General features: G+C 51.9%; 37 protein-coding genes. 31 read left to right on the top strand and 6 right to left on the bottom strand.

The annotated features are described in order from the left end of the window. Positions 1–131: 131 nt before the first annotated feature. The 6 genes from BS640_RS19045 to araC all read left to right on the top strand — a co-directional run bounded on the left by BS640_RS19045 (position 132) and on the right by araC (position 8,379). Positions 132–857 carry a gluconate 2-dehydrogenase subunit 3 family protein gene (locus BS640_RS19045; protein WP_026110531.1) on the top strand — a complete coding sequence of 242 codons (726 nt, stop codon included), beginning with the start codon at positions 132–134 and terminating at the stop codon, positions 855–857. Between the two features lie 49 nt (positions 858–906). Further along, the gene (locus tag BS640_RS19040; protein WP_084913148.1) at positions 907–2,676 is read left to right on the top strand and encodes a GMC family oxidoreductase; all 1,770 of its coding nucleotides are present in this window, start codon (positions 907–909) and stop codon (positions 2,674–2,676) included. Between the two features lie 14 nt (positions 2,677–2,690). Beyond that, complete coding sequence (locus tag BS640_RS19035) at positions 2,691–3,944, top strand: c-type cytochrome (RefSeq protein ID WP_419722299.1); 1,254 nt, start codon at positions 2,691–2,693, stop codon at positions 3,942–3,944. Positions 3,945–4,175: 231 nt separating this feature from the next. After that, positions 4,176–5,408: an oligosaccharide MFS transporter gene (locus BS640_RS19030; RefSeq protein ID WP_084913147.1), complete on the top strand. Its 1,233-nt coding sequence runs from the start codon at positions 4,176–4,178 to the stop codon at positions 5,406–5,408. 14 nt (positions 5,409–5,422) lie between these two features. Further along, a complete protein-coding gene (locus BS640_RS19025; RefSeq protein ID WP_084913146.1) occupies positions 5,423–7,456 on the top strand; it encodes a beta-galactosidase in 2,034 nt (677 codons plus the stop codon). Positions 7,457–7,503: 47 nt separating this feature from the next. Then, positions 7,504–8,379 carry an arabinose operon transcriptional regulator AraC gene (araC, locus tag BS640_RS19020; RefSeq protein ID WP_084913145.1) on the top strand — a complete coding sequence of 292 codons (876 nt, stop codon included), beginning with the start codon at positions 7,504–7,506 and terminating at the stop codon, positions 8,377–8,379. A gap of 124 nt (positions 8,380–8,503) precedes the next feature. Here the strand turns inward: araC and BS640_RS19015 are convergent, their stop codons facing one another. Both BS640_RS19015 and BS640_RS19010 read right to left on the bottom strand, forming a co-directional pair. Further along, entirely contained in the window at positions 8,504–10,939 is a 2,436-nt protein-coding gene (locus BS640_RS19015; protein ID WP_084913144.1) for a glucose/quinate/shikimate family membrane-bound PQQ-dependent dehydrogenase, read from the bottom strand. A gap of 489 nt (positions 10,940–11,428) precedes the next feature. Beyond that, positions 11,429–12,247 carry an IclR family transcriptional regulator gene (locus BS640_RS19010; protein ID WP_017491872.1) on the bottom strand — a complete coding sequence of 273 codons (819 nt, stop codon included), beginning with the start codon at positions 12,245–12,247 and terminating at the stop codon, positions 11,429–11,431. Positions 12,248–12,522: 275 nt separating this feature from the next. Here BS640_RS19010 and BS640_RS19005 point away from each other — a divergent pair, with 275 nt between their 5' ends. From BS640_RS19005 to BS640_RS18960, 10 genes are all read left to right on the top strand, one after another. Beyond that, a complete protein-coding gene (locus BS640_RS19005) occupies positions 12,523–14,061 on the top strand; it encodes a sugar ABC transporter ATP-binding protein (protein ID WP_026110823.1) in 1,539 nt (512 codons plus the stop codon). A 65-nt stretch (positions 14,062–14,126) separates the two neighbouring features. Continuing rightward, on the top strand, positions 14,127–15,218 hold the full coding sequence (locus BS640_RS19000) for an ABC transporter permease (RefSeq protein WP_017494109.1): 1,092 nt from the start codon (positions 14,127–14,129) through the stop codon (positions 15,216–15,218). Positions 15,219–15,237: 19 nt separating this feature from the next. Then, on the top strand, positions 15,238–16,344 hold the full coding sequence (locus BS640_RS18995; protein ID WP_084913143.1) for an ABC transporter substrate-binding protein: 1,107 nt from the start codon (positions 15,238–15,240) through the stop codon (positions 16,342–16,344). 14 nt (positions 16,345–16,358) lie between these two features. Further along, entirely contained in the window at positions 16,359–17,219 is an 861-nt protein-coding gene (locus BS640_RS18990) for an SMP-30/gluconolactonase/LRE family protein (protein ID WP_017494111.1), read from the top strand. A gap of 347 nt (positions 17,220–17,566) precedes the next feature. After that, the gene (locus tag BS640_RS18985) at positions 17,567–18,544 is read left to right on the top strand and encodes a TIM barrel protein (RefSeq protein ID WP_017494112.1); all 978 of its coding nucleotides are present in this window, start codon (positions 17,567–17,569) and stop codon (positions 18,542–18,544) included. An 83-nt stretch (positions 18,545–18,627) separates the two neighbouring features. Then, positions 18,628–19,671 carry a sugar ABC transporter substrate-binding protein gene (locus BS640_RS18980; protein WP_017494113.1) on the top strand — a complete coding sequence of 348 codons (1,044 nt, stop codon included), beginning with the start codon at positions 18,628–18,630 and terminating at the stop codon, positions 19,669–19,671. 22 nt (positions 19,672–19,693) lie between these two features. Next, on the top strand, positions 19,694–21,196 hold the full coding sequence (locus tag BS640_RS18975; RefSeq protein WP_084913142.1) for a sugar ABC transporter ATP-binding protein: 1,503 nt from the start codon (positions 19,694–19,696) through the stop codon (positions 21,194–21,196). A 55-nt stretch (positions 21,197–21,251) separates the two neighbouring features. Next, positions 21,252–22,223 (top strand): ABC transporter permease, encoded by a 972-nt coding sequence (locus BS640_RS18970; RefSeq protein ID WP_084913141.1) that lies wholly within the window; start codon positions 21,252–21,254, stop codon positions 22,221–22,223. Next, the gene (locus BS640_RS18965) at positions 22,223–23,080 is read left to right on the top strand and encodes a MurR/RpiR family transcriptional regulator (protein WP_026110485.1); all 858 of its coding nucleotides are present in this window, start codon (positions 22,223–22,225) and stop codon (positions 23,078–23,080) included. The genes BS640_RS18970 and BS640_RS18965 overlap by 1 nt, the downstream gene beginning before the upstream one ends. A gap of 1 nt (position 23,081) precedes the next feature. Next, on the top strand, positions 23,082–23,942 hold the full coding sequence (locus tag BS640_RS18960; RefSeq protein WP_084913140.1) for a ribokinase: 861 nt from the start codon (positions 23,082–23,084) through the stop codon (positions 23,940–23,942). Positions 23,943–24,042: 100 nt separating this feature from the next. On the opposite strand, the gene BS640_RS18955 is transcribed toward BS640_RS18960, so the two are convergent. Beyond that, positions 24,043–24,891, bottom strand: coding sequence for a fumarylacetoacetate hydrolase family protein (locus tag BS640_RS18955; protein WP_017491537.1), 849 nt, complete (start codon positions 24,889–24,891; stop codon positions 24,043–24,045). Between the two features lie 305 nt (positions 24,892–25,196). After that, a complete protein-coding gene (locus tag BS640_RS18950) occupies positions 25,197–26,675 on the bottom strand; it encodes a DUF4091 domain-containing protein (RefSeq protein WP_225741530.1) in 1,479 nt (492 codons plus the stop codon). 698 nt (positions 26,676–27,373) lie between these two features. Between BS640_RS18950 and BS640_RS18945 the strand changes: the two genes are divergently transcribed. From BS640_RS18945 to BS640_RS18900, 10 genes are all read left to right on the top strand, one after another. Continuing rightward, the gene (locus BS640_RS18945) at positions 27,374–28,654 is read left to right on the top strand and encodes an ABC transporter substrate-binding protein (RefSeq protein ID WP_084913139.1); all 1,281 of its coding nucleotides are present in this window, start codon (positions 27,374–27,376) and stop codon (positions 28,652–28,654) included. 90 nt (positions 28,655–28,744) lie between these two features. Continuing rightward, complete coding sequence (locus tag BS640_RS18940; RefSeq protein WP_017491534.1) at positions 28,745–29,719, top strand: carbohydrate ABC transporter permease; 975 nt, start codon at positions 28,745–28,747, stop codon at positions 29,717–29,719. A 55-nt stretch (positions 29,720–29,774) separates the two neighbouring features. After that, positions 29,775–30,605, top strand: coding sequence for a carbohydrate ABC transporter permease (locus BS640_RS18935; RefSeq protein WP_026110483.1), 831 nt, complete (start codon positions 29,775–29,777; stop codon positions 30,603–30,605). A 55-nt stretch (positions 30,606–30,660) separates the two neighbouring features. Continuing rightward, on the top strand, positions 30,661–31,782 hold the full coding sequence (locus tag BS640_RS18930) for an ABC transporter ATP-binding protein (protein ID WP_084913138.1): 1,122 nt from the start codon (positions 30,661–30,663) through the stop codon (positions 31,780–31,782). Between the two features lie 43 nt (positions 31,783–31,825). After that, positions 31,826–33,115, top strand: coding sequence for a Gfo/Idh/MocA family protein (locus BS640_RS18925; protein ID WP_084913137.1), 1,290 nt, complete (start codon positions 31,826–31,828; stop codon positions 33,113–33,115). 18 nt (positions 33,116–33,133) lie between these two features. After that, the gene (locus BS640_RS18920; RefSeq protein ID WP_017491530.1) at positions 33,134–34,033 is read left to right on the top strand and encodes an ROK family protein; all 900 of its coding nucleotides are present in this window, start codon (positions 33,134–33,136) and stop codon (positions 34,031–34,033) included. 329 nt (positions 34,034–34,362) lie between these two features. Continuing rightward, complete coding sequence (agaR, locus tag BS640_RS18915) at positions 34,363–35,133, top strand: transcriptional repressor AgaR (RefSeq protein ID WP_017491529.1); 771 nt, start codon at positions 34,363–34,365, stop codon at positions 35,131–35,133. Positions 35,134–35,187: 54 nt separating this feature from the next. Further along, positions 35,188–36,489: a D-tagatose-bisphosphate aldolase, class II, non-catalytic subunit gene (locus BS640_RS18910; protein ID WP_017491528.1), complete on the top strand. Its 1,302-nt coding sequence runs from the start codon at positions 35,188–35,190 to the stop codon at positions 36,487–36,489. Beyond that, positions 36,486–37,676 (top strand): SIS domain-containing protein, encoded by a 1,191-nt coding sequence (locus BS640_RS18905; protein ID WP_017491527.1) that lies wholly within the window; start codon positions 36,486–36,488, stop codon positions 37,674–37,676. Before BS640_RS18910 ends, BS640_RS18905 begins: the two co-directional genes overlap by 4 nt. A 44-nt stretch (positions 37,677–37,720) precedes the next feature. Beyond that, positions 37,721–38,575 (top strand): tagatose bisphosphate family class II aldolase, encoded by an 855-nt coding sequence (locus BS640_RS18900; protein ID WP_017491526.1) that lies wholly within the window; start codon positions 37,721–37,723, stop codon positions 38,573–38,575. Here the strand turns inward: BS640_RS18900 and cho are convergent. Then, positions 38,572–39,414, bottom strand: a complete 843-nt coding sequence (cho, locus tag BS640_RS18895; RefSeq protein WP_017491525.1) for an excinuclease Cho — start codon at positions 39,412–39,414, stop codon at positions 38,572–38,574. The genes BS640_RS18900 and cho overlap by 4 nt on opposite strands. 245 nt (positions 39,415–39,659) lie before the next feature. On the opposite strand from cho, the gene BS640_RS18890 reads away from it, so the two are divergent. From BS640_RS18890 to BS640_RS18880, 3 genes are all read left to right on the top strand, one after another. After that, a complete protein-coding gene (locus tag BS640_RS18890) occupies positions 39,660–40,568 on the top strand; it encodes an SDR family oxidoreductase (protein ID WP_084913136.1) in 909 nt (302 codons plus the stop codon). Positions 40,569–40,658: 90 nt separating this feature from the next. Then, positions 40,659–41,576, top strand: a complete 918-nt coding sequence (locus tag BS640_RS18885) for an MBL fold metallo-hydrolase (protein ID WP_139802843.1) — start codon at positions 40,659–40,661, stop codon at positions 41,574–41,576. Positions 41,577–41,915: 339 nt separating this feature from the next. Continuing rightward, positions 41,916–42,308, top strand: a complete 393-nt coding sequence (locus BS640_RS18880; protein WP_017491522.1) for a helix-turn-helix domain-containing protein — start codon at positions 41,916–41,918, stop codon at positions 42,306–42,308. Positions 42,309–42,811: 503 nt separating this feature from the next. Here BS640_RS18880 and BS640_RS18875 read toward each other — a convergent pair. Further along, the gene (locus BS640_RS18875; protein WP_017491521.1) at positions 42,812–44,401 is read right to left on the bottom strand and encodes a glycoside hydrolase family 19 protein; all 1,590 of its coding nucleotides are present in this window, start codon (positions 44,399–44,401) and stop codon (positions 42,812–42,814) included. Between the two features lie 397 nt (positions 44,402–44,798). Here BS640_RS18875 and BS640_RS18870 point away from each other — a divergent pair, with 397 nt between their 5' ends. Together BS640_RS18870 and BS640_RS18865 are read left to right on the top strand one after the other, a co-directional pair. Continuing rightward, positions 44,799–45,125, top strand: a complete 327-nt coding sequence (locus BS640_RS18870) for a gamma-glutamylcyclotransferase family protein (protein WP_017491520.1) — start codon at positions 44,799–44,801, stop codon at positions 45,123–45,125. Between the two features lie 888 nt (positions 45,126–46,013). Beyond that, positions 46,014–46,217 carry a helix-turn-helix transcriptional regulator gene (locus BS640_RS18865; RefSeq protein WP_084913135.1) on the top strand — a complete coding sequence of 68 codons (204 nt, stop codon included), beginning with the start codon at positions 46,014–46,016 and terminating at the stop codon, positions 46,215–46,217. Positions 46,218–46,426 lie beyond the last annotated feature (209 nt).

The raw sequence follows: 46,426 nt of genomic DNA, 5'->3' as shown, positions 1-46,426 counted from the left end.
CCAATGAAAGCTTAATTAACCTGGGATTTATTCATTTATTTATAATGTTGCAGTGATATTATAATTCAGTACCCAACCACAATAATAATTAACCCACTCCTAACATTTAAGCCTGTGAGAGTCGTATTGCTATGCTCCTACAAAAGAAAACCACACGTCGTAAGTTCTTACTCGGATCAATAATGGCATTGCCCGTTAGCGCCATTATGATGAAAGGATTTACTGCCGCGCAGGCAGCAGAAATGGCCGCCCCCGAATTACTCGACTATAAACCGGTCTTTTTCAGCGCCGATGAGTGGCAGTTTATTATGGCCGCCGCGGACCGCCTGATCCCAGCGGGTGGCAAAGGGAAAGCCCCCGGCGCACTCGAAACCAATGTGCCTATTTTTATCGACCAGCAAATGCACGGCGAGTTTGGCAGTGAAATCTATATGCAAGGTCCGTTCAACGTGCACGCTCCCGCGACTATGGGTTACCAGTTGCCTTATCGCCCTCAGGAAATCTACAAAATAGGTATCCGCCTGGCAGAAAGTTGGTGCCAGCAGACACACCAGAAGGCTTTTCATCAGCTGTCTGAGCTGGAGAAAGACGACGTTCTGACCCAGCTTCAGAAAAACGTTATCAAATTCGCCGACCTGGGTGAGCAGTCTCTCGTTGCCTCGCAGTTCTTCAGCGAGCTGCTGTCGGATACTAAACACGGTTATCTCGCAGACCCGATTTACGGCGGTAACAAAGGCATGAAGGCCTGGATTGCCATCGGCTTCCCCGGTGCCCGTGCGAGCTACACCGAGTGGGTGAAACAGCACAACATCCCTTATCCACTGGGCCCGGTCAGCCTGACGGGTGCACGCGCCTAAGCCGAAACTGGCTGGATTTCCGTTTTCTGATGATTTGACAGGATTAATGATGGCACAAGTAACGAAAGAAGAAGTCGACGTCGTCGTCGTCGGCCTCGGTTGGGCAGGCTCATTGATGAGTATCGAGCTGGCGATGGCAGGCCTGAAGGTCCGCGCACTCGAACGCGGCGGTGACCGTAGCTACGAAGATTTTGCCTACCCCAAACCGGCGGACGAATACGCCTACGCGGTACGTAACAAGGTCATGGCTACTCCTGCAGAGGCAGCCGTAACGGTTCGCTACAACATGAGCGAAACGGCCTTACCGACCCGTAAATGGGGCGCGTTTGCACCAGGGACCGGCGTGGGGGGGTCTGGCCTACACTGGACGGCGGTACTTATCCGCCCGACCCCAACCGACTTGAAGCTCAAGACCTATGCCGATCGGGCTTATAAGCCCGGCATTTTACAGGAAGACATGCGTATCATGGACTTCCCCTTCAGCTGGGATGAGATCGAACCCTACTACACCAAGTTCGAGCATATTTGCGGTCAATCGGGTAAAACCGGCAACCTGCGCGGCCAAATCATGGAGGGAGGCGACCCGTTCGAAGGTCCGCGTTCAGAGCCGTATCCACTGCCTGCCCTGGAAGATACCCTCAACAGCAGTATGTTTGCCGACGTGGCGAAAAAGATGGGCTATCACCCCTTCCCGAACCCGTCCGCCTGCGTATCTCGCGCCTGGACCAACCCTTACGGTAATCAGATAGCACCTTGTAACTACTGCGGTTATTGCAGTAAATACCCTTGTCTCAACTACTCCAAGGCCTCGCCGCAGACGGCGGTGATGGACGCCTTAAAACGGAGGGAGAACTTCTCCTACGAAGTGCATGCCAACGTGCTGAAAGTCGTGTTGCACGATGACAAAAAAACCGCCAAAGGCGTTATCTACATCGACGCGCAGGGCAACGAGTGCTTCCAGCCCGCCAAGATTGTGGTGCTGAGCAGCTTCCAGTTCTGCAACGTACGCCTGATGCTGTTGTCGGGCATCGGTAAGCCTTACAACCCGATCACGGAAGAAGGTGTGGTGGGTCGTAACTATGCGTTCCTGAGTAACGGCGGCTCGACGCTGTTCTTCAAAGACAAAAACTTTAACCCGTTTGCAACGGCAGGCGCCACCGGACAGATGATCAACGACATCTCACCGGGTAACTTCGACGGTCCGGGATTAGGTTTCATCGGCGGCGCGAAAATTCACAGTTCTCAGGCCACAGGGACGCCAATCAGCACCTCTCTGCCGAAGGGAACGCCGAGCTGGGGAACCGGCTGGAAAGAGGGCATGGAAGAGTGGTACGGCCATTCGATGAAAATCAGCATCACCACGACCTGCCAGTCGTATCGCGATATTTATCTCGACCTGGATCCGAACTACAAAGACGAATACGGCATGCCGCTGCTGCGTATGACCTTCGACTGGAAACAGAACGAACTCAAGCTACAGCAGTATCTTAAAGAGATCGTGGGCAATATCACCAAAGAGCTAAACCCTGACAGCTACAGCGAAAGCTTCCTGCCGATGGACGCACACTTTGACCTGACCAAATATGTCTCCACACACAACGTGGGTGGCGCGGTGATGGGGGACAATCCGAAAACCTCAGCGCTGAACAAGTACCTGCAAAGTTGGGATGTGCACAACGTCTTCGTGCCGGGCGGCAACGCTTTTCCGCAAAACTTCCAGGCTAACCCAACCGATACTATTGGCGCTATTACGCTAATGGCTGCACAGGCGATTAAAGATCACTATCTGAAAAATCCCGGCCCATTGGTACAGGTATAAGTGACATGAACATGATGAATCTCAAGAGCTTCTTATTTGCTAACGTCGTCTTTATGGGAGCAGGCTTTATGGCACACGCTCAGGCCGATGACGCAGCGCTTATCAAACAGGGCGAATACGTTTCACGGCTGGGCGACTGCGGGGCGTGCCACACGACAGCAGGCAGGCCAGCCTTTTCCGGCGGACTGGCCATCAGGTCGAACTTAGGCACTATTTATTCGACCAACATTACGCCGGATAAAGACCACGGTATCGGCGGCTACAGCGAACAGCAGTTCTCCGATGCGGTTCGTAAGGGCGTATTGCCTGACGGTACGCGGCTGTATCCGGCAATGCCCTACCCTGATTACGCCAAAATTAACGATAAGGATATGCACGCGCTCTACGCCTATTTCATGCAGGGTGTAAAACCGAGTGCCGAATCGCCGCCAAAAACCGAACTCAGCTTCCCGTTCAGCCAGCGCTGGGGCATGCGCTTCTGGAACTGGGCTTTCACCTCTGACAAGCCTTTCCAGCCTATTGGTGGCGCATCGGCTGAGGTCAATCGTGGCGCTTATTTGGTCGAAAGCCTTGGACACTGCGGCAGCTGCCATACACCGCGTGGCCTTGGCATGAACGAGAAAGCACTCGACAGCGGCGATGCTCAATTCCTTGCTGGGGGCAGCCTTAACGGGTGGGAAGTCCCTTCCCTGCGCGGTATCGCACACTGGAATGAACAGGAAATTGTTGATTACCTGGGCAAAGGTCGCAACGACAAAGCCGCCGTGGGCGGTGAGATGACCTCGGTGGTAGAAAACAGCACCGCCTATATGACCGAGGCTGACCTGAAAGCGATTGCCGCTTACGTGAAGTTTTTGGGTGGAAACCCTCCGCTATCGGCGGAGGATACTCAGTCAAACAACGCAACCGAGGCCAGACTGACCGCAGCGAAAAACCTGAGCGTCGGCGAACGTTTGTATCTGGACAACTGCGGAGCATGCCATTTTGTGACCGGCAAAGGGGCGCCGGGCGTCTTCCCGCAGCTGAGTCAGGCGACAATTGTTAATGCGCAGGACCCTACGGGATTGATCCACACAATCCTCGCCGGTGCGCAACAGCCTTCTACCGCACGGGCACCGTCTACGCTGGCAATGCCAGGCTTTGCGGCACGCCTGTCTGACGACGAGATTGCCCAGCTCTCAACCTTTATTCGTCAAGGTTGGAGCAACAAGGCGCCGCCTGTGACGGCCGATGAGGTGAGTGAGGTACGAAAAAGCCTGCAACCTTGATCGGGCTCTGAATGACCAAAAGATGATTTTTGTCTGAAATCCCCTTAAAACCCTGACGGCTTCCTGACTAAGGAAGCCGTTTTTTATTTCCCCCTTGGCCAACGTGAGGTTGCTCACAAAGCGACCCTGTGCAGCAGATTTTTCTATGTTAGCAGCATCTCTTTACCGCTTTATGTGGATATTTAGCGCTAAGTTAATTCCACGACCCATTGGGGGGTAACGAGGTGAATCATGCTAAAACTCAATAATAATTATCTCATGTGTTGCCTGTTCTTTTTGTTCTTCTTTATTGGATGGGGAAGTTGTTATCCCTATCTTTCACTGTGGCTCACGGACACTATTGGCATTGATTATGCCGACGTTGGCCTGGTTTATTCCTTTACTGCCATTGTCTCTGTCTGCGTACAGCCTATTTTCGGGTTTGTGGCCGACAAACTTATATTTAGAAAAAATCTAATGTGGATGCTGGCGATTATTATTACGCTATTCGCCCCTTATTGGATTTGGATTTTTGCTCCACTGCTTAAATACAATGTCATACTCGGTGCCTTGGCGGGCGGCATCTATATTGGTTTTGCTTTTGGTGCAGGCTGTGGCGTGTGCGAAGCCTATATCGATAAAGTCAGCCGCATGACGGGATTCGAATTTGGTAAGGCAAGAATGTTTGGCGGTATTGGTGCGGCCATCGCCACCTTTATGGCGGGTATTCTCTACGGAATAGACCAGAATCTCATCTTCTGGATGGCAAGCTGTGCAGGGGTTATTTTATTGTTCATTGTGTGGAAGACCAATCCACGTGTTTCAATCAATGATGCCGCACAGGGGAGCCGACGCGCGCCCGTCACGCTCGAAGACGTGCGTAATTTAATGAAAATACGCAAGTTTTTGTTCTTCGCCCTCTACATGGTCGGCGTCGGCGCGGTGTATGAAACCTACGATCAGCAGTTTGCCATTTACTACAGCCATTTCTTTTCCAGTAAAGCACGCGGCGCTGAAGTTTTCGGTTATCTTTACACGGCACAGATATTTCTTGATGCCATAGTCATGTTCTTCTCGCCGTGGTTTGTGAATAAAATTGGCCCCAAAAATGCCCTAATCTACTGCGGTCTGATCATGAGTCTTCGTATCATTGGTTCAGCTTACGCGGTTGGACCTGTCTCAATTAGCGCCATCAAAATGCTGCATGGATTCGAAAGTTCGGTATTTTTAGTCGCGGGCCTAAAATATATCGCTAAAAACTTTAACCCATGGCTTTCGGCAACGGTGTATTTAATCGGCTTCCAGTTCTCAAAAAGGTTTAGCGAAATATTTCTTTCCAGCGCTATTGGCCATATGTATAAAAACTTTGGCTTTGCGGACAGCTATTTGGTTCTAGGGCTTATCGCCTTTTCATTTACGCTCATTTCCTACTTCACATTAGATAAAGCACGCGCTTTTATTCCTCAAAAGACAATCACTGAATAATATCAGGAGGCAGTATGTCGGCGATTTACTACGGTGTGGCCTATTATGATGAATATATGCCTGAAGACAGGCTGGCAGCAGATATTAGCATGATGAAGGATGCCGGTATTAACATCGTGCGTATCGCAGAATCAACCTGGAGTACGCTCGAGCCGCAGCAAGGAGAGTACTGCTTTTATCATATTGACCGCGTTCTGGACGCCATGCACGAGGCCGGTATTGCGGTGATTATCGGCACGCCGACGTATGCTATTCCCTCCTGGCTGGCGCGTAAACATCCCGAAGTGATGGTGACTACCCTCAAGGGAAAGGAAAAATATGGTCGCCGTCAGATTATGGATATCGTCAGCCCCGTTTTTCTGCGCTATGCGGAAAATATCATCCGCGTATTGCTAGAGCACGTGCACAAGCATCCGGCCATCGTGGGCTACCAGCTGGATAATGAAACCAAGCACTACGATAACGTCGGGCCAGTGATGCAGCAAAAATTCATCGCCCACCTTCGCGAACGTTATCCTGACCTTCACCAGTTGAATAAGGATTTTGGGCTGGATTACTGGAGTAACCGTATCGACCATTGGGAGGATTTCCCCCCCGTCGAGAACACGATTAACGCCAGCCTGGGCTGCGCTTTCTCGACCTTTCAGCGTCAAACAGTGACCGATTATCTGGCGTGGCAAAGCCAGATAGTAAAAGAATATGCGCGTCCGGAGCAGTTTATTACCCATAATTTTGACTTCGAATGGCGTGGTTACTCCTATGGTGTACAACCTCGGGTCGATCATTTCTCTGCCGCAAAGGCATTAACCGTTGCCGGTGTGGATATTTACCATCCTTCTCAGGAGCAGCTGACCGGCCGTGAAATCTCCTTTGGCGGTGACATTGCTCGAGCATTGAAACAGGGAGCCGGATATTTTGTGCTGGAGACCGAAGCCCAGGGATTTGCGCAATGGACACCTTTCCCCGGCCAACTTCGCCTACAGGCCTTCAGTCATATCGCCTCCGGCGCCAGAATGGTTTCCTACTGGCATTGGCACTCTATTCACAATTCATTCGAAACTTATTGGAAAGGCCTGTTGAGCCACGATTTCTCCCCTAATCCTACCTATCTGGAGGCCAAAACCATTGGCGCAGAGTTGGCAACGCTGTCGGATTATCTGGAGGACATGAAAATCGACAATGAGGTGGCTATTCTGGTGAGCAATGAGGCGATGGATGCGTTCAACTGGTTTAAACCTGGTGACGCGCAAAGCAACGTTTATAACAACGTTTTTCGCCGCTTTTATGACGCGCTTTACGACAGCAATATTTCCGTGGATATCATCAACGACGTCAATTCAGACACCTCGCGCTACAAGGCTATCGTTGTTCCAGCACTCTACGCCGCCTCTGACGCGCTCTTGCAACGAATCAACCACTATGTCGAATCGGGAGGCCATGCGCTTATCAGTTTTAAAAGCGGCTTCAGTGATGAAAACGTGAAAGTCAGGACCCAAAGCCAACCGGGTGTTATTAAAGCGTGCTGCCGAGTCAGCTACAGCCAGTTTGTTCTGCCGCAGGATGTCGGCCTGACCAGCCAGGTGGGTGACTTTACCCTTGCCGACGATGAGCGCGCCGAGTTATGGATGGAGCTGCTGACCCCCGATGACGCGGATAAAGTCCAGGTACTCGCCCGCTATCAGCATCCCGTTTGGGGAAAATATGCCGCCATAACCGAGTCGCAATACGGTAAGGGGTCGGCTATTTATATCGGTTGCCTAAGCAGTAAGCCGGTGATTTCACAGTTGGTCAAGCGCCTGACCCAAAAGGGCTCTTTGGCGTCTTGCCACACGGCTCACAGTTTCCCAATCATTGTTAAAAAGGCACTAGGCAGGGCGGGTAAAACACTGACATTCTTCTTTAATTACTCTTTAGAACCGCAGCAGATAACCGCGCCAGAAAACAGCGTTTGCCTGCTGGGCAATGCACCCGCGTCTTCTAACGGCCATCAGCCTATAGAACCCTGGGGAGTGCGAGTTTACCAATCGGAAGTCGAGTCCCCAAAGTAAAGTGCCATTAATCTCTCACTTACCGGCAGCCAGGCAGGGCAAATGGAATGGAATTGAATCAGCAAGACAGGGTGAGCTATTCACCATTGATGAAAAGTTTCACCTTCAATGCCTATCTGGTGGCCGGTTATACGCCAATATCACGCGCCAGCCCGCTTGATTACTACATAAACCGCCCCGGTGGCATGAAGGGTTATATTTTACATATGACCTTAAGAGGCGAAGGCAGGATAAAAGCCGGCAATCGATACATCTACAGTCGTATTAACGATCTGTTTCTCTTTCCACCCGATGTTGCCCACCACTATGGCCGCGCAGACAACAGCGAGCATTGGGATCATCTATGGATATATTTTCATCCACGTCCCTACTGGCTAGACTGGCTACGCTGGGACAGGCTTGAAGATAATATCGGCGTGACGTCGCTCAATAACCCAGCCTTAACGGGGCAGATTCAGGACTATTTTTGGGAGGTCATCCAGCAGAATGCCAGCAACGAATTACTCAGCGAGGCTCTGGCAATGAATGCGCTGGAGCGACTGATTATCTCGTGTTTCAAGCTGCAGCCCGCCTCAAATCACCAAAGCGTAGACCCAAGAATCAGCGCCTTATGCCATTACATTACCGATCATATTGCCGATGAGTTGACGATTGAACATCTCGCCGGGCAGGTATTTTTATCCCCTTCCCGGCTGGCACATCTGTTCAAAAAGGAGATGCAGCAAACCCTATTTTCCTGGCGGGAAAAGCAGCGCATCAACCGCGCCAGAAACCTTCTTCAGTCAACGCACCTGGCGATTGGGCAGGTTTCCCAGGCGGTAGGTTATGAGGATCCGCTCTATTTTTCGCGTATTTTCAGGCATCACGTTGGCGTGAGTCCACGGCAATATAAAAAGCGCTATGAGCAGAGAATCACTATTTGACGCGGCAAAGATTCACCCCCTTAAAAAGGTCGGGGTGTAATCGGAAAATTTGCAGATTGATATTTATAAAAAAAGCCCCGACTGTCTCCAGCCGGGGCTTTATCATTCAACCAAGCGCGAGCGCTTATTTGTTGTCTAGTGCGTAGGCAATAACGTAGTCACCGCGGTCTGGTGACTGGCGTGCGCCGCCTGCAGAGATAAGGATGTACTGTTTACCGGTTTTCGGTGAAACGTAGCTCATTGGGCCGCCGCCGCTGCCTACTGGCAGACGCGCTTTCCAAACTTCCTTACCGGTTGACTCATCGAATGCACGCAGGTAGTAGTCCTGAGTACCGGCGATGAATACCAGGCCGCCCTGAGTTGCCAGAGTACCGCCCAGAGTAGGCATACCCACAGGCATTTTAACCCGCATTTTGATACCGAATGGACCGGTGTCCTGAACAGTACCGGCCGGAACCTGCCAGACGATTTTCTGAGTATTCAGGTCAATCGCAGACAGTGTACCGAAAGGTGGTTTCTGACACGGGATACCCAGCGGAGACATGAAGCGGTCTTTGTTGACGCCGTAAGGAGTGCCTTTCAGAGGAACGGCGCCCATACCGGTGTTAACAGACTCGCCACCGTTGCTTGCAGCAACGTTGTTGTTGTTCTGCTTGATCATCTGTACCCACAGGCCCAGACGCATGTCATTAACAAACATATAATGGTGATTCGGGTCGAAGGACATGCTGCCCCAGTTCATCCCGCCCAGAGAACCTGGGAAGCTCAGAGACTTATCGGTATCTGGCGCGGTGAACAGACCGTCATAACGCATTGATTTGAAGCTAATACGACACATCAGCTGGTCGAACGGTGTCGCACCCCACATGTCCGATTCGGTCAGTTTCTGATTGCCAATTGAAGGCATACCTACAGAGAACGGCTGAGTTTTAGAGTACTGCTCGTTAGGAATATTACGCGTCTTAACAGGCAGTTCTTTAACTTCGGTCAGCGGCTTACCGGTCAGGCGATCGAGCACGAAGATCTGACCCGTTTTAGCACCGATGATAACGGCGGGTTTAGTCGTACCGTCTTTCATCTTGAAGTCGATCAGACTTGGCTGCATCGGCAGGTCAAAGTCCCACAGATCGTTATGAACGGTCTGATAAACCCACTTCTCTTTACCGGTCGTCGCATCAACCGCCAATACGGAGGCACCGTATTTGTGGTCCAGCGCGTTACGGTTTGCACCCCAAAGGTCAACAGATGGGCTACCCATAGGCATGAACACGGTGTTCATTGCTGGGTCGTAAGACATTGGTGCCCATGAGTTTGGCGTACTGCGAACGTAGGTCTGACCCGGTTGCAGCTTCGCGTTTGGATCTGGATTGCCTGGGTCGAACGCCCAACGCATTTGACCGGTGATAACGTCGAAACCACGAATTACACCACCCGGCATATCGGTTTGTACGTTATCCGCAACACGGCCGCCCACCACAACGGTGGTACCGGCAACAGTTGGGGCGGAGGTCAGCTGGTATTTAGGATCGCCTGCTTCACCCAGACCGGCTTTCAGGTCAACAACACCGTTGTTACCGAAGTCTGAACAGAACTCACCGTTGTCGGCGTTGATAGCAACCAGACGCGCATCAATGGTGTTCATCAGAATACGACGCTGACAGGTGTCACCGGCAGCCAGTACAGGCTGCGGTACCGGCGTAGAGTTTGGCACCGTTGGCTGTACAACAGGCTTAGTCGCATCGAAGTAGGCCAGACCACGGCAGCGGTTCCAAACCTGTGCCTGCGCGTTGATTTCACGCTTCCAGATTTGTTTGCCGGAATCGACATCGACAGCGATGACGTTGTTGTGTGGAGTACACAGGAATACTTTGTCGCCAATCTGCAGCGGAGTTTCCTGATCTTCTGCACCGTTTCCTCCTGGGCTGATTGGGGTATCGCCGGTGTGGAAGGTCCAGGCAACTTTCAGATCTTTAACGTTGTTACGGTTGATCTGATCCAACGCCACGAAGCGGTTACCGCCTGGGGTATTGCCCCAGTTGCTCCAGTCTTTTTGCTCTTTGGCTTTATCAACAGGTACCAGAGGCAGCTCATTACCATTAGAAGCAACGGTCGGATGCGGCTGGAACATCTGCACGAAGGTTACCACCATGCCCACGGCCAATACGGCAGTCAGGACGTAGGACAGCTTGGCGAAACTCGCCTTACCTTCTTTTTTACGCAGGATTGGCCAGGTAGCAAAGCCTAACAGCATAAAGCCCGTAGGCACCATCAAACGGGATACCAGTGGCCAGAAATCCCAACCTGCATCAAAGAATGACCAGATGAGGGTTCCAAGGAACACCAGAACGAACAGGACTACAGCAGAAGATTTACCACGGAAGTATTGAATAGCAGATAACACCATCACAATGCCGGCAATCAAGAAGTACCAGCTACCACCGAGAGAAACCAGTTTTCCACCTTCAATGGCGAAGAACAAGCCACTTACGGTAAGAATAACCCCTAAAATACAACACCATAGCCTGAGTATGAGGCTCGACTGGGAATTTAATCCAGACATGCAGGCACTCTCCAAAAAAATTTATTTTGATAGTAATTACAAATTGTAATAGTTACTACGGTCTTCTCAAGGATGAACAACTTAAATATATTTGCGTCAAAACATGAGCGCGGCATTGTACCACCTGATTCGTTTTAGTGTTAACGCTATAACTCTTTCTGACCAATTTATTAACAATTTTGTACAACCACCCTGCTAAAGATGCGGTTATTCAGTACGTTAACCCAAAAAACCTCAGGGTCGAATTTGTAACGGTGGTGTATGTCAGACCACACACTTAGCATGGACATCTGGTCATAAATTGACATGATTAAGCGTTTTTTCACGATGAAAAGCGGGATTTTGGGGCGCAGCAGGCACAATAAAGTGTTATACGAAACAAAATGTTAACTAAACGAACCAGAAAAAAACGGCGTTTTTTCGCTACAGTTTGAAAATAGTATGAATGCCTGCTCCCCAGGCCGCTTAGCCATACTTTCCTCTGCCAGTTTACTGCGGCGTGACAAAACCAATTTCTTTAGAAATACGCTGCGCGATGTCCTGCACCGCCTCGGTGAGCGCCTTCGTGCCGACCTGTTTGAGTTTGGCGGTCGGCAGAGAGACCGACACGCTGTATTTCACCTGCTGGTGCAGGTCGAAAACCGGTGCCGCAATGCAGGAAACCCCTAGCTCGTTCTCTTCGCGATCCATCGCCCGTTTAAACTGGCGAATATCGGCCAGTTCCTCCTGCATCTTCGACAGTTCGGTCAGCGTATTGCGGGTTAAAACCTGAATCTCATCCTGATGCGTTTGCCAGTAGTGGTCGGTGAACTGGCTCTGCTCATAGGCCATAAAAATCTTACCCATCGCCGAACAGTAGAGCGGCATGTGCTGCCCAATGTAGGCCCGTGTTCTCATCATGCCGGTGGTCGGCTCAAGCTTATAGATAAGCAGCACGTGGTCATCTTCACGGGTTGAGAAATTCACCGTTTCGCCGGTTTTCAGATTCAGCTGTTCAAGATGCGGTGCGGCAACGTGGATGATATTGAGCGATGTCAGCGCCTTCTGGCCGATAGAAATTAGCTTGGTAGTCAGCCGGTAACTTCCCGGAGAAGGCGCGGGCGTGACATAGCCGCTGGCGTGCAGCCCCTGCAACAGTCGATGTACCGTGCTTTTATTCATATCCGCCAGCTCGGCCAGATGGGCAAGCGGACAGCCGTTGGGGAAATTGCCCAGGATCTCTATCAGCTGAAGGCCGCGAAACAGACTTTGACTGCCCAGAGGTTTCTCTTTGCCCGATCTCTCTTCATCCGCTGTTTTGTGACTCATCTCATATTTCCCTCGTTTAAAAGTCTACTCATACGGCTTTTCAGCACGCTCACCAAACTGTGTTACCGGTCACATTTAAGCAACATTATTATTAACCTTATGATTTATAGAGTAAATAAAATCATTCACAACTTTGATTATTTCACTCAATGCGCATAGTATTTTTGAAATCAGGTTTCGCATATTGAAATTTATCGTGTGATTCTAGACCAGTCGTTTATCTCTTTCCATTTTGTTTGTTGGTAACTCAGCGTAGCGTTCAAAAGGGCGTAAAGATGCAAAGTGACAATCAAATCAGTGACGATCGGCCCATCCTCTCGATGCAACATATCGTCAAACGTTTTGGCGGCAACCCGGCGGTTAATGATGTCAGTCTGGAGGTGCTACCCGGCAAAGTGCTGGCGCTGCTGGGGGAAAACGGTGCGGGAAAATCGACGCTGATAAAAGTGCTGGCGGGAGTTTATACCCGCGACGGCGGCGACATCCTGTTTCAGGGCAAAAATATTCATTCGGCCAATGACCTCAAAAATGGATCCAGACAGCCGATCGCCTTTATCCATCAAGACCTGGGATTAATAGAATGGATGACGGTTGCCGAAAATATGGCGCTGGTGATGGGATTCCCGAGGCGTTTAGGGCTGATTAACTGGAAAGCCATTCGTCAGCGCGCGCTCAATGCGCTGAAAGAGGTCGGCATTGCCCTTGACCCCGACGCGCGGGTATTCGAACTGTCACGTACCGAAAAATCACTGCTGGCGATCGCCCGTGCGGTGGCAGTCAATGCCGAACTTCTGGTGCTTGACGAACCCACTGCCTCCCTGCCAGCCAATGATGTCCGCCATCTTTTCACTGTTATTAACCGACTGCGCGCCAAAAAAGTCGGCATGATTTACGTCACTCACCGTCTGGATGAAGTGATTGAGATTGCCGACAACGTCTGTGTGATGCGCGACGGCCGATACGTTGCCGGAGGTAAAACTTCTGACTATTCGCTGCGCGACCTTGTCAACCTGATAGTCGGTGAAAGCGTTGAGGATGACCAGCGCGAGCCGCTGCCTGTCAATCAACCGCCGGTGCTCCAGCTCGATGACGTCATCGTTGGAGAAATTGGCCCGCTGAGCTTCTCGCTTCAACCCGGCGAAATGCTGGCACTCGCCGGGTTGCGCGGTGCAGGACAGGAAGAAATTGGCCGACTGCTGTTTGGCCTGCGCGAAAAAACCCACGGCAACATTACTTTTCGCGGCAGTCCGTTCAAAGCCAGTACGCCCGCCGACGCAATTGCGCGCGGTGTGTCACTGGTCGCCGGAGATCGCACCGGAGAAAGTCTGGTGATGACCATGAGCGTGCGGGAAAACCTGTTTCTCAACCCCTGCATCGCCGGACATCGGCTGTTCTCACGCTACAGCAATCGTCAAGAAACGGGCGCGAGCTGGTGGAAAGTGCAGCTGTTCGACATCCGCCCCAAAGACGTCAACACCACCGTCAGCGCCCTTTCCGGCGGTAATCAGCAAAAGGTGGTCATGGCGCGCTGGATGAACCTCAATGCACCGCTGCTGATCCTTGAAGATCCGACGGCGGGCGTGGACGTCGGTGCGCGCGCCGAAATCTATCATCTGCTTAATAAATCGCTGGCCGAAGGGGTTGCGGTGCTGGTTATCTCGACCGATTTCGAGGAAATAGCCCACATCTGTAATCGCGCGCTGGTATTTAATCGCGGCAACGTGGTTGGCGAACTCAAAAATGAAGACGTCACCTTTGCCAATCTTTTGGAGTTGGCGTCTGCCAGCACCGGGGAAATTCTTGCTACATCCTGAATACACTCATCTCGTTTCACTGTGTCCGGCTTAAGCGTTTAAAAGAACCATAAGGCGTCAATGTCATGTCGAAAACATCTATTAAATCAACCGCTCTCGAGCAGCGCGTCAGCCTTCGCCAGCACGGCGCAGGCGCATGGAGTATGCAAGTCCTCACCCGCTACGGCCTGCTGCTGTTGTGCATTGCGCTGGTGATCTTCTTTTCGCTCGCCACCCCGGCCTTCGCTTCGATGTTAACCCTACAGGCCATCCTCTCCAGCAAGTCAAAAATTGCACTGCTGGCGCTGGCGGCGACTATCCCGATGATAGTCGGCAAGATTGACCTCAACGTCGGGTTCGGCATCGTGCTGTGGCACATTCTCGCCATCACCTTGCAGGTGCAATACGGCTTCTCGTGGGAATTTGCCGTGGTGGCGGTGCTGATTCTGTCAGCGCTTTACGGTCTGCTGAACGGTATTCTGGTCGCGCTGGCCGACATCGACAGCTTCGTCGCCACGCTCGGCTCCGGCACCGTGCTTTACGCTATCGCACTGTGGCACTCGGGCGGACGGCAAATCGTCGGCGACCTGCCCGACGCGTTTACCGCCCTCCATCATACCGAAATCGCCGGTATCCCCATTGTTGCCTTCTACGTACTGCTGGTCGCGGTGGTGCTGTGGCTCATCACAGAACACACTCCGCTTGGCCGCTGCATGTACGCCGTCGGTGGCAATCCTGCGGCCGCGCGGCTGAACGGGATTTCGGTCAACCGTTACACCATCGGCGCGTTCATTGCCTCGAGCGTGCTTACAGGCTTCACCGGCGTGCTGATAGCCTCCGAACAGGGCGTAGGCCAGGCCAGCGTCGGCATGGATTATCTGCTCCCGGCCCTTGTCGGTGCATTCCTCGGCAGTACCACTATCCGCCCCGGCCGCGTCAACGTCTGGGGTACGGTAGTCGGCATTGCGGTGCTCGCCATCGGCATCGCCGGTATTCAACAGTTCGGTGGCGACTTCTGGGTCGAGCCTCTGTTTAACGGCGTGACGCTGCTGCTTTCCATCACCCTTGCCGGTTACGCCCAGCGCCGACGTCTGCTGAATCAAAAAGCGGTGCAGCGCAGTCAGGCGGTCACTAAAAAAGAGATGCCCCCTACACACGAAGCCGATCAACGCCCTTAAGTCATTTTGGAGAACAATAATGAAATCAAAAACTCTCTTGGCCGTCCTGATATCAGGCAGCGTTTTCTTAAGTTCGACCACAGCCTTTGCCGACGCCTATCTCGACAGTGCAAAGCAGGCCGTCGACAAGGCCGTCACGCCGGTTACCCAGTGGGACGGGCCGACCTCTGGTCCTAAATTGCAGGCCGGTAAACGCATCATCTTTATTGCCTCCGACATGAAAAACGGCGGCGTTCAGGGCGTGCAGCAGGGACTCAGCGAAGCCGCAGCGGCCGCAGGCTGGAAGCTTGAAACGCTCGACGGCGGCGGCTCAATAAAAGACCAGCTGTCTTCGCTCAACCAGGCAATTGCCCAGAAGCCCGACGGCATTGTCATCGGCGGCTGGAATCCTAACGTAGCCAAAATTCCGCTGAAAAAAGCCGTCAGCGAGGGCATCACTCTCGTCGCCTGGCACGCCGTGCCCGAGCCGGGTCCGATCGCCAAATACAACGTTTTCTACAATGTCACCTCTGACTCGACGCAGGTCGCGCAGATTGCCGCGCAGTATGCGGTGGTGAAATCCGACGGTAAGGCCAAGGTGCTTATCTTTACCGATTCGCTGTATCAAATCGCGCTGGACAAGGCCAACGTGATGAAGAAAGAGATAGAAAAATGCAGCGGCTGCCAGGTGCTAGAATTTATCGATACGCCGTTGGCGGACACCGCCAACCGTATGCCTTCCATGACCTTCAGCCTGCTGCAAAAATACGGCGATAATTTCCAGTATGCTTTGGCAATCAATGACCTGTATTTCGACTTTATGGCCCCGTCGCTGAAAACTGCCGGCAAAGGTGGCGAAAAAGCGCCTTATAATATTTCGGCCGGTGACGGCTCCATTTCGGCGTATCAGCGTATTCGTTCGGGCGACAGCCAGTCGGCAACGGTGCCGGAACCGCTAAAACTGCACGGCTGGCAGTTGCTCGATGAACTCAACCGCGCCTTCGCTAAACAGCCGCCTTCCGGCTATGTCACGACCCCGCATCTGGTCACCCGCGACAATATTTCCAGCGATGGCGGAAAGAACAATACCTTTGATCCGCAAAACGATTATCAGGGGCATTACAAAACAATTTGGGGCGTGAAGTAACGCGGGGATAAACCATGTCCGAACTGAACTGGCGGGAGAATAAACTTGAGAAACTGTGCTCACCGGCCATCTGGGCCGAAGGGCCGGTATGGTTGCCGTACCAGCAGGCAATTGTTTTTAGTGATGTAAAAGGCAATCGCATGTTTCGCTGGTCGGCCGAAGACGGCGTCAGTCTGTTTCGCGCGTCGTCAAATTTTGCCAACGGTAACGCCCTCGACGCCGATGGGCGTATTGTCAGCTGTGAACACGGCCGTCGCGGTATTAGCCGGACCGACGCACAGGGTGAAGTCACACTGCTCGTCGACCGGGTCGACGGCAAACGTTTTAATTCACCCAATGACGTGGTGGTGCGTTCGGATGGCACAATCTGGTTTACCGATCCCCCCTACGGCATTATTAACGACGAGGAAGGATTTAAATCTGAAAGCCAGGTTATCGGTTGTTATGTCTACTGTTTTAACCCAAGAACTCACGCCCTGAGCATCGCGACCAGCGACGTGCAGCGCCCCAACGGGCTGGCATTTTCGCCGGACGAAAGCCTGCTTTACGTGGCCGATATGTCGATAGTCGACTTTCCTACCCTCGGTCGCCGTGAGCTGCGCGTGTTTCCGGTAGAGGAGAACAGACTCGGCATCGGCCGCTTCTTCGCCGAGGTGGCTCCCGGCATTCCAGACGGTTTCTGCATCGATGAGCAGGGCAGGATTTTTTGCAGCTGTGAAGACGGCGTTATCATTTTTAATGCCGACGGGCAGCGTATGGGTAAAATCCCGGTACCTGAACGGGTTTCAAACTGCACCTTCGGCGGCGAGAACGGCGACGAACTGTACATCACCGCAACAACCTCACTTTATCGTTTAAGACTCGGCCAACAATAACCTCACCGGTGAGCGTCCTGCTCACCGGCCTTTTATTAATCTTGCTTACTGCGCCATAACTTCACATAAAAAAATCACAGCGTAATGTCATCCCGCCTTCACCTTCTCGTGACGCCCTGCCTGCTGCTTTCTGAACGACAAAGGTGAGCTACGTCACGGCGCAAGAAAAGAGCCAAAATCACCGCCTTTTTTGGTGATGTAACAGATCTGTGAATAGCATCCCAAATCCAGAATTTGAATGTTTTTTAATCTTGCGTGAAATAGTCACGGCACCTCATAATAAAACTACTTTACTAAAATAGGTAAAGTTGGAAAGTACATCACGGTCAATTTATAAAGGAAGACAAATGTCTGATCTCAAATTTGCTACCCGTTTAAACTCTTTTGCCTCTGGGGCACACCTTTACTGGCCAAACCAACAGGGCAAACCGTCGGTTATACAAATGATTGAGCGTGCTTCGACGGTTAAAGGGTTAACGCATCTGGATCTCAATTACCCACAACACATTACTACCGATATCAGAAGCCTGCGTCAGCGTATCGAAGACGTGGGACTGGCGGTCAACGGCATGCAAATGCGTTGGGACGCTCCAGAATTCAAGATTGGTGCCTTCACCAACCCCAATCCTGAAATCCGTCGTAAAGCTATCGAACTGACTAAACGCGGGATCGACGCGGGCCGGGAATTTGGCTCCAACCTGATGACCCTGTGGATGGGCCAGGACGGCTTCGACTATTGCTTCCAGGCCGACTATAAAAAGATCTGGGAAGACGCAGTAAGCGCGGTGCGTGAAGTGGCCGAATATGCGCCGGACGTGGATGTCAGCATTGAATACAAACCCAACGAGCCGCGCGCATACAGCATTTTTCCCAACGTGACGACCTGTCTGATCGCCGTCGAAGAAGCCGGATGCCCGAATCTGGGGATCACCCTCGATTTCGCCCACGTGCTCTACGCCAACGAGATCCCGGCCTACGCCGCGGCGATGGTTTCACGCCGCTCGCGCCTGCTGGGTCTGGACTGCAACGATGGCTGGGGCAAACGCGACGACGGGCTGATGGTCGCCTCGGTCAATCCGAAAGCCACGCTGGAATTCCTTTGGCAGATGCAGCGCGACGGTTATCAGGGTGCGTATTACTTCGACACCTTCCCGGACGCCAGCGGTCTGGACCCGGTGCGTGAGGCCGAAGCGAACATCGCGACCGTGAAACGCCTGCTCAAGCTGTGCGAAAAGCTGGACGATAACCAGGCGCTGCGTGCAGCCATCGGCGAGCAGGACGCGGTCGCGTCGCAGCTGATTATCAATGACATCATGTTTTCATAACCCTCATCCCTACACGGGGCGTGGCGTAGTGCTTCGGCGCGGCAAATCGTCCTGAAAACCTCATAAAAATAAAAGGATAGAACATGAAAAAGTTTCTTTTACTGGCCATCGCCTCCGCCCTGTTTAGCTCAAGTATTTATGCGGCGGAGCTGGCTCCCCTACAGTCCGATACCGAGCCGGACAGAACTGACTGGACCCAGCTCGATAGCAAATACGGCGCGATGCCTAAGCCCGATGCCAAGCTAAAAATCGGCGGCGTGTCCAAAACGCTGACCAACGAATACTGGCGCTCGCTGGGGCAAGGCTATAAAAACGTCGCCGATAAAGACGGCTTTACCTTCGCCTATCAGGCAGCGGCCAATGAAGATGACCAGCTCGGCCAGCTTTCAATTGCCGAAACGCTGATTGCTCAGGGCTTTAATGGTCTGCTGGTTTCCCCGCAGACCGACGCCAACCTGCAACCGGCGTATGACGTCGCACAGAGCAAAGGGATTGCGGTGGTTAACGTTAACGATGCGGTGATGCCAAACGCGGCGCACTACGTCGGCAACGTGCAGAAAGACAACGGCGTGCGCGTGGCGCAGTGGTTTATCCAGCACTATCCAAACGGCGGCAGCGTCGCAATTATCGAGGGACAACCCGGGGTTTACGCCGCCGGTCAGCGTACCAAGGGCTTTCGCGAGACGATAGCTGCCAACGGTAAATTCAAGGTTGTCGCTAGCGTACCGGCCAACTGGAGCCGAGAAAAAGCCTACGATGCCGCCTCGACCATTTTGCAGCAATATCCTGATTTAATCGGTTTCTACGCCAACAATGACGGCATGGCGCTGGGCGTAGTCGAAGCCGTTCGTTCGGCGGGTAAAAGCAAGCAAACGGCGGTGTTCGGCACCGACGGCATCTCCGACGCCTACGCCTCCATCAAGCGCGGCGAGCTGACCGGTACCGTGGACAGCTTCCCGGTGCTGACCGGCGAAGTGGCGATGGACGTGATGCTGCGCCTGATAGCTGGCCAGAAAATCTCCCGCGTGGTGTCCACACCGCAGGCTTTAATTACCAAAGATAACGCCGACGCCTTCTCGACCAAAGACAACGAGAAACTGCGCCAGCTTCTTGCACAACAAAAATAATAATTAAGGCAGCGGAGGGGGTATGGAAAATTATCGTTTAAACATGCAGGGAATTACCAAGATTTACGGAAACGTTGCGGCCATCGAAGGGATCAACTTTTCGGTGATCCAGGGCGAGGTGCATGCTCTGATTGGCGAAAACGGCGCGGGTAAATCGACGCTGCTGAATATCCTGTCGGGCGTTCGCGAAGCTAATACGGGTGAGATCATGGTCGACGGCGAGGTCGTCAAAATGAAGAACCCGCTCTCGGCACGTCAGGCGGGGATCGCCATGATCCACCAGGAGTTGCAGCATGTTCCAGAACTCTCCGTTGCTCAAAATATGTTTTTAGGTCGTCCGCTAACCAAATATAAAGGCCTATTTGTTAATAAGAAAGCCCAGCTTGAGCGCGCCAGAACAATCCTTAAGCAGCTGGATCCGTCGATTAATCCCGACGAACCTATCAAGAATTTAAAAGTGGCCCAACAGCAAATTGTCGAGATTGCGCGTGCGCTGCTCGACGATGCCAAGATAATTGCAATGGACGAGCCGACCTCAAGCCTGACGCCAACCGAGTTCGATCGTCTGGCAGAACTGATTTCGGACCTGAAATCGATGAAGGTATCGATAATCTATGTCTCGCACAAAATGAACGAAATCTTCCGCATCTGCGACCGTGCCACCATCATGCGCGACGGCCGACAGGTCGGCGTGGTCAACATCAGGGATGAGACCGAAGAAACCCTTGTCTCCAGGATGATTGGCCGCAAGCTCGAGAAAGTACAGCACCACTCCTTTATGACCGACAGAGATATTCTGCAGGTCGAGGGATTGGGGCGCGGCGACGACGTGTTGCCCGCCACCTTTAGCGTACGCGCCGGTGAAGTGCTGGGCATTGCAGGTCTGGTAGGCTCTGGCCGCACCGAACTGCTCAAACTGATTGCCGGGATCGACGCCAAAACCTGCGGCGGTATCCAGGTCAACGGCAGACCAATACATAATTTGAACGTCTCCAGCGCCATCAAAGCCGGGATCGGCCTGGTGCCGGAAGACCGCAAGAAAGAGGGCATTATCAAGCAGCGTTCCGTGGCGGTGAATATGGCGCTGCCGAAGATGCGCAATTACACCCGCGCTGGGATGTTGCAAAAGTCCAAACTGGATCAGGCGGCCCTAAAAGTGATGTCAGAGTTAAAACTGCGTCCGCTTGATACCGAAAAACATATCGGTCTACTGAGCGGGGGTAACCAGCAGAAGGTCATTATTGGTCGCTGGATAGCCGCCGACACGCAGGTATTTCTTTTTGATGAGCCAACCCGGGGAATTGATATTGGAGCTAAATCGGAAATTTATAATCTGATTGAGAGATTAGCCAGTGAAGGCAAGGCAATTATTGTTGTATCGTCAGAGATGCAGGAAATCATGCGTATATCTGACCGCGTATTAGTCATGCGCGAAGGAAAAATAGCGGCCGAATTAACGGGCGAAGATATCAGTGAAGAAAATATCGCGCAATACGCCATTAATGCCGTTTTCCATAAAAAATAACCCTGCAAAACTCTGCAATGCATTATGCAGAGAGTGAAAGACACGAGGCTAAAAAATGAATACTCAAGGAAAAACCATGCCGGCTTTACGCACATCTTCACTGCTTAAATTCAATCTTCGCGACACCGGTACGCTGATTGGATTATTGATTATCGTATGTACCTTCTCGGCATTATCACCGGTATTTTTTACCATACCTAATTTATTGAATATCTTGCAGCAGTCGTCAATTAATGCCGCTATCGCACTGGGCATGACGCTGGTAATTATTTCCGGAGGGATAGACCTGTCGGTCGGTTCTACCGCCGCGCTGTCGGCCATTTTCGGCGCAACGCTTATGGCCGCCGGTATTCCTGTCCCACTGGCCATCGTCGGCACGCTGGGCATCGGCGCGCTGTGCGGCCTGTTCAGCGGCGTGCTGGTTGCCTATGCCGGACTTCAGCCGTTTATCGTTACGCTAGGCGCACTCTCGCTGTTCCGTGCTCTGGCGCTTATCACGACCGGAGGCAGTCCGATTTTTGGCATTCCGGTGGAGTTTCGCAGCGCCATCACCGGCACGCTGTTTGGCATTCCCTGCCCAATCCTCATCGTGGTGGTCATCGCTATCGCGGCCTGGGTATTGATGAACAAGACGCCGCTTGGTGAATACATCCTGGCGGTGGGCGGTAACGAAGAGGCAGCCCGCGTCGCCGGGGTGCCGGTCAAACGCACTAAGGTCACGGTTTACGTTATTTCCGGCGTTCTGGCGGCATTGGCCTCGCTTATCCTGATCGGTCGCCTCGGCGCGGCAGAACCGACGCTTGGCAACCTGTGGGAACTTGACGCTATTGCGGCGGCGGCCATAGGCGGCACCTCGTTAATGGGCGGCAAAGGCAGCATTATAGGCACTATCATCGGCGCAATTATTTTAGGCTCATTGCGGACCGGCTTAACACTAATGAATATACAGGCCTTTTATCAATTGCTTGCAACGGGTCTCATCATTATTATAGCCATGCTGATTGACCGAGCGACACGAGGTAAGTAATGAAGCAAGACCCGCGAGCAATAGGTGCTCATATTAGAATGAGGTTGCCACAACTCACGCCATTAGAAAGAAAAGTAGTCGAGTCAATTACGTCCAAAAGTGATTTGTCAGAGCAGACGTCATTAAAAGAAGTGGCCGTGGAAAATGCCGTTTCAGAAGCAATGATCGTTAAACTGGCAAAGAAATTAAACTTCTCGGGATTCCGGGAATTCAGGACCAGCCTGATTTACTACAATAATTCTGATGTGGCAAACCTGCATTCTGAAATTGGGCCTAATGACTCGTCGGAAGAATTACTTGAGAAAGTTTTTCGCACCTCGATTCAGGCAATAGAAGAAACAAAAACAATTTTAGATATTTCCGAGTTTAATCGTGCAGCAGATATTCTCTTTAAAGCCAGACACATCGACTTGTACGGTGTTGGCGGTTCGGCGTCGGTTGCTCGCGACCTGTCGCACAAACTGCTGAAAATCGGCATTAAGGCGATGGTGCATGATGATGCACATATCATGATGATGTCGGCGGCTATTTTAAGTGACGACGATGTGGTGATTGCAATAAGTCATTCGGGCATGACTCGCGCGGTGATCGACCCGGTAAAACTGGCGGCCAGGAACGGTGCCAAGGTTATTGCTATCACCAATTATGCGCAGTCACAGTTGGCTAAAGATGCCCACGTGGTGCTTAATTCGACCTCGCAAGGGTCACATTTACTCGGAGAAAACGCGGCGGCGCGCATTGCCCAGCTCAATATACTGGACGCGCTGTTTGTCGCGATTGCTAAAAAAGACCTGAAGAAAGCGGCGCAAAATCTCAATAAGACTCAACAAGCGGTTAAAAACTTAAGAGAGTATTAGCATGAGTAAGCTCCTCGTCGTCGGCAGTCTGCATTACGATATTATGGTGGACGCGCACCACCGCCCTGAGAAAGGTGAGACGGTTATCGGCACCGGATGTTCATTCAAATTTGGCGGTAAAGGGGGCAATCAGGCCGTTTCTGCGGCTCAGGCGGGGGTCGAGGTGGTATTTTGCGGCGCAGTCGGCGACGATGAGCACGGTAAATGGCTGCTCGAGGTGTTGAAAAAAAATCACATCGATAGCCAACGGGTGGAGATTATTGCGGGTGTCGCCTCGGGTATGAGCGTGGCGACCACTGACGCCGAGGGCGATTATGGTGCGGTGGTGTTGTCCAACGCCAATACGCGCATCGACGCAGCACAGTTCTCGAATGCTGGCGTCTGGTCAAACGTTGGCATGCTGTTACTGCAAAACGAATTACCGGAAGAGGTCAATTTACAGGCGGCGAAAGCGGCCAGACAGCGCGGCATTCCGGTGTGCATCAATGCCGCCCCGGCTAAACTGTTATCGCCCGCGCTGCAAGGCTGCATTGACCTGCTAGTGGTCAACGCGGTTGAGGCGCGCGATATGTCGGGTATGACGGTAGAAAGTCTGCACGATGCCGCACTCGCCGCGAAATTACTCAATAAAGATTATCCTACCGTCATCGTAACGGCGGGTGGACTCGGTGTGGCGTACAGTGAAAATAAAGGCAATGTTCAGGAGATAGAAGCAGAAAGAGTTGAGCTGGTCAGCACCCACGGCGCAGGAGACTGTTTTATGGGTACCCTTTGCGCGTCAATAATGCGCGGCGAGACACTAAGCACATCGGTCATTAATGCGAATAAAGCCGCAGCTCTTCACGTATCGCGAAAACACTAGATACGGTGTTAGCCAATAATTAGATAACGCCTGAGTGAATCATCTGGATAACAATGCCTCCCAAAGCCAATAACTTATGGCTTTGGGCTGGCAGGGTTATTTAGACCGCCTGAGCAACTATCTGGTTGGTGAGGGTACCGATACCACCAATTTTTACCTCGATAGTGTCGCCGCTCTTCATAAACAGCGGTGGCGTTCTTTTTTTACCTACGCCGCCCGGCGAGCCGGTGATGATAACGTCACCCGGAGAAAGTGGGCTGAAACGAGAAATATATTCAATGATATCCGCAACGGTGTGGATCATATTTCCGGTGGTGTCGTTTTGCACACGCATACCGTTTAGATAGGTCTCGATTGGCAGAGCCTGGGGATCGGTAATTTCGTCGGTGGTCACCAACCATGGTCCGAAGCCGCCAGTTTGTCTCCAGTTTTTACCTGCGGTAAACCAGGTGTGTTGCATATCGCGCACAGTGGCGTCCATGAAACAGCTATATCCGGCGATATAATCCAGAGCGTTTTCTTTCTTCACTTCGCTCGCGTAACGGCCAATGACTACCGCCAGCTCACCTTCATAATCAAACTCATCGCTGGTAGCTGGTTTGATAAGATTATCTTTGTGAGCGCTGAAAGTGTCCGGGAAGCGAATGAACAAAGTCGGTGCATTGTTATTTTCTTCGAACTCTTTTCTCTTATCAGAATAATTCATCCCAACGCAGAAAATCTTTCCTGGGGTTTCAATAACCGGAAGGAAAACAATGTCATCTGTCGCGTAATCGGCAGGAGTTCCATCCAATTCATGCAGGATGTTTAATGCATTGTCATTTAAAAGAGATTGCAGCGTGGAATACCGATCGGAGAATCTTCTTCCGGCATCAATAACACCATGTTCAGTAACAATACCGTAAGACTTTTCATCTGACTGGGGGCGATAAAAACTTGCTAATTTCATACAATTCCTTAGATCAACATCATAAGCAGCCTGTCATTGCACGCCACCTATTAGATCTCTTTATTCAGCTAAAATGACCACCTGGTGTTAAACGACAGGATGGCGACCGAGCAAATTGCTGCAGCACATCGTGTGTGCGTAATTTTCTCACAGACCCAAAGATATTGCACAGTCAAACTGAAGATAATCGTACTATTATTAGCTAAATTAATGCAGTTATAGCATTTTTGTTAAAAATATATTTCAAAACAAATCAAAATAATTAATAAAGGTACGCAATCATTTAATTACGTACCCCGCACTAATCAGCTCAAAGTCTTTTTAATCATACTGTTAACCTCACTCCTCAGGCCGAGTAAGAAATTAGCCTGCCGAGGGTAGTGTTTAAAGGTGATACGCATTCCCGCCATGCGCTCGATCAGCGCTTCCACCTCCTCACGGCTGGTGACGGTTTCCAGCAGTTGCAGTGCGCGCAGATCCTGTAGCGCTTCCCTCAGCACCACGAGGCGCAGAGATTCTATCGGCTGATAATCCTCGCCGGGATAGACTACAAAAAGATCGCCAGAGGGGAAAGCGCCCTGCCCGTCGGTAATGGCAAAGGGATCGAGATGCTCAAGCGAGTGCCCGCTGTTGTAGAAGTTAAATCCCCAGTGCAGAAAACCGGTAATCGAATAAAGATAAAGCTGTACGCCTAAAATCCGATTGCGGTAAGAGGGCATAGAGAAGAAACGGTTTGCGACATCGAGCTTCTGCACGCAGCAGTAATAGGTCCAAAGATCCGGCACCTTATGTTGCAGAAACGGCTCTATGTGGTCACTCGCGGTCACCGGATTTTGCACCAGCCCCTGCTGATAGAACTCATAGTCTGACAGCGCATCCAATACTGGAAACCCTTTGATCAACGGGCGAATAAGTTCGCTTGCCCGCCGGTAGGCGTCGATATCCTCCATCTTGGGCTCGTCAGAGACGTGGAACCAGGCGTGTTTCTGCAACCCCCTTTCACGCAGCCAATCGCACAGTGCGGGCAGAAATGCCTGCAAAAAGTCGCGGTATTCGGGGCCCTGAGCGTCGGTCTCCCAGCCAAATGCCCGGCTCAGTCGCCCTTCTCTCTCGACCGTGATTTTTGGCGCATGATTAGCGCCCCACTGGGTAAAAAGATGTGAAATCTCGAAGGTAGTGATGCCTTCCTCTTGGCACAACTCTACCCATTTTTCCAGCTGCGTGAAATCAAACCGATAACCCTCGCCGACCTCCTGACTGACCCCCACCAGCTGCACCGTAGTGCGTTCACCGCCGATAGCCGTATCGAGTGGCGGGGTGAAAACGGGTGTCAGCAGCATATTGACGCCGTTGCGGACCGCACAGCGCACAAAGTTTCTCACCGCCAGCCACCACTCGGGGCTGAACACCGCAATGCGATAGACGTCGGCCAGGCAGTCGGCGTGAAACCACTCGGTGTGCAGCAACGTTTGCGCTGGAAGGGCCTGCGGTAAAACGTCAAGGCTAAGACTCGCGTCGCCCAGCGTCTTCCCACTTTCCACGTCGATAATACGCAGGCAGACCGCACTGTTTCCGGCAGGCAGGGTTTCGTTTTCTGGCGAAAGCGTTAGCCACAGGCTGCCATAATAATTGCCGTTCACAAAAAAGGTGTTATTCGGCAATGGCATCAGTGGATCGGGAAATAGCCCCGGTTCAACGGTCAAATAATCGTCATCAACGGTTTGATAGCAGGGGAAAAGACTGGGTACATGCCTGACCTGCCGCACCGATATGTTTTCTGACAACGTCCCCTGGATTTCAAAGCGCAATTTACGGCGAGGTTCATCATCTTCTTTATGCAGGCAGTAGACACACTGAAAAGAAATACTTTCATTGTTTAACAATGAAAGATGTTTAATCGATATAAAATCAGGACGTGATCTCTGATGAAATATCTTTTCCAGACTATGAGTAAAAGACAGTGAAAGATTCATAATAGTCAGACTCGCGGGGCCAGCGGAAAATATGAATATTTAGCCTGCCATTTTTTTAATCAACAGACAATAAGGGAATAAATTAAATCAGCAGTGGGTAGATGAGAGCAAGTCTCATTAATAATCTTCTTCGAATACCCATCTCACACTTTAGGCTCGCGAGAGATCATTTTTTTTGTTTAATGGCATCACAAAAATGAAAGATTTATCCGCATGCACAATAAAAGCTTTTTTATTCCCCATTGTAGTGCAGGGCTTGTGCGGCAATCTCCCGGTGTAACTGGCCCTGATACCGCTTGTTGTCTGGAAGTGAGACCCAAAATGTTATCGAAAAGTTACAACTCGGCAGGCTTTCATCTTTCGCTTTTAGCCTTTCGTTTTTAACAAGATCGAAAGCAATCCGCACTGATTTAGGGCAAAAGTCGTGATATTGACACACCGAAATTTAGGGGATAGAAAGAATGTACGTTACGACAATGTTTATTTTTCGAACGACCAAGGGGATGTCAATGTCACGAACAAAATGCACCGCCTTTTTATTTAAACCGGCTTTATTTAGCCGTAGCATGATTACCTCAGCGATATTATTACCCGCCCTGTTTTCTTTATCTGCCCAAGCTGCCGATCCGGTGACATTACGCTATGCCGTGTGGGATAAAAACCAACTGGCGGCAGAACAACAGATTGCTAAGAACTTCGAAAAAGAAAACCCTGATATTAAAATTGATATTGAACTTACTCCCGCCGCTCAATATTTTGTTAAATTAGATGCAGCAGCAGCCGGCGGTGTTGCACCCGATATATTCTGGATAAACATGCCGTACTTTATCCAGTATGCCAAGAATGGATTATTAGAGCCGTTAAATAGCGACATCGAAAAAAGCAAATTAGATATGAATAATATCGTCGCTAGCTCGGTTAAAGCCTATCAATATAAAGGACAGCAGTTAGCCATCCCGCGTGACGTCGATTCCATTGCGGTCTGGTACAACAAGAAACTGTTCGATGAAGCCAAGGTCAGCTATCCAACCAATGACTGGACCTGGGACCAGCTCAAGGCCAAGGCAACCCAGCTCAAAGCCGGCCTGAAAGGGGACGAATTCCCGCTGGTAATGGACCTCAGCAACGATGGTCAGGACAGTTATCTTAACCTGCTCTATCAAAGCGGCAATAACGTCGTGCCGACCGACGGCAAACCCACCGACATCGCCAACGACAAGTCAATCTGGGTCTACCAGCAGCTGCAGGAAATGATGAAAACCGGGCTGCTACCCACTGCGCAGCAGATGAGCGAAGTTAAAACCGAAAACATCTTCCAGTCAAACCGCGCCGCGATGGCCTACGCCGGATCCTGGCTTGCTGCACCGTTCGCCAGCAATCCGTTGATTAACGACCATATTGGCGTGGTGATCATGCCAAAAATCGATCGCCAATCTGGTGTAGCCCACAGTCTCGGATTTGCCCTGTCGGCCAAGAGTACGCATAAAGCCGAAGCCTGGCGCTATATTCAGTTTATGAGCTCGGAGCCGTCTCAGGAAATCCTCGCCAAGGCGGTTATCCCTGCCAATAAGACCGCTGCCAAAGCCTGGGCCGCCAACATCAAGAACGTCGACGTCACGCCTTATATCGAAACCCTTAACTTTACCAAAGCCTATCCAACGGCCGGTACCAACACACCGAAATGGCAAAACATGTGGATAGCCAGCCTGAAGCGCATCTTCATGGGCGCGGACGCCAAACAAGAGATGGACAAGTCGGTTAAGAAAATCTCACGGGTCATGGAAGAGTAACGCTTAGCTAAAAAGTCCCTAAACACCTTCCAGCCGCGGAGATGACACCCGGCTGGAGAAGGTTTTTGCACACGAACTGAGGTATTCACCATGTCGCTTGCAGAATCGGTTTCCGTTGCGGTGAAACGGCAAACCGCCGTTACCCAAAGCGTTGACGCCACGTCTACCAAACCCGCCCGCCGAGTGCTGACTCGCCTGGAGCGCGCCGAACGCTTTTGGGGCTGGGTGATGGTCCTGCCTTTGCTGATAGGGCTGCTGGTGTTTTACTTTGTCCCCTTCCTGCAAAATATCTTCTACAGCTTCACCGATCTCGATCAGTTCATGCACTGGACGACCTTCAATCTCGACAACTACCGCGACCTGTTTACCGACGACGATTTTTACTCGGCGATTTTCAATACGCTGTTTTATGTTCTGGTCTGCGTGCCAATTAGCCTGACGCTTTCACTGCTGCTGGCGATCGGTCTTAACCAGAATATTCGCGGCAAGGCGCTGTTCCGCACGCTGCTGTTCTTGCCCGCCGTCACCATGCCTGCGGCGGTTGCGATGGTCTGGCAGTGGCTGTTTAACAAAGATTTTGGCCTTATCAACTACCTGCTGCACTTCTTCAATGTGTCGGCTATTGGCTGGCTTTCGGACCCTGAAGTGGTGCGCCTCAGCGTTTCCATCATCATTATCTGGTCCTCGTTAGCGCTGAAAATCATCATTCTGCTGGCCGGGCTACAGAACATTCCAAAATCGATTTACGAGGCGGCGGACATCGACGGCATCGGCACACTACGCCGCTTCTTCTGCCTGACCCTGCCGATGATGGTGCCGACGCTGTTCTTCGTTTCAGTCATGAGTTTTATCGAAGTGCTGCAAATCTTCGACGTTATCTATCTGATGTTTAACCGCTCGATGGTTGAGAACGACACCATGACCATCACCTATTTGTTCTTCAAGAATGCGTTCTACCTGCAGGAAAAAGGCTACGCCTCCGCCATCACCGTGGTGCTGTTTATCGTCACCATGCTGATTACCCTCATTCAGATGGCCATCGGCAAACGCCTGAAAGTGGCATAAGGAGTAGGACATGAGCCTGTTTTCAACCGCCTCTCAAGAACTGCCCGGCAGCGCAATGGCAGCGAAGAAGTTCAACGCTCAAAAATGGGCGGTGTACGCCTTTATGCTGCTCGCCAGCCTCGCCTCGGTAGTGCCGTTTCTGTGGATGCTGATCACCTCGCTGAAAACCCAAGCCGAGAGCATTCAGATCCCACTGCAAATGCTGCCTTCGCACCCGAACTTCTCGGCTTATGGGCGCATCCTGCACGAGATCCCGTTCACCGAGTTCTATATCAACTCGATCCTCTCGACCTTTTTCACCGTCACGCTACAGATGATGATCGCCACCATGGCCGCTTACAGCTTTGCGCGACTGCATTTTCGCGGCCGCAACGTCGTGTTCGTACTGTGTATTTCGATTCTGATGGTGCCGGGTCAGGCGTTTTTGATCCCACAGTTTCTGGTGGTGCAGAAGCTCGGGCTGCTCAATACCCTAACCGGGATGATCCTGCCCGGCATCTTCAGTATCTACGCCACTTTCCTGCTGCGTCAGTTCTTTATGGCGGTGCCCAAGGAGATGGAGGAAGCCGCGCTGATGGACGGCTACAACCACTTCGCCATCTTCTGGCGCATTATGCTGCCACTGATCCGGCCCGGCATTATTGCCTGCATCATCATCAACGGCCTGTGGAGCTGGAATAACCTGATGTGGCCGCTGATCGTCAATACCAGCAGCGACAAACTCACCCTTCCCGTCGGCCTGGCGTCGCTGTCGAGCCGAGCGGGGGAAGAGTATCCGATGCTGATGGCAGGCGCGCTGATGGCCATTATTCCCATGCTGATGCTGTTCATTCTTTTTCAGCGCTACTTCATTCAGGGCATCGCCAGCTCGGGCGTCAAGAGCTAGGCCTTTTTATCCATCACACTATTAATGTAATGCCCTGAAGGGGGAGGACTGAAATATGACTGGAATACAGCTGCACAGCGTTGAAAAAGTGTATCCCAACGGTTTTAAAGCGCTCCACGGTATCGATCTCGAGATCCACGACGGTGAATTTATGGTGTTTGTCGGCCCGTCGGGCTGTGCGAAGTCCACCCTGCTGCGGATGATTGCCGGTCTGGAAAGCGTCAGCGAAGGGCAAATCGTGATTCAGAATCAGTGCGTTAACGATACCTTACCGAAAGACCGCGGCATCGCGATGGTATTTCAGAACTACGCGCTCTATCCGCATATGACGGTCTATAAAAATATGGCCTTTAGCCTGATTGGCAAGGAGAGCAAACAGGAGATCGACCGACGCGTGCGTGAAGCGGCCGAAAAGCTGGAAATCACCAGCCTGCTACAGCGCAAGCCCGGCCAACTTTCGGGCGGTCAGTGCCAGCGCGTGGCGGTCGGCCGTGCCATCGTGCGCAAACCTAAGGTGTTTCTGTTTGATGAACCGCTCTCCAACCTCGACGCCAAGCTGCGCGTCTCGATGCGCGTACAGCTGATCGACCTGCATAACCAGCTGAAAAAAGAAGGCGTCGGCGCAACGATGATTTACGTCACGCACGATCAGGTCGAGGCGATGACCATGGGCGACCGTATCTGCGTGCTCAACCGTGGGCAGATAATGCAGGTTGATAAACCGGTGAATCTCTACCATTCACCGGCCAATCGATTCGTAGCGGAGTTTATTGGCAGCCCGTCAATGAACCTGCATGACCTCGCGTTAAGCCGTCAGAACGGAGACATTGGCCTGCGTCTTGGCGAACACGCGCTGCTGACGCTGCCGCCAGAACTTCAGGCTCAGCTAGGCGGTTATCACCACAACGAAGTCTGTCTTGGCATCCGCCCCGAGTACCTGCGCCGGGTCGAGGCCGGGACGCCAAACGCCCTTGCCGCCACCATCATGACCGTTGAACGCATGGGCAATGAAGAGCTGCTGCACTGCGACATTGGCGGGTATCGCTTTATCACTCGCGTCGCGACGCGGCACGACTGGGATCCTTTGCTGGGTGAAAAAATCTGGCTGGATTTCGCACTCGACCGCGCGCACCTGTTCGACAAAGAAACCGGCCTAAATCTAAAACAGCGTCATTAAAAATTACGGCCTTTTGTTCGCCTGAAACAAGTGGAGAATCGCAATGTCATTAACCTCATCTTCAGTTAAACCCGTCAGTGTGTTGGTGGTCGGCGCCGGTGCACGCGGGGAAATTTATTCACGTTACGCGCTGGCGCATCCCGAGCTGATGCGCGTGGTGGCCGTGGCCGAGCCGCGTGACGTCTATCGAGAGCAGTTCGTCGCGCAGCACGATATTGCACCAGAGAGCGTTTTTAAAGACTGGAAAGACGCTGCGGCGGAAGAAAAAATGGCCGACGCGGTGCTGATTTGCACTCAGGACAGTATGCACCTCGAACCGGCGCTGGCCTTCGCCGCCCTGGGCTATCATATGCTGCTCGAAAAACCGCTTTCTCCTGATAGCCAGGAATGTCGCGATATCGTGCAGGCGGTGCAACGCGCCGGGGTGATTTTCTCGGTCGGCCACGTGCTGCGCTATACCCGCTACACCCAAAAACTCAAGCAGCTGCTGCGTGATAAAGCGATCGGTGACGTGGTTAGCATGCAGCACCTCGAGCCGGTCGGATACTGGCATCAGGCGCACTCCTTCGTACGTGGCAACTGGCGCAACGACCAACATTCGGCCTCAATGCTGCTGCAGAAATCCTGCCATGACATCGACTGGATCCGCTACATCATGGATACCCCATGCGAACAGGTCAGCTCCTTCGGCGGCCTGCGCCATTTTCGCGCCGAGAACCAGCCTGCCGGAGCCGCCGACAACTGCCTCGACTGCGGCGTAGAGTCACAATGCCCCTACTCAGCCAAAAAGATCTACCTCGGCGACACGCATAAATCGACCCAGGGTTTTCTGCGCGTACTCACGCCGGACGTCAGTCAGGAGAATCTCCTCGCTGCACTGCGCAACGGGCAGTACGGCCGCTGCGTTTACCGCTGCGACAATAACGTGGTCGATCATCAGGTCGTCAATATTCAGTTCGCCGGTGGCAAAACGGCCTCCTTCACCATGACCGCCTTTACCCGCCATGAAGACCGTAAAACCCAGCTGTTTGGCAGTCACGGCACGCTCGAAGGCGACGGTCGCTTTATCCGCATCACCTCGTTTATCGACGACAGCGAGACGGTCTATGACGTAGACGATATCGACAGCATCGACCCGGCGCAAAGCAGTACCATGAGCGGCCACGGCGGCGGTGACTACTACCTGATGGCACACTTCATCGACGCCATACGCCGCAACGATGCCAGCCAGATCCTCTCTGGCCCGAGAGAGACCCTGGAAAGCCATCTGATGGTCTTTGCCGCCGAGCGAGCACGCCGCGAATGTGCCGTTATCGCCGTGCACTCTGCCTGACTCGCGAGGAGAAAATGGATGCGCTATGGATTTGATATCGGCGGCACCAAGATTGAAATGGCGGCCTTCGACGACCGGCTTAACCAGGTATTTTGCCAACGCGTTAATACGCCGACCGCAGACTATCAGCAGTTTCTGGACTGTGTGAAAACGCTGGTCGCGCAGGCAGACATGACTCTGCATACGCGCGGCAGCATCGGCATCGGCCTGCCCGGCGTGACCGATCCCATCAGCCATAAACAGCTGTCGGTCAACGTGCCCTGCCTCTCTGGCCACTGCCTGGGAGACGACCTCGCTAATACGCTGGACCGCCCGGTGACCATTGAAAACGACTGCCGCTGCTTTGCCCTGTCGGAGGCCAGCACTGAACAGACGCGTGCGCACGATATCGTATTCGGGGTGATTATCGGCACCGGTGCAGGCGGCGGATTAGTGCTGAATCGGCACCTCTACAAGGGCAAAAATGGGCTGGCGGGTGAATGGGGGCATACGCCTATTTCTGCCCAGCTGGTGCAGCGCTATGACCTGCCGCTGTTTGCCTGTAGCTGCGGTCTTAGCGGCTGTTTCGAGCGTTACGTTTCAGGACGAGGACTGATGGCACTCAGCCAGCATTTTCATCATCAGGCCACCAGCGTACCGGACCTGTTGACGCACTATCGTCAAGGCTGCCCGCTCGCTCAACGACTGATCGCGATGTATATCGATATTCTTGCCAGCGCGTTGGCTAGCCTGCAACTGATGCTCGACGTCGATGCGTTCGTGTTTGGCGGCGGCCTGTCGAATATTGCGGAGATCTACCAACTGCTGCCGCAGGCGATGCGCGGCTGGCTATTCGCTCACAGTCAACCGGCAGCGATTTTACCGCCGGTGTATGGCGACAGCAGCGGCGTGCGCGGTGCGGCTCTGCTTGACGGATGAAGGGATAAATTATTTTCCGCCGGGCAAGCGAAAGACAAAACGCACAGCCAGAGGGGCCGTCTTTCACTCTGTGCGGATTGCACGGTGAAACAAATCGAAAGAACGGCTGATTCATAACGTTTTTGGCGCTTTATACGCCATATGTTGTGCTTTCGATTTAGTCTCAATCGAAAGAAAAAATAAAATTAAACATATGATATATAAAGATTTATTGTGAAAAATGACGTTGATTTTCAGTGTTCCGTTTGTTGTAATCAAGCCGAAACACTGAAAGCAGCAAGGTTGTCGTAAGCGGAAACGTGGCCGCTGCCTCGGGAGAATAAACGCCAATGATAAATACGCTAAAACGTCGGGAATTGATCATCGACCAGCTGTGCCGCGAGGGGTCAGTGCGGGTCGAAGAGCTCAGCGGGCAGTACGACGTATCGAGCGTGACCATCCGTAACGACCTGCGTTATCTGGAAAGAAGCGGCTGTGCCGTGCGCGCCTACGGAGGCGCCAAACTAAACAAACAGTTCGTATTTGACCGCCCGCTGCAGGACAAGGGACGCATTAATCGCGACGTGAAATACACCATCGCCTGCGCCGCCGCCGCGCTGGTCAATGATGGAGATTCGATAATCCTCGATTCGGGTTCAACCATCAGCCAGATGGTGCCGCAGCTGCAGGGCAAACAGGAACTGGTGGTGATGACCAACGCACTGAACATTGCGTTTGAGCTGGCAAGCAATGAGCAGGTCGACCTGATGGTGATTGGCGGCAGCGTGAGGCGCAAATCGTGGTCGCTGTACGGCCCATCGGCCGAGCAACACATTCGTCAGTATCGTTTCGACAAGCTGTTTCTCGGCGTGGACGGTTTCGATTTGGTCAGCGGCATCACCACGCCAAATCCCGGCGAGGCGCAGCTGAACCGTGCCATGTGCGACGTGGCGCGCGAAGTTATCGCCGTGGCGGATGCCAGCAAGTTCGGCCGCACCAGTTTCTGCATGATCCGTGAGATAGGTCAGATCCAGAAATTGGTCACCGACAGCGGCATTCCCGAGGAGTACCGCCGAAAACTGCAAAGTTTAGGGGTTGAGGTCATCATCGCCGACAGCTAAAGGGCCGGCGTATCCAAACATTCTGTCCGTTGAATATCCTGCTAAGGAGTTTTCATGCAACAACTACTTTCGCTGATCCAGCGCCATAAATCCGGAGAGCCGGTTGGCGTGTTCTCTGTCTGCTCGGCGCATCCCTGGGTTATCGAGGCTGCGCTGCGTCAGGCACTTCAGCGAGGCAGCGCAGTGTTAATTGAGGCGACCTCCAATCAGGTCAATCAGTTTGGCGGCTACACCGGCATGCAGCCGCATCAGTTTCGCGATGCCGTCTGGCAGCAGGCAGATGCGCTGGGGCTGCCGCGTGACCGCGTATGGCTCGGCGGTGACCACCTTGGCCCCAACGCCTGGCAGGATAAAGACGCAGAACAGGCGATGGCGCTCGCCGATACGCTAATAGCCGACTATGTCGCCGCCGGATTTCGCAAGATTCATCTCGACTGCTCAATGTCATGCGCAGGCGATCCCTTCCCGCTCGGCGACGAAGAAGTTGCCCGCCGCGCAGCGCGCCTGTGTGCCGTTGCCGAGAAAAGCTGGCAGCAGCACGGCGGTGAAGCACCGGTTTATGTGATTGGCACCGAAGTGCCGGTACCGGGCGGTGCGCAGGGCGAACTCGAGGAAGAAGAGATGCACGTCACCACGCCGGATGCCGTCGAAACCACGCTGGGCGTGCACCGCAGCGCGTGGATGGCACAGGGTCTCGCAGCGGTCTGGCCGCGTGTGATTGCCGTCGTGGTGCAGCCGGGCGTCGAATTCGACAACCACAGCGTAGAGCGTTATCAGCCTGAGCGAGCACGTCAGCTCACTCGTTTTATCGAGAGCTGGCCCACGCTGGTGTATGAGGCGCACTCCACCGATTATCAACCCCCGCAGGCCTACCGCCAGCTGGTGCGTGACCATTTCGCCATTCTAAAGGTGGGTCCGGCGCTAACCTTCGCACTGCGCGAGGCGCTGTTTGCCCTCGACCACATCGAGCGCGAGTGGCTCGGCGAACATCAGGCATCACACCTTTGTGCGACGCTCGAGCAGGTGATGTGCGAGCGCCCTGAACAGTGGCGTCGCTATTATCCCGGCAAACCGCATCAGCAGCATTTGTATCGCCAGTACAGCCTGAGTGACCGCGTGCGCTATTACTGGCCGCTGCCGGAGGTATCACAGGCCGTCGAGGCATTGCTGGAGAATTTGCGTCAAAACCCGGTCCCGCTGGCGCTGCTGAGCCAGTATCTGCCCGAACAGGCGCGCGCCATTAACGCCGGAACACTCTCTTCCGATCCCGAGGATTGGGTATTACATAAAATCAGTGAAGTGCTGACGGATTACGCCGATGCCTGCCAGCCCGCTGCGAAGGAGCACGTATCATGAGCCACTATTTTTCCTACAGCACAGACTGGCTGGAACAGCACAACGCGCTGCACACCGCACGCGAAATATGGAATCAGCCCGACCTGTGGCGTCAGTTGCATCAACAGCTCACCGAGGACAGCGGACAGTGGCAGCCTTTCCTGCGGCCGCTGCTTGAAAACCCGCGTCTGCAAATTGTGCTGTGTGGTGCGGGCAGTTCGGCCTTTGCCGGTCGGGCGCTCGCGCCCTGGCTACGCCAGCAGACCGGCCGCGACGTGGTGGCCTATGGCACCACGGATATCGTCGCCAATCCGCATCAGTATCTCGACCGTTCGCGTCCTACGCTGCTGGTATCTTTTGCTCGTTCCGGCAACAGCCCTGAAAGCGTCGCCAGCGTGGCGCTGGCCGATCAGCTGGTACCTGAATGTTATCACCTGATGTTGGTGTGCAATCCCGACAGTCAGCTGGCGCAGTATGCCGAAGGCCGCGACAACGTGCTGGCCGTAGTGATGCCGAAAGGCTCCAACGATCAGAGCTTCGCGATGACCTCGAGCTTTAGCTGCATGATGCTCGGCGCGGCCTTGCTGCTCGGCCCGCAGTCGCTCGATGAAGCCTACCCGCCGCTGAATCGGATGGTAGAAAGCGGCTACCGCCTGCGCGAAAGCCTGCAATCTCAGGTCAAGAAGCTGGCACACAGCGGCTTCACCCGCTACATCACGCTCGGCGGCAGCTGTTTTACCGGACTTGCGGAAGAGGCCTCGCTGAAGATGCTGGAACTCACCGCGGGACGTATCGTTACCCGCTACGACTCGCCGCTGGGCCTGCGTCATGGCCCCAAGTTTATGGTCGATGACCAGACGCTGGTGTTGATGATGTTTTCCGGCGACGGTTACGCGCGCAAATACGATCTTGACCTGTGGCACGAGCTGAAACGCGATGGCCTGGTGCAGCAGATGGTAGGGCTCAGCGGCGAAGCCGACGTACAAGACCATTCTGACATTCAGACCCTGCATAACGAACGCGAAGACGTGTGGATGATGTTCCCTTACCTGCTGTTCGCCCAGATGCTGGCGATGGAGACCTCGCTGGCACATGGCCTGACGCCGGATAACCCTTGCCCAACCGGCGAGGTGAATCGCGTGGTGAAAGGGGTCACGATTTATCACTATTCAAAACCCGTTAATCCGGCCAGTGCTTCCGCACTCTGACGGATATAGACGACGGTTTTTTTGCGCCAATTCAGGGAGTTTCCATGTATTTAGTCTCTAACCGCGAGATGTTAAATAAAGCGCAGCGCGAAGGTTACGCGGTGCCTGCTTTCAACGTGCACAATCTGGAAACGGTGCAGGTGGTGGCAGAAACCGCCGCCGAGATGGGCTCGCCGGTGATCATGGCCGGTACGCCCGGCACCTTCAGCTATGCAGGAACGGATTATCTGGTCGAGATCTGCCAGGCCGCCGCCCGACGCTATAACCTGCCGTTGGCTCTGCATCTTGATCACCACGAAGAGATGGGCGATATCGAGGACAAGGTCCGGCAAGGGATCCGATCGGTGATGATCGACGGATCGCACTTGCCGTTTCGCCAGAACATCGAGCTGGTGATGCAGGCGGTAAAACTCTGCCATCGATACGGTGCCAGCGTTGAGGCCGAACTGGGCAGATTGGGGGGGCAGGAGGACGATCTGGTGGTCGATTCAGCCGACAGTTTCTTCACCGATCCTTTGGCCGCGAAGGAGTTTGTCGAGGTGACCGGGATCGACTCGCTTGCGGTGGCGATAGGATCAGCACACGGACTGTATCAGGGCGAGCCTCGGCTCGATTTCGACAGGCTGGAGAAGATCCGCCAGCAGGTGGAAATTCCGCTGGTATTGCACGGCGCCTCTGGCATTCCCGAGGCGATGATCGCCCGGGCCATCGCGCTCGGCGTATGCAAAGTGAACGTTGCCACCGAATTAAAAATCGCCTTCGCCGATGCGGTTAAGGGCTATTTCAGTGAAAACCCTGACGCCAACGATCCGCGTAAATATATCACGCCCGGCAAGCAGGCGATGAAAGAGGTGGTGGCCGAAAAGATCCGCATCTGCGGCAGTGCGGGCAGGCTCTAATCCAATAGCGTGATGTTCAGCCCCTGGTGCCTGAACACATGCTGGCAGAGGATCTTATAGCTGTCGCGGTCAAAATGAGGCGTCGCGGTTTGTACGCCTTTGGCCGCCTCAAGCGTGCTGACGGTGCCCAGATAAAACCAGTTGTTCAACACGTGATATTCCGTCTGCTGGCCTGATTTTTCTTCGATAGCGATCCGTCCCGGATAGGGCCAACTGCGAACCTTCATCGCCTCAAGCGCCATTTTGAGGCGCGTCTGGTGCTCCACCCGCGTCTCTTTGCCACAGCACAGGCCGGCGCAGCGCCCCAGAGAAAAACGGAAGCAGGCTCGCTTGGCCGACAGTTTCTCCAGCCCCAGCGCGCCGTAGCAGAGCTTCTGCTCGTCGGCGATATCGCGCAGTTTTTCAATAGCCGCAAACTTGGTTTTAAACAATCCGAAGAGATCTTCCGAGGTCGAAAAGTCGAGCTCGTTGCTGAAAACAATGCCCGTCGTCTGATCATCAACCCGCAGCGAGCAGAGCTTGCGGGTTACGCGCAGTCGTTTATTAAACAGCGGCCGCCGGTCCTTGATCATCTTCGACTCAAGCAGCAGTGCGCCTATTTCCCCAACCGTTTCTACGTACTCGATATTGCAGGTCATGCGCAGTAGTTTCGCCTCATCCACGGCTCTGAAATGCGCCAGCACGCGGCTGCGGATATTAACGCTTTTGCCGATATACAGCGGAAACGTCTGGTCCTGCCCATAGAAAATATAGACCCCACTGCGCGCGGGCAGCGTCTCGAGCGTATGGCGAAGGTGTTCCGGATACTGGTAAAGCAGAGGCGTATTTTCGTTTGGCATAGGGCGCTTTTTAATAAGATAAACAGAGCTGCGAGGCGTTTTTTAGGGCAAAAAATAGACAATGCGGATTCTACTGAATATCTATACAGGGTTCAAGTCTGATTCCGTTCCATGAGTCTCCAGCATCGTGCAAACAGAGTCAGTGTAAATAAGGAAAATAATCAGCAGAACAATCTGAATATTTCAAAAAGGTAATTTTTTACACTAGGCTTTAGGTATGTTTAACCTAATGGAAGGAGCACACAATGAGCAACAAGCAAAATTCCCCCACCTCAAATATTCTGGGCAATGCTGAGTCTTATCCTGTTCCGCCGTTTAAACAGCAGAAACAACCTTTCCCGGGTCTGGTGAGCGAGATGTCTCCGCGCCCTGATCACGGGGAGAAATCCTATCGAGGCAGCGGTAAACTGACAGGTCGCAAAGCACTGATAACCGGCGGTGACTCTGGTATCGGCCAAGCCGTTGCGATTGCCTATGCCCGTGAAGGCGCCGACGTTGCTATCAACTACCTCCCCGCCGAGGAATCAGACGCGAAGGAAGTGATCGCGTTAATCAGGGAAGAAGGCCGCAAGGCGGTGGCCATTCCGGGTGATATCCGCGATGAAGCCTTTTGTCAGAAGTTGGTAAAACAGGCAGCGAGCGAGCTTGGCGGCCTGGATATTCTGGTTAATAACGCCGGTCGTCAGCAGTTCTGCGAGTCCATCAAGGATCTGACTACAGAGGCATTTGACGCGACCTTTAAAACCAACGTTTATGCGATGTTCTGGATAACAAAAGCGGCGCTCGACTACTTGCCGCGTGGTGCCTCAATCATTAACACCACCTCCGTACAAGCCTATAAGCCAAGCGAAATCCTGCTCGACTATGCGCAGACCAAGGCATCTATCGTCGCTTTCACCAAGTCTCTTGCTAAACAGCTTGGTCCTGAGGGTATACGCGTAAACGCCGTCGCACCGGGCCCTTACTGGACTCCGCTACAGGTTTGCGGTGGGCAACCACAGGAAAAAGTTGAAGTGTTTGGCGAAGAAGCGCCTCTTGCGCGCCCCGGTCAGCCGGCCGAAATTGCGCCACTTTACGTTACCTTTGCCTCGGCCGATAACAGCTACTCATCCGGTCAGGTTTGGTGTTCTGACGGTGGAACCGGTACCGTTTAAGCTTCTTTTCTCTCTCGATATTTTGTTGTTGCATACGCCTGTTTCAGGTTGTATTTCTTAAAGACCGACGGTCTTTACACAAGGTAAGGTATGTCAACGATAGAGCGAGAAGAGTCCTGGGCTGCGACCATGCGAGTTTGCATGCCGTGGCCCGGAATAATGGCTTTTTATGATGGCCGTATCGAAAATAAAAGGCTTTATAGTCAGGAAGCTAACTGGCTTGATGACGGTGCCTATTCTCTCGGCACCGCCACTTACGTGATTTATCAAGGCACTGAGGCCGTGGTTTATGACACCCACATGAGCCTTCGGCATGCCGCTTTCATTCGTCACACTCTACAATCCCAGGGTATTACAGACATTCGCGTCGTCATGAGTCATTGGCACACCGATCATGTGGCGGGCAATGGCGCGTTCAGTGACTGTGAAATTATCGCCTGTGACCTTACACGGGCGTTGCTCAGCGAAAATCGCGAACGCCTGGAGACCGGTAAGCCACCGATTAAGCCGGTGGTGATGCCTACCGCAACTTTTCACAATTGTTTGACTCTGCATGTCGGCACTATCGAGCTTGAGCTGAGGCAACTGGACATTCATAGCGCTGACGGTGTGGTGGTAAAAATCCCTTCTCTGGGCCTGGTTCTGGCCGGTGACACACTTGAAGATACGCTGACCTACGTGACGGAGCCTGATAGGCTCGACACTCATCTCAAAGAACTTGCCCGTTTTAAACAATGGCATTTCCAGTGGCTATTACCTAATCACGGCAGGTATGAAATCATTGAGCTGGGCGGCTATCCGCGTGAGCTTATCGATGCGACGGAAAAATATGTGGCCCAACTTATCAGGCTTAAAACCGACTCCAGCCTTGCCAATCTTTCGCTGAAGGAGTTTGCCGCAGAGTCTCTGGCAACCGGCGCCGTTGCCTGGTTTGAACCCTATGAAGCCGTACACCGGCACAACGTCGAACAAGTTTTGGCGCTCGAGGGCACTTACGTGGACTACTAAGGGGTAAATGCCCCTTTTTCCCTGCCATAACGATCCATCCCCGCTTAATTTTGCCTTTTACATCCGTTATGCGCCCTTTTGATTAATACACCGGACTTATAGAAAAAATGGGTCCATATTAGAACAGCGTTTAAAAGTCCACCGCTCTATATTAAACAATAATCTCCTTTTTATCGAAAAACCTCTTTCGATTGAGTTTTTATAATTTAATCGAGGCGGACGGGTGGCGTGAAAAACGCATGATGATATTTTATGAGTTATTAATAGAGTGCTGTTAGTTTAACCTAAAAATCATGTGTTTGAGATATTTAACGCAAGAGAACTTAGAATTACCTAACTATGATGACTCCCGGTGACCGCATTAAATTGCGACGAAAAGAGATGAAATACACCCAGCGCAAACTTGCATCGGTTGTGAAGGTCTCCCATGTCACAATTTCACAGTGGGAGAGCTGTGACACCACGCCCGGTGGCAGGAACCTGTTTGCTTTGGCTAGCGCACTCAAGTGTACGCCTACCTGGATTTTATATGGCGATACAGAGACTTCTCCCATCCCCATTGAATCCATTGCCCCGCCCCTGGCAGAGCGCGAGCTAGAACTGCTGCGGCTTTTCGCTTACCTGCCCGAGTCTGAGAAAGAACGGCACATGGCCGAACTGCAAAGTAAGGTCGACGAGTTCAATAAGCTTTTTGCCGAGCTTTTACACGCAAGAAACGAGCTCAACATATAAATATTCGCGCTAATTATTGGCCTGGATTATTATTTCATCGATTGTTAGGCCAACCTAACAAGGTTGATTGATTTACATTCAACAGTTAAATTTAGCTAACAATAAATATAAACCTTAAAAAACTTTATCGAAAATTTAATCATTTATTTACAAGATTAAATCATGAGCTCATGAAAGTTAAGGCAAAGCGCGACGCATTTAATTTTTATGCATCCCCTCTGTCAGTTAGAAACTTATCTCTTCAGATAGCCTGTTTAATAAATAATAAATGCTTAGTGTGCGGTAAACACAGCGTATTTTACCGTCACTGCCGAAAGAATGATGGAGACTGTCGCTCCCTGTAAAGCACATAAATCCGCAGGGTGCGCTGGAATCGAGGTTGAGTGCGGCGGTGTGACTTATATCTGGACGCGGCGACAGGGCCGGGAGTGTCTGAGCGATTCGCCCCTTCTTATTAACTGAAGGGGCGATATGTTAAACAAACATCAACGGAGACGCGCTAGTTAGTTCTTGATAACGACGTCAGGGAAACTCGCTTTAACGCAGCGAGTGTAATCCCCTTTGGTCAGCGCGCTAAAATCGTTTTCCTGCCAGTTAACAAGTTTACATGCATAGGACTTGCCACCTTTATTTTCAGCAACATAACTATCATCCTTCACCCAGAACAACGGCATGGCCGCTGAGCTGGCCTCGCTAAATTGTTTCATGCCTTTACAACCCAGCACTTCACTGTCAGGTACGGGTACCCCAAATTGCTTGGCAAATTCTTTGTAATACTGGATACGGTTTTGAGACTGTTGAACTTCCACGCTGCCGCCACATTCCACGCCACCGTTAATGATTTGGGTGGTGACACCAAAACCAGGAACCAGCCCATTAGCCTTGTCTGCCGCATTAGGCTGCCAGCTGCCATCCATCACTGCTTGCATGCTCGGTTTAGGGGGCTGTGGTTGAACATAGAAAAATATTGCACTGGCCAGGTTGAGCCAGGTGTCGGCTACGCGATGGGGTTCTTTTAGTAAAACGTTCACATCGCCAAACATGGCTTGTGAAAAGGCACCATAGTTGAAGTTATAGCTCAGTTGTTTCGCCCCGCGGCCAAAATAGCTCAGCGCATTACCTTGTTTGTCTTTTGCACAAGGCCAAGCTTTTCCCTGCCAGGTGGTAGGATCACAGGTAGCACCCGTGTATTTATCATAGGACGTTTCATTCAGGCCCATTTCCCGGACCCAATGCAATCCTTGTTGCCACTGCGCTACATCACTTTGGTTGGCATGTTCCCCGGTTTCCTGAACAAAGTGAGCAAACATGGTCGCCAGTGTCTTTTTACAAATCCCATCGGCGTCCTGCCCATTTTCGCTATCAGCACAAAGAACGGGGAATTTCCCGACTGCCTTCAAGAAGTTTTCATAGGTGTAAGCAGGGTCGCGGTGTGGGAAGAAGGTATTCCATTTCTCTGCCGTCACCAACTCTTCAACGCGTTTCACGTTGGAAGGATTGTTCGCCGCACCGGGTTTAATTTGCTCAACCTTTTCATTGCTCAGGGTGCGGATGGCTTTTTTCACTGCAACCAGTTGCGAGGTGTTTGTCAAAGCATCTTCACGCTCATTCAGCGCTTTCTGGGTGAGTTCCATACCCGGTTCAGGCGCGAGTCCGTGCAGACTCCACGCTGATTCCCATGCCCAGCCATCGCCTGGTGCATAGGCCGAAGGTTCCCCACTACACCAGTTAGCAACCTGACATTGATAATCTTTGCCTTTATTGCTGACAATCTCGCCCATTTTGTAATGTTTGCCTGACTGGTATTGCGGATAGTCAGAAGGTCCAGGCGTAGGGTCTGTATCCGGGTCCGTATCCGGGTCTGTATCCGGGTCTGGGCCTGGCGTGGGGTCAGTATCCGGGTCAGTTGAAGTGCCGATTTTTTTCCATACGTTTTCCCAGATATGGGCTACTGAGGCATTCGGTTTTTCACCTGGGTTGGCATACCATTGAGATTGATAATCACCCCCCTGATGGGTGACTTTTTCTCCGCCAGGATAGGCTTTTTTAATATCATATTTATCATAGGCATGTAGTTGGAATGACAACAACATGCTGGCGGTAAGGAGGGATAATGCCATCCCCTGGAGTTTGTGTGTTTTTTTCACTTAAGTGCACCCTTTTAAAAACGTAACAATGTGATTTTGTTCGTGGTGTAACAGAGGGCGCAAATGTAAACATTATTAACATGTTGAAATATTGTTTGATATCAAATTAGTTTTTTAGCTAGAGAGTTCTTACCTTTAAATAGAAATTTCTTGGCAGAACCCATGGGCGTGATGGAGGAGTGGCCAGTTAAATGTCATGCTCAAGTACGGCTTTATTAAAATCGGCCATCATCGGAGTCGGTTCACGACCATTAGCAGACGCTGATGAATTTTCCTTGCCTCTGCTCTGGATGAAAAAGTAGATAATGAGATATCCTAATTATTGTTTTAACCAGGAGAATGTATGGAAAGTCTGTTTGTTTACGGAACGCTGGGACCAGGCCGTCCTAACGCTCATATTCTCGAAAAGATAGGTGGTACATGGCGCGAAGGGCATGTCGCAGGCTCTCTTATCAATGAGGGTTGGGGAGCCGAAATGGGTTATCCCGGTATTATTTTGGATAACTCAGGCAATAGCGTACAAGGATTCCTTTTTACGTCAGAGAATTTACAACGTCACTGGCAAGTACTTGACGAATTTGAAGGTAGTCAATATGAGCGTGTGCCCGTCAATGTTACTACCGATAACGGGGAAATCGTCAGTTCCTGCATATACATGTTAAAAATATAATTGCCTTAAGCCTGCTAATCTGGCCTGCCCTCCGTTAATTAGTACACCCCGATTAGTAATGTCTTCTTTTTGACCCGCTCCAGCGCATCTGAGAGGGCAAAACGGCTCGTATACAACTTACCTTTACCAATGCCCACCCTGTCAATCTTCACAGTTTTCCAGTCCAGAAAACTATCATCCTAAGCGGGAATAGGTTTGGTGAAATATCGGATCAAAACACTTTTAACTCAAAAAAGCTGCCATATGGATAGCGTTTAAAATCTGGGTAAGCTTAGTAACAGGATAAGTCGTGAAGGTGGCGAGGCTTAAATCTAACGTTTTACGAGTAATGACTGTGAAGATGACGGACAACGAAAAAAGGGAACCCGTTTAAAGGCTCCCTTCTTGAAGTTGATGCTAAATCGTAACTCTGTGTCGATTTGAATTTTTGATTTTCACACCCACTTTCTAACGCCGGTCAAAAGACTTTTCTGACCCACGTTTTAAGAATGATGGTGCCGGACTCGGAATCGAACATCACTTTATTCCTATGTTTTAAATGAATAAAAATATCTATACTTCTATTTTACCAACTCACTTTTACCAACAAATGGCAATGCAAGTCAATTTAAATCAATAGATTACGGTAGTGAACGTCAGTGAACAATACTGAACATCAAACCGCATGAGACGTAAAGCTTATGGTCAACATCTTCACATCCGCTACCGTCGGGAAAATAGCACTTTTTGCTAAATAACCTAACCAACTGTTTTTAATTAACTTAGTTGTGATTTTAGATGCTGACACCTCAAATGCGATGAAAAATCCAGATATTTTTCGTAAATGTGCTTGATCGTCATAAGCGATATTCGAATAATACATTCCATCAAACGACGATGGAGAAATATATGACGCAGAAGAAAAAACTAATTCGCATTTCTGAAGTAATCAACCGGACCGGTTATGGTCGGACGTGGATTTATAACCTAATCAAAAATAATCGTTTTCCAACACCTGTTAGAACCGGTGAAAGAACTATCGCCTTTGTAGAAAGTGAAATCGATGCTTGGATTGATGAAAATATTTTTTCCTCACGGAATCAAGCCGCGTAAAAATCATTACTACCTACTATTAATATGATTCACGGTTTCTAAAGTACAACGTCTCAAAATCGCATACAGAGCATTTTAAGGCTATATATGAGAAATTTTATATGCTTCGAGTAAAGGCTGGATTTTATCCGGCCTTTTTTATTTATTCTTTTATCTAATTAAACATGGTTTTTTAAATATTTTTCATTCTCTATTGACGGGTAATATAT

Origin of the sequence: Rouxiella badensis, from assembly GCF_002093665.1 — a bacterium.
GTDB lineage: Bacteria > Pseudomonadota > Gammaproteobacteria > Enterobacterales > Enterobacteriaceae > Rouxiella > Rouxiella badensis.
This window is presented reverse-complemented; position numbering and strand designations above follow the sequence as displayed.

Excerpts from the sequence above, each read along its gene's own strand:
- BS640_RS18880 (WP_017491522.1), top strand. The coding sequence starts at position 41,916 with ATGATGACTCCCGGTGACCGCATTAAATTGCGACGAAAAGAGATGAAA.
- BS640_RS19005 (WP_026110823.1), top strand. The coding sequence starts at position 12,523 with ATGCAAAGTGACAATCAAATCAGTGACGATCGGCCCATCCTCTCGATG.
- BS640_RS19010 (WP_017491872.1), bottom strand. The coding sequence starts at position 12,247 with ATGAGTCACAAAACAGCGGATGAAGAGAGATCGGGCAAAGAGAAACCT.
- BS640_RS18985 (WP_017494112.1), top strand. The coding sequence starts at position 17,567 with ATGTCTGATCTCAAATTTGCTACCCGTTTAAACTCTTTTGCCTCTGGG.
- BS640_RS19040 (WP_084913148.1), top strand. The coding sequence starts at position 907 with ATGGCACAAGTAACGAAAGAAGAAGTCGACGTCGTCGTCGTCGGCCTC.
- BS640_RS18890 (WP_084913136.1), top strand. The coding sequence starts at position 39,660 with ATGAGCAACAAGCAAAATTCCCCCACCTCAAATATTCTGGGCAATGCT.
- BS640_RS18995 (WP_084913143.1), top strand. The coding sequence starts at position 15,238 with ATGAAATCAAAAACTCTCTTGGCCGTCCTGATATCAGGCAGCGTTTTC.
- BS640_RS18930 (WP_084913138.1), top strand. The coding sequence starts at position 30,661 with ATGACTGGAATACAGCTGCACAGCGTTGAAAAAGTGTATCCCAACGGT.
- agaR (WP_017491529.1), top strand. The coding sequence starts at position 34,363 with ATGATAAATACGCTAAAACGTCGGGAATTGATCATCGACCAGCTGTGC.
- BS640_RS18960 (WP_084913140.1), top strand. The coding sequence starts at position 23,082 with ATGAGTAAGCTCCTCGTCGTCGGCAGTCTGCATTACGATATTATGGTG.
- BS640_RS18940 (WP_017491534.1), top strand. The coding sequence starts at position 28,745 with ATGTCGCTTGCAGAATCGGTTTCCGTTGCGGTGAAACGGCAAACCGCC.
- BS640_RS18905 (WP_017491527.1), top strand. The coding sequence starts at position 36,486 with ATGAGCCACTATTTTTCCTACAGCACAGACTGGCTGGAACAGCACAAC.
- BS640_RS18910 (WP_017491528.1), top strand. The coding sequence starts at position 35,188 with ATGCAACAACTACTTTCGCTGATCCAGCGCCATAAATCCGGAGAGCCG.
- BS640_RS18865 (WP_084913135.1), top strand. The coding sequence starts at position 46,014 with ATGACGCAGAAGAAAAAACTAATTCGCATTTCTGAAGTAATCAACCGG.
- cho (WP_017491525.1), bottom strand. The coding sequence starts at position 39,414 with ATGCCAAACGAAAATACGCCTCTGCTTTACCAGTATCCGGAACACCTT.
- BS640_RS19025 (WP_084913146.1), top strand. The coding sequence starts at position 5,423 with ATGTCGGCGATTTACTACGGTGTGGCCTATTATGATGAATATATGCCT.
- BS640_RS18935 (WP_026110483.1), top strand. The coding sequence starts at position 29,775 with ATGGCAGCGAAGAAGTTCAACGCTCAAAAATGGGCGGTGTACGCCTTT.
- BS640_RS19045 (WP_026110531.1), top strand. The coding sequence starts at position 132 with ATGCTCCTACAAAAGAAAACCACACGTCGTAAGTTCTTACTCGGATCA.
- BS640_RS18920 (WP_017491530.1), top strand. The coding sequence starts at position 33,134 with ATGCGCTATGGATTTGATATCGGCGGCACCAAGATTGAAATGGCGGCC.
- BS640_RS19035 (WP_419722299.1), top strand. The coding sequence starts at position 2,691 with ATGAATCTCAAGAGCTTCTTATTTGCTAACGTCGTCTTTATGGGAGCA.
- BS640_RS18875 (WP_017491521.1), bottom strand. The coding sequence starts at position 44,401 with ATGTTGTTGTCATTCCAACTACATGCCTATGATAAATATGATATTAAA.
- BS640_RS19000 (WP_017494109.1), top strand. The coding sequence starts at position 14,127 with ATGTCGAAAACATCTATTAAATCAACCGCTCTCGAGCAGCGCGTCAGC.
- BS640_RS18870 (WP_017491520.1), top strand. The coding sequence starts at position 44,799 with ATGGAAAGTCTGTTTGTTTACGGAACGCTGGGACCAGGCCGTCCTAAC.
- BS640_RS18900 (WP_017491526.1), top strand. The coding sequence starts at position 37,721 with ATGTATTTAGTCTCTAACCGCGAGATGTTAAATAAAGCGCAGCGCGAA.
- BS640_RS18885 (WP_139802843.1), top strand. The coding sequence starts at position 40,659 with ATGTCAACGATAGAGCGAGAAGAGTCCTGGGCTGCGACCATGCGAGTT.
- araC (WP_084913145.1), top strand. The coding sequence starts at position 7,504 with ATGGAATTGAATCAGCAAGACAGGGTGAGCTATTCACCATTGATGAAA.
- BS640_RS19015 (WP_084913144.1), bottom strand. The coding sequence starts at position 10,939 with ATGTCTGGATTAAATTCCCAGTCGAGCCTCATACTCAGGCTATGGTGT.
- BS640_RS18955 (WP_017491537.1), bottom strand. The coding sequence starts at position 24,891 with ATGAAATTAGCAAGTTTTTATCGCCCCCAGTCAGATGAAAAGTCTTAC.
- BS640_RS19030 (WP_084913147.1), top strand. The coding sequence starts at position 4,176 with ATGCTAAAACTCAATAATAATTATCTCATGTGTTGCCTGTTCTTTTTG.
- BS640_RS18980 (WP_017494113.1), top strand. The coding sequence starts at position 18,628 with ATGAAAAAGTTTCTTTTACTGGCCATCGCCTCCGCCCTGTTTAGCTCA.
- BS640_RS18965 (WP_026110485.1), top strand. The coding sequence starts at position 22,223 with ATGAAGCAAGACCCGCGAGCAATAGGTGCTCATATTAGAATGAGGTTG.
- BS640_RS18990 (WP_017494111.1), top strand. The coding sequence starts at position 16,359 with ATGTCCGAACTGAACTGGCGGGAGAATAAACTTGAGAAACTGTGCTCA.
- BS640_RS18945 (WP_084913139.1), top strand. The coding sequence starts at position 27,374 with ATGTCACGAACAAAATGCACCGCCTTTTTATTTAAACCGGCTTTATTT.
- BS640_RS18925 (WP_084913137.1), top strand. The coding sequence starts at position 31,826 with ATGTCATTAACCTCATCTTCAGTTAAACCCGTCAGTGTGTTGGTGGTC.
- BS640_RS18970 (WP_084913141.1), top strand. The coding sequence starts at position 21,252 with ATGAATACTCAAGGAAAAACCATGCCGGCTTTACGCACATCTTCACTG.
- BS640_RS18975 (WP_084913142.1), top strand. The coding sequence starts at position 19,694 with ATGGAAAATTATCGTTTAAACATGCAGGGAATTACCAAGATTTACGGA.